A 55,985-nucleotide genomic window follows, 5' to 3' on the forward strand; every position below is an offset into this window, starting at 1 on the left:
GCATAATGGAGACGTGATAGACGACCTGTTTGCCGGGTTCTTCTTCCCAGATAACGACGTTGCAGGCCATGAGCGCACCAAGCTTGTTGTCCGTCGCGTTGAGCGCGCGGTCGGCGACCTCGGGATTGCACGCGCCAAGCACGTAGTAGGGGTCCCGGCCCGCGTCAACCTTCTCGTTGAGCATCTCCGAGGGCGAGAACTCAACGGGGACGCCGAAGCCGGCGTCCGTGAACACGTCGCGGACGTGTTCGATGGCGTCTTCGTGGCTCATCTCGAGGGTCGCCTGTTCTTCGCCGATGTCAGCAGGGTCAATCTGGCTCGGGTCAATTGGGAGGGTCATTCGTGTATTGTCTTGGGGCTACAGAACAAAGTCTCTTCGGATATTCTCTCGAAAGCTAACGAAATCCGGGAATGAAACACTTCTGTATCATCTTGTCCGTAGTGGTATTGTGATATTCGGGAACAACTTTAATCCTCTCGGTCACACTATTCTCCGATATGATGACCCATTCAGTGCGTGAAGACCTCGAACGCGATCCGGATTGTCTGGATCTCCTGGATCGCATTCACGGGCTCAACGAGCGGGATCAGATGGTCTTTCAGCTGCTCCAACGGGAAAAAGGGGGACTCACCGTTGATGACGTAGCCAACAGACTGGAATGTGAACGAACTACGGCATACCGCTCGTTTTCACGGCTTCGCGATGCCGGTATTGTTGTCCAAGAGCAGGTGAACTACGATAACGGTGGGTACTGCTACGTGTATCGTCCGCGAGCATCTGAGGACGTGGCTCGCGACATGCAGCGATTGCTCAACGACTGGTATGCGGACATCGGACAGCTTATTCAGGAATTCGAAGATCGATATCGCCGAAACGCGGACAACCGAGAGAAGCAACCGCTAGAGCCCTGTTCGTGAATCCGGGTAGTTCAGGTCGCCACTGGGCCAGTATTGTGCGATATACACAAAACAAATAAGTCGACGCGGCCCAAAACGGATATCTAATGGCTGAAGATATCGAGGAAATCCGACGACAGAAATTGGCGGAGCTTCGAAATCGAACTGAAACGGACGGTGCTGAGGAGTCCGCCTCGAAGAGTCCGTCTGAACCTATTCATATCAACGGCGACGCTGAACTCTCCGACACTGTCGCTGAGTACGACCTGGTGCTGGCCGACTTCTACGCCGATTGGTGTGGCCCGTGCCAGATGCTCGAACCTGTCGTCGAAACGATCGCGGCCGAGACCAGGGCGACAGTCGTGAAAATCGATATCGACTCAAACCAGCAACTTGCCGCCAAGTACGGTGTCCAAGGTGTTCCGACGCTTGTCCTCTTCGCTGACGGCCAGCCAGCGGAACGACTCGTCGGAATGCAGGACGAAGCGCAGCTTCGCTCAGTGATCGAAGCGCACGCGTGAGTCCTAGGTTTTTGATGGGATCGCTGACGCAGATGAACGGCACCGGGACGACTTATTTGAGGTTTCTTGTTGCCGATCTATGGACGGCACCGACCCTGCGGACTTCCGTGACTGGATCAGCCACAGAACCTCTCTTTCTCTCCGAGGGATGCCGCTCCGAACCACCGGAAAGAGTTCAACAATATTGTGGAATCCGCGAAATACATTTGGCGCTACCGCACCAATTTTGAGATATGAGCGACGTGAGTCCCTCTGAGTACATCCGGGCACACCGTGAGGATCTGATCTCGCTTACCCTCGACCTGCTTGCAATCGACACGGCAAATCCGCCGGGCGACACCCGCGAGATCGTTACCAAGATCGAGCGGTTCCTCGAGCCACTTTCAGTCGACGTCGAGCGTGTCGTGGCCGATCCGGCGAAACCGAACCTCCTCATACGGGTTCCCGGGCAGGCGGACCAGACGCTGTTGTACAACGGCCATCTCGACACGGTTCCGTTCGATGCTGATGCGTGGACACACGAACCCCTCGGCGAACAGGTCGATGACCGCGTCTACGGCCGTGGCGCGACCGACATGAAAGGGGCCGTGGCGTCGATGCTGTTCGCGATTCAGGCCTTTGCAGCCACCGACGCCGATCCGCCCGTTGATCTCCTATTTGCCTTCGTCAGCGACGAGGAAGTAGGTGGTGACGCTGGGCTCCCAGCGCTGCTGGACGACGGCCAACTCGACGCAGACGCGTGCGTAATCGGTGAACCGACCTGTGAGGCAGGCCGGCACTCAGTGACGGTCGCCGATCGGGGGAGCATCTGGTTGACGCTAGAAGCGAGTGGTGAGGGGGCCCACGGCTCACGCCCACCACTCGGCGTGAATGCGATCGACCGGCTATACGACGCGGTTGAGACTATGCGAAAACGGTTCGGCTCTCAGCGACTCGAGATCGCCGCCGACGTAGTTCCGATCATCGAGGAATCGGTCGAGTATTACGGCCCGTCGATGGGTGAGGATGTCGCTCGCGAGCTGTTCTGGTACCCCTCGATCAATCTCGGCATCCTCGAAGGTGGCGACGCCATCAATAGCGTCCCGCAGTCTGCCCGCGCTGAGGTCGACGTGCGACTGGCAGCTGGAGTCCACACTCCCGACGTGCTCGCGGGGATTCGGGAGTGCGTTGCCGACTGCGAGGGGATCACGATTGCGGATGTATCCTGGAGTGTCGGCACCGCCGAGGCGCCCGACAGCCCGCTCGTCGAAGCCGTCGCGTCGGCGGCAGCGGCTGTCACGGATACGCGTGTCTACCGCCGGAGTGCTACGGGCGGCGGTGACGCGAAGAAATTCCGGAACGCGGGCATCCCGACCGTCGAATTCGCGCTCGGAACCGATACCGTCCACGCACCCGACGAGTACGTCCCAGTTGACGTGCTCGTCGGTAATGCAGTCGTCTATACACGACTTCCAGCTGTGCGGCGGTCCCAGATTGAGCAGTAACGAAGCTCCGACACGATTGATTTGCCGTCAGATCGTTTCTAGTAGTAGCCTGTCCGTCGAGAAAGACTTAGGTAGCTGTATTGTGTACTTGTGGGTATGGAGAACAATATTAGCGTGACAGGCAGGCGAATTCGAATTGTTGTCGGCCTCGCAGTGGGGCTCATCGGTCTGGCCACACTCGGCAACCTCCTGCAATTCGGGATGGCGGTTGGCGTAGCCCTCTCTGCTGTGGCCCTCATCCTCATCGGGACTGGCCTCATTCGGCTGTGTCCCCTCTACCGCCTGCTGGGTGTTGATACGTCCCGCCCCTGAAATCGATGGAGCGGTTCCAGAACACCGGCCAACCCGACTGGGACTGGTGGAGCAAGCTCTGGCGGACGCCCGGTGCGACCCTCCGGAAACTCGGCATCGGAGCTGCCGAATCGGTTGCTGAAGTGGGATGCGGAAGTGGGTACTTTGCGCTGTCGGCCGCCCGCATCGTCGAGCCCGAATCGGTGTACGCGTTGGACCTCGATGAGGAACTACTCGCCGAACTGGACCACCTTGCAGACCAGCAAAACATCGAGAACGTCGTCCCTATTCACGGCGACGCGCGGAACCTGCCCGCAGTACTTCCCGAACGTGTCGACACAATAATCGTAGCAAACACGTTCCACGGCATCGACGACCAGGCAGGATTCGTCCAGAATGCGTTTGACGCGATCGAACCTGATGGCTCACTGGTAATCATCAACTGGCACGAGCGGCCGCGCGAAACGACAACCGTCGCGGGTGAGCCCCGTGGGCCCCGACTGAACTTCGAATGCCGCCCGAAGAAACCGCAGATACAGTGTGCCCGGCGTCGGCGTTCGTATTCGATCGGCAGGTCGATCTACCCCCGTACCACTACGGGCTCCTGTTCGAGCAGTAAGCTCATCCACTTCCCTGTGAGCCTCCGGCTACCGCTCGCTGACTGTTCCGCATACAGTTTTTCAGAATCTTGGAATGGACATACAATACTAATACAGTCCACGTCCAACTACCGCCTGTGAGAGATTTATGACTGACATTGAACCTGACGACACCGTCGATGCCAGAGGCGCAGCCTGCCCTGGTCCACTGATGGATCTCATCGGAAAGATTCGGAGTGCCGAATCCGGCGACGTGATCCGACTTCTGAGCGACAACGACCAGTCACTCACTGACGTCCCAGAGTGGGCGGAGGAAGCCGGCAACGAGCTGTTAGATGTCGAGGAGTTCGACGACTACAACGCGTTCTACGTGGAGAAAGCATGACTGAGCACGTCGTCATCGTCGGCGGTGGGACCGGTGGGACGGTCCTCGCGAATGATCTCGCCGACCGACTCGAACCGGAACTCGAGGCCGGCGACGTCCGCGTCACGCTCATCAATGACGACCCCGATCACGTCTACAAGCCGGTCTGGCTGTACGTGCCGTTTGGCCAGCGCGAACCGGATGACGGTCGCCGGTCGCTCGCCGGTCTCGTCGACGACGCTATCGAACTGAGGATCGATCGGGTGTCCGACATCGACACCGAGGCTCAGCAGCTCCAGTTCCAAGGTAGCAGCCCGCCGGTTGGCTACGACTACCTCGTGTTGGCAACCGGGTCGACGTTGGAGCCCGACCAGATTCCGGGCCTCACGGAGGACGGTCACAACTACTACAGCGAGTCGGGCGCGACCGACTTGCGCGACGAACTGTTGGAGTTTACCGAAGGTGACCTCGTGTTGAGCGTCATCGGGACGCCCCACATGTGTCCGGCGGCACCACTCGAATTCGTCTTCATGGCCGACGACTGGCTCCGCGAGCGCGGCCTCCGCGAGGACGTCGATATCACGTACACGTATCCGATCCAACGCGTCCACGGCAACCCCCACATCGCCGAGTGGGCCCGCCCCATCATGGAGGAACGGGACATCGACGTTGAGACGTTCTTCAACGCCGAGTCGGTCGACCCCGACGCGGAGACCATCACGTCGATGGAAGGGACCGAACTCGACTACGACCTCCTCGTGACGATTCCACCCCACGGCGGGATCGACCTGATCGAAGAGGCGGGGATCGGCGACGACGGCTGGGTCGACGTCGACAAACACACGCTCGAAGCTGAGGCTGCCGAGAACGTCTACGCGCTCGGTGACACCGCCGACACCGGCGTCCCGAACGCGGGCAGCGTCGCCCACTACCAGGCCGGCGTCGTCGGCCAGCGCCTCGCCAGCGAGATCCGCGACCGCCCGGCGACGGCGACCTACGACGGGAAGACGCTGTGCTTCATCGAGACTGGGATGGACGCGGCGTCGTTCGTCGAGTTCGACTACGAGAATCCGCCGTCGCCAGCTCCGCCCTCGGAGAAACTCCACTGGTCGAAGCTGGCGTACAACGAATCCTACTGGCTGACTGCACGAGGACTGCTCTGAGTATGTCTGAACCGCAGAACTCTGCACCGTCCGAACTGGAAGCGGCGATCGAGCAGAATCCCGAGGCAGTCGCCGAGTTCGTGGAACACCTCGACGCGGTAAACGAGCTGCTGGACGTGCTCTCGCTCGGCGAGAGCGCACTCGACGACGAGATGGTCCGCGAGCTCTCGAGCACGGGGTCGATGCTCGCGGAGTCGGCCGACGGGCTGGCGACTGACGAGACTGTGGCGCTGGCCGAGACGGTCGGCGAGAACGGCGACGACCTGCGGGAGGCCCTTGACACGTTGCTCGCGCTCCAGCAAAGCGGGACGCTCGACGACCTGGCCGAACTCGCGGAGGTAGGGTCGTTGGCGACCGCGGCGCTTGACGACGAGATGGTCACGTCACTAGCCGGCACCGGTGCCGAGCTCGGTGAGGTCGCGCAGACGGCGTCCGACGACGACACTCGTGACGGCATCGAAACCCTGTTAGAGAGTGTCGGCGAAGCGGAGCGGGAATCGCCTAAGCAGGTCGGGGCCATCGGCCTGTTTCGCGGATTACGGGATCCGGATGTCCAATACGGGCTGGGTTATCTGTTGGCGCTTGCAGGCGCGATTGGCCGGGAACGGACCCGCAGCCAATCTCAGTAACGACCAACTGCTACCTCGGCCCTGATGGCGATATTTGTTGTGCCGGTCGGGTTTTTACAGGCCCACAATAGTCTTGTACAATAGTCCCAAGAGTATTAAACTCCGGCTGCGTAAAGTCTATAATGGCAACCAAGATAGCAGAGACGGATAGCGTGATTTCGCTTGGCGATGATGAGGATATCGAATCGGTCGTCGAGGACACCGGCGTCACCCTTGTTGAATTCTTCACGGAGTGGTGTGGCACATGCCAGCGAACGAAGCCGATGCTCGAAACGATCGCAGCAGACACGGATGCAGCGGTCGCAATGATTGACATCGAATCTCACCTCGAAACAGCAATCGAGTTCGGTGCCCAGAGCACTCCCACGTTCGTTCTGTTCGCGGACGGCCAGCCAGTAAAACAACTCCGGGGTGGCCAAACCGAGCAGTCACTTCGCGAACTGATCGCTACGTACAGTGACTAACGTCTGGTGAACACTCGATGACTCCCACTGAACTTCGCATTGACACGCCCGCACTACACGAAGACGTCTACCTGAATTTCGGTGCTCACGGCCCGAGCCCACAGTACGTCGTTGAAGCTGCTGATGAGTTCGTCCGGGCACACGAGTACGAGACGAACACTCGAAACGACCCCTACGAGGTGGCGTTCGACGCATACGACAGAGTGCGGGAGCGCGTCGCCAGTTTCGTCGGTGCGGACGACGACGAGGTCGCGCTCATGGAGAGCACGACTGCGGGCATCAACGCCGTTGCGAACGCCATCGACTGGGAGCCCGGCGATACTGTCGTGCGAACCGACCTCGAGCACCCGGCCGGGACGCTCCCGTGGCAACGCCTGGAACAGAAGGGTATCGAGGTTCGTGTCGTTGAGACCGAGGACGGCCGCGTCGATCTCGACGCCTTCGCCGAGGCCGTCGCCGACGTGCGACTGGCCTGTTTCAGCGCGGTGACGTGGACGCACGGCACCCAGTTGCCCGTCGGCGATCTCGTTGATATCGCCCACGAAGCAGGCGCGTTCGCGCTCGTCGACGCCGTGCAAGTGCCGGGACAGCTCCCGATGGACGTCGGCGAGTGGGGTGCGGACGCCGTCGCGGCGGCCGGTCACAAGTGGCTGCTGGGGCTGTGGGGCGGTGGTTTCCTCTATGTCGGCGCTCACGTCGCTGACTCGCTCAAGCCCACCACAGTCGGCTACCGAAGCGTCGAAACGCCGACTGCGGATCCCTACGAGTTCGCAGCTGGCGCCCGCCGATTCGAGGTCGGCTCGGCCAATCCGGCGCCACACGTTGCCCTGGCTGAGGCCATTGATGCGATTGACGAGGTCGGCGTGGAGCGTATCGCTGCCCGGATCCGTGAATTGGCCGGCCAGCTAACCGCTGGCGTCCCCGACGATCGGCTTCTCAGTCCCGTAGACCCCGAGTCGGGGCTTGTGACCATCGACGTGGACGACCCTGAAGCGACGGTCGACCGACTCGCGGCAGAAGGAATCGTCGTTCGGGCATTGCCGACGCCGGATGCCATCCGAACGTCGGTCCACGCGGTCAACACTCAGGCTGAGGTCGAGCAGCTGCTGGACGTCCTCGAATCAGAGTGGTCCTGACGCGAACACCGTTCTCTACCGTACCACGCTACGATGTTTCTCGGACTGTTTGTGTAGGACCCGGACGCCGCTGCTGAAGTGGCCGTCCGTGGGATACTGCTGTTGGAGAGAAATGACGCTCCGCTTCAGTCGACCTGTACGCGACCGCTGTCGTCGACAACAATGTCGTGGCCCCGATACGCGAACTGAATCTCGAGGTTAGACGTTGCCGAATCCTCGATTAACGTTTCGAGCGCATCCGGGTCGACGATTTTGGCTAGCGGCGGGTCGAGTGCGACAGGCTCGACGCCCTCTGCCTCTGCGACGGCGTCGACGATTTGGGAGATCGGGTCTTGGAGTGTGTTCATCGAAGGTTAGACGAGGAGCTGGATGTCGGCGTCCGCCATGTCTTGGAGAGCGGTCGCCGCGCCGACGCCGACGGTGACACCGTCGTAGAAGTCGTCCTCGTCGTAGTCCATCAGGTCGATGGTCATCTGACAGGCCTGGAACTCCACGCCCATATCGAGGCTCGTCTCGATGAGTTCCTCGATAGTGGCCGTGTCGTTGTCCGCGATCCGCTTCTCCATCATCTTCGTGGTCACGCGGTCCATGCCCGGGAGTGCCGCGACGGCGTTCGGGACGGGCATATTGGGGTTGCCGACGGAGCTGAGTTTCAGGTTCTTCGAGCGCTCTTCGTGGAGGATGTCCAGCCCCCAGAACGTGTGGAAGACGGTCACCTCGTAGTCGAACGCGGCCGCGGTGCTGGCGAGGATGAGCGGCGGGTACGCCATGTCCAGCGTCCCCTTCGTCGCGATGATGCTCATCTTCTTGGTGTCATCCTCGTCGGTCGCCTCTGAGAGTGCGTCCTCCAGTTCGTCCACGCGTGCGGCCAGCTCCGCACGGGACGGCGTGTCGTCAGCGGACGCGTCGGGTGTGTCCGTGCTCATCGTTACTCCGTCTTGCGGACGTAGTGCTTGTACACGTCGTTGCCTTCCTCCTGGTCGACGAGTTCGACGCCGTCGGTCCCGGACGCCCAACCGTCGATGTCACTCATACTCCCCGGATCGGTCGCCAGCACTTCGAGAACCTCACCTTCGGCGAGGTCATCGATGGCGGACTTTGTCTTCACAACTGGCATGGGGCACGATGCACCTTTGACGTCGAGCGTCTCCGTGATGTCGAATTCTGCACTCATTGGTTATCTGCTCCGTTAGTCTGTATTGGAGCTATCGCACAATACCCCCCGCCCAAGTAAAAGATTGTCGGTTCTTGTGAAGACTACAAACTACTATATCTCGTCCTATTTCGGGTTAGAGGGGATTAGAGGCGGTAAATATAGATAATAAGTACTCTCGACACAAGGGTGCACCGCAATAGTATTGTTCAAAAAAGGAATTACTATGCAAATGCTTTTGTACGTCCACCCAGTAGAAGCGACTGCACAATATGAACGCCGACGACTTCCCGACTCCGGACGTCGACGTTGAATCCGTCGACCCGGACATGCTGAAGGACCGTATCGACGCTGGCGAGGACGTCACGCTCCTCGACGCGCGTATGCAATCGGACTACGAGGAATGGCGCATCGACGGCGAGAACGTCACGTCGATCAACGTCCCGTACTTCGAGTTCCTCGAGGACGACATCGACGAGGAGGTCCTCAAGCAAATCCCGGCCGACCGCGAGGTGACCGTCCTGTGCGCGAAGGGCGGGGCCAGCGAGTATGTCGCGGGTACGCTCGCGGAACGCGGCTACGACGTCAACCACCTCGAAGATGGAATGAACGGCTGGGCGAGCATCTACGAGGCCGTCGAAGTCGAGCGCTACGACGGCGCCGGCACGCTGCTGCAGTATCAGCGCCCCTCCTCGGGCTGTCTCGGCTACCTGCTGTACGATGACGGTGAGGCCGCGATCATCGACCCGCTGCGAGCGTTCACCGACCGCTACCTCGCGGACGCTGATGATCTCGGTGTCGACCTGCAGTACGCGCTGGACACGCACATCCACGCCGACCACATCTCTGGCGTCCGCGACCTCGATGCCGAGGGCGTGGAAGGCATCATCCCCGAAGCCGCCGTCGACCGCGGCGTCACCTACGCGGACGAGCTGACCACGGCCGCGGACGGCGACACGTTCCAGGTCGGCGATGCCACCATCGAGGTCGTCTACACGCCCGGCCACACGACCGGGATGACCTCGTACCTCGTCGACGACAGCCTGCTCGCGACCGGCGACGGGCTGTTCGTCGAGAGCGTCGCGCGCCCCGATCTCGAAGAGGGCGACGAGGGCGCCCCCGACGCCGCACGTATGCTCTACGAGTCCCTGCAGGAGCGCGTGCTGACGCTGCCCGATGAGACGCTCATCGGTGGTGCGCACTTCAGCGACGCCGCCGAGCCCGCTTCCGACGGCACCTACACAGCATCTATCGGCGAGCTCGTCGCGGAGATGGACGCGCTCACGATGGAGGAAGACGAGTTCGTCGACCTCATCCTCTCGGACATGCCGCCGCGGCCAGCCAACTACGAGGACATCATCGCGACGAACCTCGGCCAGAACGCTGTCGACGACGAGGAAGCGTTCACACTGGAACTCGGGCCGAACAACTGCGCAGCCAGCCAGGACTCCCTCGCGGGTGACTAACGACGCCGATGGTTGCTGACCCAGTACTGCTCCAAGCGGCTGCCGACCTGTTCCCCAACGGGATCAGTCGGTACGCCGTCGGCGGACTGCTCGTCGGGCTCGGGACCGTCCTGATCTACATCGGGACGGGAATCCCCGCCGGGGCGAGTACGTTCCTGGAGTCGACGCTGTCGTACGTCTCCGACCAGTCCCGCTTCCAGCAGTACGTCGGTTCGCGTGACTGGCGGCTCGTGTTCACGGCCGGCATCATCCTGGGCGGACTGGCGTTCGCGGCGACGTTCCAGTCCGGGCTAGTCACGAGCTCGCTGTACGAACCAGGGACAACCGGCCAGCTGTACGAGGTCGCCGGGGTGACGCTCTGGATGACAGAGGTGCAGCCTTGGCGGCTGTTCCTCGGCGGCATCTTGGTCGGCATCGGCACCCGGATCGGCAAGGGCTGTACGTCCGGGCACGGCGTCTGTGGCGTTGGTTCGGCGTCGAAGACGTCGCTAGTCGGCGTGCTGACGTTCCTGACCGTCGCGATCGGGACGGCCCAGGTCGTCGCTGCGCTGGGGGTGAGTCCGTAATGGCGGATCGACATCCGCTGTTCAAGCCGCTGATCTTCGTCGGCGGCATCGTCTTCGGGTTCGGGCTCGGATTCAGCCATATGGCGCGACCGGAGGTCGTGCTGAACTTCCTCCAGTTCGACGACCTCGGTCTGCCGTTCGTGATGTTCGGGGCCGCCATCGTCTCCGGAATCGCGTTCGCGCTGTTGCCCCGGATTCGAGACACCGCGCCCCTCACCGGCGACCGCTACGAACGGCGCCTGAAGCCGTTCGACCGGAACGTCCTCGTCGGCGGCGCCGTCTTCGGCGTCGGCTGGGGGCTCTCCGGCATCTGCCCGGGTGCGGCGTACGCGAGTCTTGGCGTCGGGAACGTCACGATCCTCTGGGCGCTCGCCGGAATGTTCGTCGGCGCGTACGCCCAGGGTTACTGGCGGAGCCGGCGTCAGGCGCGTGACACGGCTTCGACGGGCGCGGACTAACCACTTCTATGGACCCCGCTCTCATCGCCCTCTTCGCCGGCGCAGCGCTTGCCAGCCTGTTCATGGCGTGGGTCATCGGCGCCGGCTCGAGCGGCGCCACGCCGTATGCCCCTGCCGTTGGAGCGAACGCCATCGCAACGATGCGCGCCGCGCTACTCGTGGGTGTCTTCGGCTTCGCCGGTGCCGTAACCCAGGGTGGCAACGTCTCGGAAGCCGTCGGGAGCGGTCTCGTCGGTGGCATCAGCCTGCCCGTCGCCGGCGTCATCCTAGTGCTCGTATTGGGCGCGGGGTTGATGGCGGTCGGCATCACAACCGGCTACCCGATCGCGACCGCGTTCACCGTGACAGGCGCCGTCATCGGCGTCGGTCTCGCGCTCGGTGGGACGCCGGTCTGGGGGAAGTACCAGCAGATCGCCGCTGTCTGGGTGCTGACGCCGTTCGTCGGTGGCGGCATCGCGTTCACCATCGCGAGCCTCCTTCCGCGTCCCGACGTCCCCGAACGGTACAGTATTCCCGTCCTCGCCAGCCTCGTCGGGGCCGTCCTCGTGAACGTGCAGTTCAGCTTTCTCGGTGAAGGGAGTGCGGCGGGAACTGTCCGCGGACTCGGTCAGCGGGTTCTGGCAGCCGACGGGCTCGCGTCGGCGGTCGGCATTACCGGCTTCGCGGCGCTAATCGTCGCGGCCGTCGTCTGGTGGGACATCAGCCGTGACGAACGCGGTGGCCTGCGTCGGGTACTACTGGCGCTCGGATCGCTCGTAGCGTTCTCCGCAGGCGGAAGCCAGGTCGGGCTCGCCGTCGGGCCGCTGCTGCCGCTGCTCGACCAGGTGGGGATGGTTTCGACGTTCGCTGTGCTTATGGGCGGCGGTCTGGGGATGCTCGTTGGCTCCTGGACGGGTGCGCCCCGGATGATCAAATCGCTGGCGCAGGACTACTCGTCGCTTGGACCCCGGCGCTCCATCTCGGCGCTCGTCCCATCGTTCCTGATTGCACAGCTAGCAGTCCTGCTCGGAGTACCCGTCTCGTTCAACGAGATCGTCGTCAGCGCCATCATCGGGAGCGGCGCCGCCGTCGGCGGTCGGGCGGCGGTGGACGCTCGGAAAATCGGTATGACCGTGGGAGCGTGGGTAGGGTCGTTCCTCCTTGCGTTCGTGCTCGCGTATACTGCTGGCACGCTACTGCTGTAGCCGCTGCTGACAGCGTTAGTCCGCGGGCTGTTCGGCCCCTCGACCGCTCTCGACGCCCAGTGGGTCGGTCGTTGAGGTTGCGGTGACCAGACGCAGGAACCGGCCTGCATTCGTGAGCAGTTTGTTTTCTGCCTTCCGGAGGTGTTCTTCGTACGTCGAGCGAGCGACGGCAGTTTGTTCGGCGAGGTCTCGGAGCGATGTCTTCCGGGGCTGTTCGTAGTAGCCACTTTCGAGGGCGAGCTGGAGTGCGGCTAGCTGCCGGTCAGTGATCTCTTCGAACAACTGATTTGCCGGCGCCAGCATACTATGCGGAATCTGGGTCTCCGAGATCGACGTCTTCGAGAGGAGTTCGATCTCTCTATCGGAACGAAGCGACTTGAGCAATTCGCGCACGTCTTCGCCGTCGAACGCGATGACCGTGTAGTGCTCCCAGCCCTGGCGGTAGATCGTCGGTGATTGATACAGGCAGTTGTGGTCCTCGAAGCGGTCGATGACGGAATCTTCGAACGAGCAGAGACAGGACTGGGTGACGACGTGGTATCCACTGTCGTCTGCCGATTCATACAGTACAGTACCGATCTCGTTGATCTCGTCGAGTAGCTCGTCGGTCGGCGTCGTCTCCGTCGTGATTTCGAGCACTTGGCAGTCGCTTAACGGCCACTCGCGGATCGTCAGATCCGGGTATCGCTCCGATATCTTCCGGTACGGGCATTCGTGTTTGACCCGAATTGACGCCTCGTACAGTCCCATACGAGTTGGTTCGAACTCGACGTAATTAGCAGTGCCGGTCATGTCCGGCAGTACCCATATGCAAATATACCTGCTATCCTGGACTACCGATGCAGGAGATATCGCCCGAGGAACTCGGTGAACAGTTACAGAATGATAATGACGGGCCACTTGTCCTCGATATTCGCCATCAAGTGGATTTCGAAGAGTGGCACATCCCGGGTAGCCGTCACGTCGATGTCTATGACGAATTGACTGACGACCCGGAACGGGCCATAGAGTCGCTCTCTAACCTTCCCAGTGACGAACAAATCGTTACTGTCTGTGCGGCAGGCGTCGTCTCTCAGACTGCGACAGAGGTCCTCCGAGAGCTGGGCTACGACGCAGTGACGCTGACGGATGGAATGAACGGCTGGAGCCGCGTCCACCGGCACGCGAACGTCCCCGTAGACATCGATGGCACCCTCGTGCAAGTCGTTCGTCCGGGGAAAGGCTGTCTCTCGCACGTCCTCGTCTCGGACGGTAAAGCCGCCGTCTTCGACCCGTCACACTATCTCGACGAGTACGACGCCGAGCTCGTCGCCGTCTTCGACACGCACGCCCACGCGGACCACGTCTCAGGCGCGGCAGACCTCGCTGACCGTCACGACGTTCCGTACTATCTCCACCAGGAGGATGCACTCGCACTCGACGCGACGCCGGTCGAGGATGGACAGACCGTGACGGTCGGGAGCCTCGACATCGGGGTCGTCCATACGCCTGGCCACAGCGAGGGAAGCGTCTCCTTCGACGTCGAGGGTAGGGCGCTCCTGACTGGCGACACGCTGTTCCACGACAGCGTCGGCCGCGTCGAACTCGGTGTTGAGGCCGGCATCGAGGACTCCGATGTCGAGGGGAACGCTGCGACGCTGTACGAGAGCCTCCAGCGGCTGCTGGACCACCCTGACGACGCGCTGGTCCTGCCGGCGCACGATCCGGGGTCGCCTGAACCGCCGGTGGCCGCCACGCTCGCGGCGGTCAGAGAACGGAACGACGACTTCGGCCGTGACCGGGAGGCGTTCGTTGAGGAACTCGCGTCGGACATCCCGGACCACCCGCCGAACTTCGAACGCGTCAAGCGGACGAACGTTGGTCAGGAGTCCGTCCCCGCGGACGAACTGGCGGAACTAGAACTGGGCCCGAACAACTGTGCGGCCAAGTAATCCATGAGTAGGACAACTGAACTCAGACAGGGGATCCGCGAGCACCTCGGGCAGTTCTCGCTGCACGTCCTGCTCGTCTTCGCGACTGGACTGACCATCGGCTCCGAACGGACCGTCGTCCCCGTGCTAGGGGAGGATGTCCTCGGGGTCGAGTCGTTCCTCGTGATCGGCTCGTTCGTCGTGTCATTCGGCATCGTGAAGTCGATACTCAATCTGTATGCCGGCAAGTGGGGCGAGGAGTACGGCCGCAAGCCCGTTCTCATCGCCGGGTGGGCGACGGCTCTCCCGCTGCCGATTATCCTCATCTTCGCCCCGAGCTGGGGCTGGATCACCGTCGGGAACATCTTGCTGGGTGTCAACCAGGCGTTGACGTGGAGTATGGCGATCAACGCGAAGATCGACCTCGCGGGTCCGGACCAGCGTGGCCTCGCGGTCGGCATCGACGAGGCGTTCGGCTACACCGGCGTCGCTGTCGGCGCTTGGATCACGGGTATCATCGCCGGCCAGTGGAGCCTCCGGCCAGAACCGTTCTACTTCCTCGGCGTCGTCGTTGTCTTGGCGTTCTTCATCTCGATCTTCCTGATCAAGGAGACCGTCCAGTACGCCCAGGCCGAAGGGGACGACGATCACCACGACGCGAACCTCCCGTTCGATGAGGTCCTGAAGCGGGCGACCTACGGCGACCGGACGCTGTTCGCCGCGGCGCAGGCCGGTCACATCGAGAACTTCGTCGACACGCTGTTCTGGATTGCCGTTCCGCTGTACCTGACGAGTCAGGGTCTCGGAATCGCAGCGGTCGGGGTCGTCGTGGGTGTTCACAGCGCGATGTACTTCCTCCAGATCGCGACCGGCGGGCTCGCGGACCGCATCGGCCGCCGTCCGCCCGTCGTGGCCGGGATGTTCCTCGCGGGCACGGGCGTCCTCGGAATGGTGCTCGTCGATGGCTACCTCCCGTGGACCGTGCTGGCTGGCGTCTCCGGGCTGGGGATGGCGCTGCTGTACCCGAACCTGATGACGGTCCCCAGCGACGCGGCGCACCCGACGTGGCGCTCCGCGGGGATGGGCGTCTACCGGATGTGGCGCGACTCCGGCTACGCTGTCGGCGCGGTCCTGATCGGACTCTCGATGGAGTTCGTGAATGCGGCGGCCGCGTTCTACGTGACTGCCGGGCTGATGTTCGCGTCAGGTGTATTGGTGTATGTTTGGATGGAGGAGACTCACCCTGAATTCGGTACGCACGAGCCGCCTGCTCCTGCGAGCGTCGGAGTGGGGAAAGGCGTCACGGAAGACTGAAGACTCCGTGACGGCCCCGTCTCGTGGGCTCCACAAGCAATCTGAGAACTGGCTTGAGGTATCTGCGCTCTGCGATATCGGGGCCCTATTGGTGTCTCTCTCAGACTGCCCGGGGCGGCGGAACGAGGAAGACGTTCCCTGTCGCCTGTGCGACGATCTCCTCTGAAACGCTGCCCAACAGGAGTCGCCGGATACGGCTTCGTCCCTTCGACCCGACGAGGATCGTTGAGGGCGTTACTTCTGCCTCGGCGGCGAGGATTTCGTCGGCAGGATCGCCGTGCCGGATCTCGATTCGTGTTTCGATGTCCCAGTTTTCCAGTGTACTCGCGCACTCGGTCAGTTGCTCTCGTGGGCTGGCATCGGCGTCGACACCCTCGTCTTTAGGCGACTGCACGTGAACGAGCGTGGCTTCCTCGGTCGCGTGACGAAGGTACGAGAAGGCGTCGAACGCCCGATCGGCGTGTTCGGAGAAGTCCGTCGCGAAAAGCATCCGCTGGAAGAGGTGTTCTCGGAGAACCTCGGGGTCGTCGGTCGCTCGCTCGATGCGGTTGACCAGTAACGGAACGACGGTCGTCCGTGCAAGGTTACGGGCGGTTGAGCCGATGATACGATTCTCGAGTGGGCTCTGGCCCCGAGAGCCGACGACCGCGAGGTCGGCGTGGACGGTTTCAGCGATACCGTTGATACGTCGATAGGGGGTCCCACGGACGATGTGGGCCTCGACGTCGAACCCAGCAGACTTGATCACCGTCCGATACTGGTCGAGCGCCTGTTGGCGTCGTTCCTCGAAATTCACCCCGGGCATGCCGGAGTGAACGTTCGCCGGGACGACTGTCACGAGATGGATCGTCTCGACGCCGATACGTCCCAGGCACTCGAGACAGGTTTCGTTCTCTATGGCGGCCTCGCTTGCAGCCGACAGGTCGGTCGCGCACAGGGCCCTCATACCGGGTATTCGTCGTGTGCCGACAACATGGTTTTGCTCGACAGGTGAGCGCTGTCTGTGGTGGTAGTCTGAATTGCACTGGCTGATCTCCAGAGCTGCATTGGCGTATATGTTCTCTCTAAGTTATCGGAACTCCCCTCGTGGTTACCCGAATATAGTATTGTGCGATAATCCCAAAACTATTTAGTACTCTAGTCGGCTACGTAGACTTGCGCAGAAAAGTATGAAACGGACAAGTCTAAGCGTCATAGAAGAGGTGGCGTACAATGATCGGTGTTGAATCACTAGGCGGATGGGGACAGGCAGCGACCGTTATCGGAATCGTCCTACTGGAAGCAATCGTGCTCTACGTCGGGTATGGAGCACTCGAGAAGCTCCTCGGCTCGAAGCTCATTGCCGCAATTCGAGGTGAACAGTGATGGAGATCTTCGGTATCGCTGCATCACTACTCGTGATGTTCACCGGGTTCGGCCTGCTCATTGGCCTTCTGTTCGGGTTCTTCGGTATGGGTGGGTCGTTCCTCGTCACGCCAGCGCTGCTCGTGATGGGATACAAAACCGACGTAGCCGTCGCGTCCGGGCTCGCCTTCGTGTTCGGAACCTCAGTCATCGCAACCCTGAAACACCGCGATCTCGGTCAGGTCGACTATAAGCTCGGGGTACTGATGATCGCCGGCACCACAGCAGGCATCGAAGTCGGCAAGCAGGGACTCCATCTACTGCAGGACCTGGGGCTGGCAGATACCGTGGTCAGCGTTGCCTACGTCGGCCTACTGGGTGGCATCGGACTGTTCGTTACGCGCCAGGCGCTCAAAGACGACGGCGGTAGCGGTATCAGCCACGACGCCGACGTTGATGGTGAACTAGACGCGGAGGATATCCCTGACATCGCAAAAAAGATCCAGTCGTACGAAGTTCCGCCGATGATGACGCTTCGCGGCGGCGTGACGGTCTCGCTGTGGATGATCCTCGCCGTCGCGTTCGCCACGGGGCTGTTATCCGGCTTCCTCGGTGTGGGCGGCGGCTTCATTCGGATGCCTGCCCTGTTCTACCTCGTCGGTGTCCCCGTCCCCGTCGCGGTCGGTACCGACCTGTTCGAGATCGTGTTCTCCGGCGGAATCGGGAGCTTCCTCTACGCACTCGATGGGGCAGTCGATCTCGCGATCGTCGCACCGTTGCTTGCAGGAAGCGCCCTCGGGGCCCGGATCGGCGCTGCGGCGACGAGTATCGTCGACGAGGATGAAATCAAAGTGTACTTCGGCGTGATGCTCCTGCTGGGAGCGATTGCCGTTGCCGTGCGCAAAATCGGCGGTGTCTTCGAGATGCCCATTCTTGACACAGTCGCACTGGTCATCATCCTCGGTGCAGCACTCCTCGTCAGTAGTGCGGTCGTCTACAGTTCTATTCAGGAGCTTCGGACGACGTCTGCCGACACTGATTCTATTACCGCTGACTGATGAGCTCTCCTGCTGTTTCCGTCATAGCACACGAGTCCTTGTCCAGCCGAGATTTTTCTTTTTCGTTTTGACTATGGGTTCGTACAGGATTGTGGATTCTATACACAAGTCTTTTAATAACCCAGCACGTACACATACGCAGTAACAATGCCAGATTCGATGTCTGAACAACTCCGTCGGGATATGAAGTGCGAGGGACTACTCGAATGCTTCCACGGTCTCAAAGAACTCGACAAGGAGTGCTTCCGGGCGCTCGTTGATGCCGAGGAGCCCATGACCGTCGACGAGATCGCCGAGGCAGTCGAACGTGAACGGTCGACTGCATACCGTGCTGTCCAGCGGCTTCTCCAGACCGGCTTCATCGAGAAAAATCAGGTCAACTACGAGCAGGGCGGCTACTACCACGTCTACTCGCCAACGGATCCGTCGCAGATCGCCGACGACATGCAGCGGATGCTCAACGACTGGTACGCAAAGATGGGCCAGCTCATTCAGGAGTTCGAAAACAAGTACGAGCAGCCCGACACCTCCGCTCCCACTGCTGAAAGCTAACTCTTCTCTTTTTTGTATCACATCTCACCCGTTTCGTTGGTGAGCTGGGATTCTTGTAGTCCAGAGACACCCATGGAGCCGCGTACAAATGCTATTGGGTAGTATTGTACGTATTACCCAAAACCCTTAATTGCCGCCGGTGCGTATGTACTGGTGATGGCAACCGATACTACAGCCGACGCTGGCACCACTACCACGAGTGAACCGCTTCACATCAACGGTCAGTCCCAACTCGATGAGGTCGTCGCCGAGCACGATGTCGTCCTCACGGACTTCTACGCCGACTGGTGTGGTCCCTGCCAGATGCTCGAACCTGTCGTCGAGCACTTGGCCGAGGAGACTGATGCAGCCGTCGCCAATGTCGACGTCGATGCTAACCAACAACTCGCCGGGGCATACGGCGTTCGGGGTGTCCCAACCCTGATTCTGTTCGCTGATGGCGAGCAGGTCGAAGAGATCGTTGGGGTCCAGGGTGAAGAGCAACTCCGCTCCCTGATTGGGAGGTACACCGAGTAAATGACTGAGGACATACGGGATCTCGTCATCGCCGGGTCCGGAGTCGCCGGTCTCTCAGCGGCCGTGTACGCTGCCCGGGCCGATCTTGCCCCCCTCGTTCTCGAGGGCGACCAACCGGGCGGGCAGCTCACGCTGACGACCGATGTCGAGAACTACCTCGGGTTCCCGGATGGTGTCGGCGGTATGGAATTGATCCAACGTGGAAAAGAGCAGGCTAAGCAGTTCGGCGCGGAGTTCCGACACGGCCGTATCGAGGATGCAGCTGTGGACGACCAACCACTTGAGCTGTCGCTGTCGACCGGGGACACGATCTACACACGGTCGTTGATCGTCGCGACCGGCGCGAGCGCTCGCTGGGTCGGCGCAGAGAACGAGGAGGAATTGATGGGTCACGGCCTATCGACGTGTGCGACCTGTGACGGCGCGTTCCACCGTGGCGACGACGTCTTCGTTGTTGGTGGCGGCGACAGCGCAATGGAGGAAGCGTTGTTCCTCGCGAAGTTCGCCGACTCGGTGACAATCGTTCACCGCCGCGAGGAGCTGCGAGCATCGGAGATCATGGCCGACCGTGCTCGCGAACACGACGACATCCAGTTCCGCTGGAACACGGAACTCAAGGCCATCCACGGCTCCACAGAGGGGGGAGTTACCGGCGCCACGCTCGTCTCACATCCCGAGGGATATCCCCGAGAGAAGGCCGAGTCCGGGACTGAAGTCGAGCGGGAGACCATCGATGTGGGCGGCGTGTTCTACGCCGTCGGCCACACGCCGAACACACAGTTCCTCGATGGGACCGGCGTTGAACGGGATGACAGTGGCTACATCTTCACGCAGACCGACGACGCTGGTCGGCCCACAGCTCAGACGACTGTCGATGGGGTGTTTGCAGCCGGTGACGTCGCTGACCCCCGCTACCGCCAAGCGATTACGTCCGCCGGCACCGGGAGTATGGCTGCCCTCGATGCCGAGGAGTTCCTTGAGACGCTTCAGAACACAGGCGAATCGGCCGCTCCAGCGACAGCCACACAAGAACAATCCGCTCCATGACCTCCAAGTTCACAACCACCATTGTTCGTAGTACTGTTGGATCCATCCTATTGATCGCATTTACCGGGATCGCCACCGCACAGCACGGTGGTGGTCACTCCGGTGGAATGGGTGGGATGGGTGGTTTCGGCTGGTGGCCCATTATCTGGTCACTCGCCCTACTGAGTGTCGTGTTCATTATCGGTTACGGTATCTACGCACACGGGGGTACACCGGCTGAGCGAACGGATACTGCACTGTCAACGCTCCGCTCTCGGTACGCTCGTGGAGAGCTCTCCGAAGAAGAGTTTGAAGAACGGCGTCACCGACTTGAAGAGTAATTGTCGCTATGCCATTTTTGGACTAGGTGGTTGCTCCGATCGAATAGTCAGCTATTGCGCTTAGCACACAGAGAAATTTGTGGTTGTTGCTGCCAGAATCACATTTGGATGTCCTAAGGAAAATATCTGTTCGATTGGAATCAACGAAACCCACACATCAAAACCATCCTCCGAGGTTGTGGGAAGTTGAGACTACAGTGGGTTTAGCGGGGCTGTGATGGTGGTTTCAGCCGAATCGACAAGCGGAACCTGCTTCAGACTCCTCTCCAGTCTGGGATTCTTGTTGAACTGGAAACTAATTCGGAGCATTTCCGAGACTTTAGATAATGTAGCCACTCAGACGTCGTGCTAACCCAGACTGATAGCTTTACTACCCGATACCCGTCTCTTTCTTCAGCAGCGTCAGCGTATTGTCGGCTGTCACGATCGGCGAGTGCTCGTACTCCCCGATCAATTCAACCTGGACGAGCAGATCGACTGCCCGCCAAATCGAATACAGGAGACACGCAAACACGAAGTAGAAGAACCGTAACCCGAAATCCTTCGAGGTCGTCGCAGCCATGAACCACTTGATCGACTTGTAGCCGCTCTCGATCTCCCACCGATAGCCATACTCAGTGAGGTGTCCACTCCCCCGATTCGTCATGAACACCGAATACTGCCGGTGATCGTCGTGCTCGGAGTCTTCTTTCCGGCGGTAGATCAGCGTCGTCTCGTGCCACTCGTTCTTGCCGAGATGGAGTTTGCGGTCGGTCTCGTACTGGTCTTGATCACGTCGGAGCAACCGCTTGGCTTGCGCTTTCTCGCTGGTCTGCATCCGTTTTGGGACGACGTAGGAAAGACCCCGGCGGCTGATCATCTCCAGGACGTGCTGGCTATCGAACTCCCGGTCCATCAGCACATTATCGACACTCGGTACTCCAACCGTGGGGGATCGAGAACGGGTACAAGCACATCAAGCAGTTCCGTGTCCGTACGACCTCGAAAGACCACGAGTACCGGTACTTCAACTTCGCGTTCGCGTGTGTCCTCTACAACGTCTGGCGACTCGTTGATCTTCTCGTGAAGCTGGCGCTCGAGGACGACCCCAACTCCAGTCCGCGCGTCCAGGCGACGACGTTCCTCACGCTCGCCGGCAAGCACATCGGGTTCGACCCACCAGACTAACCAACTGTTCTCCTCTGGGTTCGCTCAACGTGTAGCTGCTGCTCTCGCGTTCTCCCCGATTTTCGCGTGTTTCACCGGACAACCGGTGTCGTCGCGACCAGATAGCGTCTCGCACCACCTGATTACGTCTCGAAGAACAGCGGAACGACTGGAGTGACAACCGATTATTCAACTACCTTTCCATCTTCTTTCGGGCCTCGTTCTGCGCGAGGTCATTCATCGCCGAGTTCCGAAAGCCGTGCCTGGATTTCTTCGGTATCCGCCTCAGAGAGCGCTTCAACGCCGAACTGGACGAGTAGCGGGTAGAAGTGGCGGTTCTTCTTGAAATCGTCCTGGCCCGCTTTGCGGAGCTTCAGCTGGGACTCGAGGTAGGTATCCTCCATCTCGTCGAGGACATCGTCGGGAATGTAGATCGTTCGCCCGTTCCACTCGTCCTTAATGTTCGTCTTTGTTTTCCTCGTTTCGTTCGTTTCACTAGTTGAAGTTGATTCGGTCGTTTCGGTCGATGAACTTGTTTCTACCGTTTCACTCACCTCACTCGTTTCGCCGGAATCGACCTCATCGTCCTCCTCTTCGTAGTTGCCCTCGATACCGGAAGCATCACCCCAGCCGTCGCTCATGCTTCCACCTCCTCAGGCGCGGTCTTCTCGAACGTCTCGTCAAACAGGTCGGCGATTTCGTTGAACAGGTCGCGTGCATCCTCGACGCGCTGGTTCTCCTTGTCGAATCCGAAGACGGACACTCCTTCGCCAATCGACTGAGAGAGGTCGGTCCGCTTCGGGATCTCGAACATTGGGAGGGAGTACGCCGACTTGATCTCCTCGATGGTGTCGCGATGCTCGGCGTTCCGCTCGACACGGTTACAGACAATCGCGAGCCGATTGATGTCTCCGTACGCTTGTTCGAGGGAGCTCAGCTGCTTTGCGAAAATCTGGAGGCTGTTGGCGTTGAGCTTCTCGGGAATGACGGGGATGACGACGTTACCGGTCGCGATGAGGGCGTTGTCGGTGAGGACGTTCAGGGATGGCGGCGTGTCGACAATGATGTAGTCATAGTCCTTGTCGAGCTCGTCGAGAGTCATCTCCAATCGCTCGCGACTCTTCGGCGCTTCAAGTAGCGTCTGGATGTTCTTGTTGTTCGCGAGCTTCTCGCTCGCGGGGAGGATGTCGAATTCCCCGTGCTCGACGATGATGTCGTTCACCGACTCCATCTGGTCGAAGTCGAGGACGTCGAACAGCGTTGTGCGGTCGGTGTCGTAGTACAGATCGTTGTAGCCAAGCGAGCAGGTGAGTCCCCCGTGATAATCGATGTCGACTAGAAGGACGTCATAGCCCCGGGCAGCTAGCGCCCCGCCTGTGTGGATGACGTCAGTCGTCTTCCCGGCGCCTCCCTTCTGATTCGCCACGGTGATTCGTGCGGTGTTGGTGTCGTTCATTTCTTTCGTTTACTCCTTTGTGTTCGTTTCGTTCGTTTTGGTCGTTCTGTTCGTTCGGTTCAGTGAGGGTATTTCACTCGGTGAGAGGAATACTACGATGTTAAAACCAATTGTTCGTTACACTCGTTGAAGCAAACACACTCGTTGCTATCAATCTATTCGTTCTATTCGTTACGTTCGTTTCTCTCGCTCTGTTCATCGTATGGTGCAGTCAGTTTCTCCTCAACCAACTCGTTCCTCAGAATGCGTTCAATCCATTCGTTTTTCTCGTTCTGTTCGTTTTGCTCGTTGTATTCGTTATAGTCGTTCCGCGTGTTTCAGTGGGGAACAGGGCTACCTTCGACACAAGTGGAGAGATCGTGCTTTACGGCCAGTCGAGTAAGGATTTTAATTGTTACCGGATTATTGGTAACCACCCATATATGAGGTGCTCGACCACACGGCGGCACAGACAGTCCTCACCATCGAGAGTGGTGACTCCATCCGCCGTGTCGCCCAACACCTCCACACGCCCTACGAGACAGTGAGACAGGCCGTCAATCGGCTGGAAGACGCAGGCTACGTTTCCTATGACGACGGCCTCACTAACGAGGACGGCCAGAGTTATCGATGGAGCCGTCCTCGTGGCGGCAAAGCTCCACAGCGGTCGCGAAACAGATCTTCGGGATGTCCTGGCGGTCGTAGAAGAGATTGACCTTGGTTCGGTGACACCTCACCTGAGGCAAGGAGACGAAGATGCTCTACGGGAGCAATTGGAGCGGGGATTAGAGATTCTAGAGAGTGAGGAACTCAAGCATGGGTATCGCAGTGACTTCGAGGCATCAGCTGTCTCAGAAGAGACGGTCAGCGCCTTGCAAGAGTATATATCATCCAGGTTGACCAACTGGGCTGATCACGGTCGAGGACAAGATAGAGTTCTATTCATCCGTGGATTCTGAGCAGACAAAGTACGCTTATTCGACTAAACGTAAGCACTTGTGATCAAGAGAGAATCACTCGTATCTGGTCTCCTGAGGGCCTATAAAGGCGGATTTTTAGTTTTTCGAATTCCGATATATCACATATCGCTATACTATTTCGTGAAGTGCTGCAGCTACGGGTATCGCACAAGAAGCCGTTGACCGCGGTGTCGTGTTGGAAGCGCGGGTTCCGATCATTCCCGATGAAGACGATATCGAAGAAGACGGAGACGAACCGACCGTAACACGTGAGCACATCCGAAAGCAGGGGACCAAGATCGTCGAGCTCGCCCGAAGGCACGCCTTCGGCGAGTTCGACTCTCACAGAGCCGATAACAGAGTCTACGAGGACGAACAGATCCTCGATCTGTTCGCCTCGGCATGCCTCACCCAAGGAAGCGCCCACTCCGAGGGCGAAGCTGGCTGGTTTCTCGACGAGAACGACACCTGTGACGACTCTACGTTCCTCCGTGTAATCAAACAGTTCGCAATGCCGGCTGATCAGGAGATATCTGTCCCACTCCAAGAGCAACAGATCGAGGATATCGTGGCGTTCACCGAGGTGTTCCGCGAGTATCTCATGGACGCGTTCGATACAGCGACCGAGAATATCCTCCAGACGATTCGGTACGAAGATCCATTCGACGACCGCCACGTCGTGGCGGCCGTCGATTTCACCCACGTTCCCTACCATGTCTGGCCGTGGATCGACAAGGACGACGAGATTCCGAAGTCGACGTACCCGCCCATGGTGAGCGGGTACGTCGACGACGGCGAATTGAAACACGGCTACACGTTCGCGACGATCACAATCGTCGGGAACGATGTTCCGATTATCCTGGGGATTGAGGGCGTCAAGGAACACTCAGACTGGGAACCAGTCGACGCTCCAGCTGATTCGAAAGCAGACGTCGTTGCGCGTCTGCTTTCGAGAGCCCAGCAGTACGTCGATCTGGACGAGATTCTGCTAGATCGTGGCTTCTACACGAGAAACGTCCGTGCAGAGATCAACGGTCGTGGCTTGCTGTACACGATGCCAGTACCGAAGTACGAGCCGGATTACGAGGCCATTGAGAAAATCGAGAGTAAAGACGGGGTAGACGCGGCCGTCAACCACGACGTCCCCGTCGGGATAGACGGGGACGTCGATCATACTGCAGAATATCTGTACGTTCAAGCCACCAGTGACGACGCTGAAGGCAAGTACGCCGTATTCGTGACCAACCGCGATCACGTCGATCCCGACGAGATCGCTCACGTGACGAACAGCTATAGCCGTCGCTGGGACATCGAAAACCAGTACAAGTCGGTGAAAGCGTACCTCCCCAAGACCTCCTCAACAGACTACTGAGTGCGGGTGTTCAACTTCACGTTCGCAGCGTTACTGTACAATTTGTGGCGGCTTACCGACTTTCTGGTGAAAGTCGGCGTAGAGCGAGAAATCAGGTCGCCGCCAGTCGTGACCGCCAGGACGTTCGTCCGGGCGGTCGGCAACTCCCTCCGAAAAGCCGGGTGAGAAGGTGATACAACACCTGTTGCTCGCCTGCGGCAAGCCGCAGGACTCGCGGTCTGAGCACGATATCGGTTGTTCTCTCCCAATCGGTCCGTGACTTCTCGCCAACCGGCGACCAACGCATAGCATCTCCGCGAGAACATCTCAAGCTCCGTCTGATTCGACCGCTATTCGTTTGTAGACGCTCTATATCCCGAAAACGTGACGAGCACCACGGCCTGCGGGTGTTCGTTGATCCCGCGAGTATCCAATATATTGCGGGGAGTGTTGTTGAGTATGAGACGGGTCTCCAAGGCGCAGGCTTTGATGTTGAAAATCCCAACGTCGTCTCGGAGTGCGGCTGTGGCGAATCTTTCCGTACCTGAACACGACTGCCAGCACGATGATCACCGCTTCATATAAAATCAGATACAATGGACGCTGAGGAACTCGAGCATCGTCTGCTCTCCATTCTCAAAGAGGATCCGAAAGCTTCTCTCGGAGAGATCGCCGACCAGGCTGGCATCGCGCGACCTACCGCTCGAAAATATATCCAGAAACTCGAGGAGGAAGGCGCTATCGTCGGGTACACTGTCGAGATCGACCCAAAGAAAGTCAACCACCAGAGCATTGCGATGGTGGGAATTGACGTCGAGAGCGACCAGTACGTTGAGGCGACGAGTAAACTCAGGAATCTCGACTCGCTGACTGCGTTATATACCGCGACCGGGGACCACATGTTGATGGCGGAACTCGAGGCGACAGGAAGTACCGAGCTGAATGAAATCGTTAGCGATCAGATCCTCTCCATTCAGGGCGTGACCACGGCTTGCCCGGCTGTTCTTCAAGAACGGCTCAAATAAGACGGTTCAACGTGGATAGTGGGAATACGGCGAAGGTGGCCGTACCGAGATCTACCCCCACGACAGCGGTACCGCGCAGATCCGAGTTTACCATCAGCCCGATGATACGCCCGTGTACCGGATGACGTTCCGGTTTGAATGCGTGATGACACCATCGATGTCACGGCCCACGACTCGGAACGTGCCGACTCGGGGGAGGAGGTCGCAGACGGAATACGGGAGTTCGTCCAGTGGCTCTTACCGAACTCAGTGAAACAGTACTCTCTAATTTGTGTCAAAATCGCTCGTGATGAATAGAACGCGCATATCGGTCACTGATCTTTGAGCAACCCGTGTGGAGACGAATCAGTAGAGACTAGTGGGACTTTAGTTGTGAAGTGCTACATCTTCGTGTTACTGTGTCTATCGGTCGTAGCCAACAGTTTCGCAGCGAAACGGCACTATTTTTTCGCGTGCGAACTAATCACACTCACGTGGCAGAATTGCTAATTTTCGTAGGTTTGCTGGTGGCGGTATTCGTCGGGTACAATATCGGCGGGTCATCAACCGGTGTTGCCTTCGGTCCGGCAGTGGGCAGCCGGGCCGTCAGAAAAGTCACCGCCGGAGCCCTGTTTACCGTGTTCGCATTCCTCGGAGCGTGGACGATTGGGCGGAAGGTCATCACGACGATGAGTACCGAAATCGTCGATGCAGCAGCCTTTACACCCGCAGCGAGCGTTGGCGTCCTCTTTTTCACCGGGCTCGCACTCCTGATCTCGAACCTCTACGGTGTCCCGGCGTCAACCTCGATGACAGCCGTCGCAGCAATCGTCGGACTCGGATTGGCAACGGGGACGCTCAACACGGCCCTGATGTTTACCATCCTGTCGGCATGGATCGTCGCCCCACTGATCGCTGTCTTCACAGGTGCGTTTATCGGCAGATATCTGTACCCGCACCTCGACGCCAAATTCGAATTTGGTCGCCTTACGAACCCGTTGATCGCAATCGATACCACAGGGAGGCTCCCACGGCTATCGGTCAACGATACCGTCTCGCCTCGGGATCTGATTGGGTCAGCACTTGTGGTGGTAATTGCCTGCTATATGGCGTTCAGTGCCGGAGCCTCGAATGCGGCGAACGCAGTCGCCCCGCTTGTCGGTAACGGTTCCCTTGATCCCAGCCCGGCGATTCTCCTCGCGGTGGGGGCCATTAGCGTGGGCGGCTTTACGATTGCTCGACGGACGCTGGCGACCGTTGGCAACGATATTACTAAGATGCCGATTCTGGCCGCGCTCATTGTTTCGACCGTGGGGGCGACGATTATCACCATCCTCTCGTGGCTCGGAATTCCGGCCAGTCTCGCCGTGAGTACAACCAGTTGTATCATTGGGCTCGGGTGGGGCCGTGCAAGCCGAGCGCGGACGCTCGCAGAAATAGTCACACGGTCCCCGGCTGATGCATCCGCTCCACAGTTTACGACTGGTGCACTCAAGGTTCACCCAGTTGAAGGAAAAAAGGAGGTCGCTGCGGGCCCGACTGTGGGCGAACTCGCTGAAGGCGAGACTCCACACCCGGACAGGCAGCACGCATCCAGGGATGGTGTGTCTAGCGTTGGCGAGGTAGATCCGGAAGAACTGTCCGCCGAAGGCCTGTTCCACCATGCAGCGGCAGCTCGTGTCGTGACACTCTGGGTGATCACGCCGATACTGTCGCTTGTGGGATCCTATGCCCTGTTTTCACTCCTCGGCTAAGAGAACACCTCGTCCGTCCATCGGCCTCAGTCGTGGTCAGAGGGACTGCCCATCTACAAGAATCGTGCGCGAGTGGTAGGGTTGGCATCTTTGATATCAAGACCGCTATGCTGACTTGATCCTCTATATCTTGCACGCTACTCAGTACCAATATCGCGCACTCTATGATTGTTTCACCAGATTAGGCAAGAGCCCGTCCAGTTCTCGAGGAGGAGGTCGATTAGCGCTACTCTATCATCGGTTGTCGGCTAGTGCTTCCACACCCGCCTACATTCCGAACGTTCGGATCCGGGGAAAAGAGTACCTGACTTCGCTCGCTCGTTGACTGTGCCCCATCAATCTAAAACATCGGGATCAACCCCGGATTTGACGAACGCTCTTCTCGAGCACATTGTTGATTCAGAAAGTGGCTTCGACAGCGTGTTCGAGTGCTTCTCGTCCGGACTCCGGTAGAGTTCTCGGCAGGGTTGGAATGCTCTGAGATATCTGGTGAGATCGCTCTTCTGTAGCGTAGCGGGACCGGAGAACGAACACACAAGTATCGGGCCCGTCGAACGTATGGGCATGGCATCATCACTTGCCGACGAAGCATGTGAGGCCTGTACATCAGAGGACGAACCGCTCACAGAGGCAGAGTACGCCGAGTACCTAACTGAAATCGACGATGATGTCTGGGAAGTCGTTAATGACCATCATCTTGAGGCGGAGTATCCGTTCGAAGATTTCCGCGATGCACTCGAGTTCACGTACGAGATCGGGGAACTTGCTGAACAAGAGTGGCATCACCCAGATATCTCGCTTCAATGGGGCGAGGTGGGAGTCGAAATGTGGACGCACAAAATCGACGGACTGCACAAAACCGACTTCGTAATGGCGGCGCGGATGGATCGGATTCACGAAGAATACGCCCCAGAGTAGCCTGCGCCAATTACAAATACTCACTACTCAGCTGCTGAGTACTCACTAGACAGGGTGTCGTAGAACGGGCATCACACCAGTTAGGAGGAACACCGAAGCGGGAGCAATCGAAGTTATCGTGTACGCTTTTGCGTAGAGGATTGTTGGTGGAGAGCCTTCGGGCGATTTCGCTGTCGTTGTGTCTCACTGGTGGACGGGACCGAACAGGGGTGTCACCGTTTCTACCGAAGGTTCGATTGACCCAGACCGAGACGAGAGTTCGCTACCAACACCTATGAAAATCCTGCAACGTGAGATAGCGGGTGACTGATAATAATCATTTGGGTGAGCTTCAGCTCACCCGAATGGACAGAAGTGAATCACCAGATAGCGGTGGTCTTCGGCCGTTTCGTCGGCCGGTAGGCTGGGGACTCGTGATGGCGGTAGCGGTTGCTGTGCGGGCGAGAAGCGAACCCGTGTCTGAGCGATCTCCCGGATCGCTCAGACACTCACCCCCGGTGGATCGTATGGTTCCTTTCGTGTGAGCATATGGAAGATAGAGACCAGCATCTTCCGAGCTGTTGCGACGATAGCGATTTGGTGGTTTTTCCGCTCTTTCAACCGCGTATAGAAGTTCCCGAAGTAGTCGTCGCAGCGAACAGCAATGCTTGCACACTGGACGAGGGCCCAGCGCAACGGCGCTGAGCCCTCTTTACTGATGCCACCGCGGATCTCTTTGTCACCAGATTGGTGAACCGTCGGATCAAGTCCTGCATAGCTCACGAGTTCTTTGTCTTCATCGAACCGATCGATTTCACCGACTTCAGCAGTAATCACGGCAGCAGTAAATTGGCCAACACCCGGAATCGTCAGCAGCCGTTGGGCTGCTGCCGATTCCAGAACACGTTGTTCGATCTTCTCTTCGAGTGATTCAATTTGCTCATCGTAAGCGTCGATCACCGAGAGGTGTGCTTCGATGATCGTGCGATCGGCCTCGCTGAGCGAGAGTTCCTCCAGGAACTCTCGTCCGGTTGGGCCGAACAACTCGCTGTCGTACGTGTTATCGGTACGAGTGAGGACTGCTCTGACGCGGTTTTTCTCAGCAGTTCGCTCTTCGACTAACGACTTGCGCGTCCGGACGAGATCCCGCAAAGTGCGGATCTCGTCCGGTGGCACGTAGCTCTCAGCGAGCATATCCGCCCGGAGCATATGCGCGAGTCTCTTCGCATCGACGCGATCTGTTTTGATCGTCGCATCGGCGATGATCCGGTTCTTTGATGGATTCACCAGGGTTACATCGAGATGCTCGTCGAGCATCTCGTAGATCGGGCGGTAGTTGCCCGAGGCTTCGATGGCAGCTTCACTTCCAGCATACTGTTCGGCGAGTTCGTCAAGACGGTCGTTTGGCAGGCGGCTCTCGTCTTGCAGGTTGCCGTCGCCGTTGACGACGGCAACCTGCGAATACCGTTTGTGGGTGTCGATGCCGAGGTACATACAACGCCTCCGTTGGGGCTGAACTGGCGTGAATCGGAGAGACACCTATACGTGCTCTGTGGCACAATTTTCTTCATCCTTTCACAGCCTGGATCGGTCAATCTCACGTGCTTGATGCACCTGTTGATACGCGATCTCACTCAACCCCTGTTTCCTGATTCACGCCACAGGGGCTTCAAAGCAGGATTTTCATAGAGTCAATCTCCGCCACAAGAGCGTATCGTGTATAACCGCGCGATATCACGCCCGTCGGCTGCTCACGCGTCGTAGGAGTGGCTTTCGAGCGTCTCAAGATCCACGGAATCCAACACTGCCTCATTGGTTGCTTCGAGAACTACGGGTGGGACGGTCGTCTCCGGGAGACGTTTGGCTTGCGTGGCTTCAAGCGCCTCGATCCACCGTCCGAGACAGAGACACCAGCGATCACCGGGGTCAAGCCCGGGAAACTCCAACTCCGGACGCGGCGTCACAAGGTCGTTGCCCTGTTCTTTACTGAACGATAGGAATTCGTCGGTCATGACCGCACAAAGCTCGTGTCTACCTCGGTCGTTGGGATGCGTTTCACAGCAGCCATCGCGGTCGAAGCCAGTCCTCGGATCAATGCTACAGGTGGCAAGTTCCTCGCCAAGGACATTTCGTTCGGGCATACCGATAGAGGGTGACCCATGGTCAAAAGCCTCCCCGTGCGTGATTGTTTCTATGACACCCTTAGCTAAAGGCGAATAGTCGAGATCCACAGTCTGGGCATCCGAGCCGGTACTGGTCACTATCAGGATAAACGTTCCAATCGCCTTCAATAGGGCTTTCGTGCCCACACGACGAACAGAAAAGGACTGTTTTCCGATTGGATTTGTTCATTTGCTCGACACCTCGTCTGCCGCTTCGAGAATTTCTGTGTACCGGTTCCGAATCGTGACCTTACTCACGTTAGCGATTTCGGCCAGATCGTCCTGAATAACGTCCTGATGGGTGAGTTTGGCAGCCGCATACAGCGCTGCTGCGGCAATCCCGACAGGGTTTCGCCCACTGTGAACACCCGCTTCGACTGCGGCTTGAATCAGTTCCCGACTTCGACGTTCCGTTTCATCCGGACACCCCAGCTCGGAAGCAAACCGAGCAATGTATGCTTCAGGATCCGTCGGGGCCATTTCTAGCTCCAACTCATCTGCCAGATAGCGATAGGCACGCTCGATCTCGAGTTTATCGACACGACTCACAGCAGCAACTTCGTCGAGTGTCCGGGGTGCATTCTCCAGACGCGACCCGGCGTAGAGGGATGCTGTCGCCATTCCCTCGATTGACCGGCCCCGGAGCATGTCCTTTTCCAGCACCTGCCGGTACAACACACTCGTCGTTTCCCTGATCGGATCAGGGCACCCAAGCGCAGACGCCATCCGGTTAATTTCTCCCAGCGCGTGCTTTAGATTCCGTTCTTGACTGTTCTTTGTCCGGAATCGCTCGTCCCATTTCCGGAGGCGTTGCATTTTCTTTCGCTGACGAGACGAGAGCGACCGCCCATACGCGTCTTCGTCTCGCCAGTCGATAACCGTCGACAGGCCACGATCGTGTAATTGCTGGGTTTGGGGGGCTCCGACCCGTGACTTGTCATTCTTTTCGCGCGAATCAAACGCGCGCCATTCAGGTCCCCGGTCAATCTGATCTGATTCGAGTACGCGACCACAGTCTTGACAGTGGATTTCGGCCTGTGCCTCGTCGTGGACGATGCGTCCACTGCACTCCGGACACGTTCTGGCCGACAGGTCATACTGCTCTTCTTCGGCCGTCTCACCGTGTTCCTCGGGAGAGCCTTCTTCGCGAACCCTTGGCGTAGTAAATGACTCAGTCACGTTCAGCTCCCCCCGATAACAGAGCGGGAGCGTCGCTGCCGGCGGGACAAGCGGATATCCCAAACCCGGCAACTCCGGAAAGTAGCAGACGAACTGGGTATACCGACTCTGAGCGGAGGTCGGCTATCAGACTGCTTCCTGGACTGACGAGCGATGGATAATGATACCATATACCGCTTTTGAGCCTGTGCGATAGTAAGTTTTTATATCGCAAAAATCAATTACCAATTTGAGTACTCAGAATCAGAGATTAAGATATTATTCGTACAGATAGCTATCAAAGATAGTTATGAATCAAACTTATGGGCCCAGAGTCTCAACGTAAGTTCATGAGTTCAGAACAAGACCATCTTCAGGACACTGATACCGAAGCTCGCTTCGAGTTCAAGAAGGAGGAGAAGTCGGCCTTCGAGGCTGAGAAAGGGCTCACCGAGGAGACCATCCGCCTGATCTCGGAAGACAAAGACGAGCCCGAGTGGATGCTCCAGCGCCGGCTGCGAGCGCTGAAGCAGTTCCAGGAGATGCCGATGCCGACCGACTGGCCCGGTCAGCCTGACCTGAGCGAGGTCGACATCGACGAGATCGTCCCGTACATTCGCCCGGACATCGAGACGCGCGGCGGCGCCGAGAACTGGGAAGACCTCCCCGAGGAGATTCAGGATACCTTCGACAAGCTCGGCATCCCGGAAGCCGAGAAGAACGCCCTCTCCGGGGTCGGGGCACAGTACGAGTCCGAGATCGTCTACCAGAACATGCAGGAGCGCTGGGAGGACAAGGGCGTCATCTTCTGTGACATGGACAAGGCCGTCCAAGAGCATGAAGACATCGTCAAGGAGTACTTCATGACGAAGGCCGTCCCGCCCAGCGACAACAAGTTCGCGGCGCTCCACGGCGCGATCTGGTCGGGCGGCTCGTTCGTCTACGTCCCCGAGGACACGAACGTCGACATGCCCGTGCAGGCGTACTTCCGGATGAACTCCGAGGGGATGGGTCAGTTCGAGCACACCCTCATCGTCGCCGAGGAGAACTCCGAAGTTCACTATATCGAGGGCTGTTCCGCGCCGAAGTACTCGGCGTTCAATCTGCACAGCGGTGGCGTCGAGGTGTTCGTCAAGGAGAACGCTCACGTCCAGTACTCGACCGTGCAGAACTGGTCGAAGAACACCTACAACCTCAACACCAAACGCGCCATCGCCGAAAAGGACGCCACGATGGAGTGGGTGTCGGGGTCGATGGGCTCGAAAGCCACGATGTTGTACCCGTCGACCATCCTCAAGGGCCCTGGAGCGACGGACAACCACATCACCATCGCCATGGCTGGCGAAGGACAGAACATCGACACCGGCGCGAAGGTCTACCACAACGCGCCCGACACGAAGTCGACTATCGAGTCCAAGTCCATTTCGAAAGACGGCGGCCGCACCAACTACCGCGGGCTCGTCCACATCGCCGACGGCGCCGAGAACGCCTCCACCTCCGTGGAGTGTGACGCGCTGATGTTCGACAACGAGAGTACGTCGGACACGATGCCCTACATGGAGATTCAGGAGTCGAAGGTCGACGTGGCCCACGAGGCGACGGTCGGCAAGATCGGCGACGAGGACGTGTTCTACCTGCAGTCGCGTGGTCTCGACGACGACGACGCGAAGCAGATGATCGTCGCTGGCTTCATCGAGCCGCTCACGGAGGAACTGCCCATCGAGTACGCGGTCGAAATGAACCGGCTCATCGAACTCGAGATGGAGGGCTCGCTCGGGTAGTGACCAGGGCGGCTGAACGCTACACAACGTGCGAGAGGATATCTCGATGGCTATCGATCCGAATTTCGAGAACACCCACGAGGAAGTTGACCGCCACGAGGACCACCGGGTATGGACGACAGATGGCGAGGAACCAACGGAGGACAAACAGGGCATCCACGGAACCCACGTCGCCGTGGATTTCGACATCTGTATTGCGGACGGGGCCTGTCTGGAGGACTGCCCCGTTGACGTGTTCGAGTGGACTGATACCCCTGACCACCCCGAATCCGAAATCAAGGCCGATCCCACCTATGAGGACCAGTGCATCGACTGTATGCTCTGTGTCGATGTCTGCCCTGTCGACGCCATCGACGTTGACCCGGGACGTGCTGGGAGGCTCTGACCCCCGAGAGGAGGAGCGCTGACGATGATTCTGACATTACAGTGTTACCGGTGCGGGGCCGACTACGAGTACGTTGGCACCTCGCCTCACCCAGGCCAGTGCCAGGCGTGTGGCTCGCCGTGTGTTCCCCCTGCAGGGAGTCTCAGCGTCCTCAACAGCGCTCACTGGGAGAGCGCAAACGGCCTCTCGAAAGTCTGGGTGTATGCGCTCGACGAACGAGATCGCCCGTTCGAATTCGAGGTCGCCGCACAGGGCAACCGTGGAAAGTTAGTGGCACTGAGAGTCGACGGTATATCAGTTGCTCCACAAGTAGACGAGACACTCGAAACGCTTCCTCCGGCAGTGGAAACCGAACTCGCTGACGCAGGAATTGAACGAGTAGATCCCAATACACCCAAACAATCGAAGTGATGACAAGCAATCACTTGAGCGACTGGTGACCGGGAATGAGAAACAATACGCCGGCGAATCCGGCTGTCAAGATTGGGAGACAGAGAGGATAACAACATGAGCTCAGACGTCAGATTCACCGACTTCAAATCCGACAAGCAGCCAACCTGGTGTCCCGGTTGCGGTGATTTCGGGACGATGAACGGGATGATGAAAGCGCTCGCAAACACCGGCAATGACCCGGACAACACGTTCGTCGTCGCCGGTATCGGCTGTTCGGGAAAGATTGGCACCTACATGCACAGCTACGCGCTCCACGGTGTCCACGGTCGGGCGCTTCCTGTCGGCATCGGGACGAAGCTAGCAAACCCAAACCTGGAGGTCATGGTCGCCGGTGGTGACGGTGACGGGTACTCGATCGGTGCGGGCCACTTCATCCACGCCGTCCGCCGCAACGTCGACATGAGTTACGTCGTCATGGATAACCGCATCTACGGGCTGACGAAAGGCCAAGCCTCGCCGACATCGCGTGAGGACTTCGAGACGTCGACGACGCCCGATGGTCCCAAACAGCCGCCGGTCAACCCACTCGCGCTCGCGCTGGCTGCCGGCGGGACGTTCATTGCCCAGTCGTTCTCGTCGGACGCACAGCGCCACACCGAGATCGTCCAGCAGGCGGTCGAACACGACGGCTTCGGCTTCGTCAACGTCTATTCACCGTGTGTGACGTTCAACGACGTCGACACCTACGACTACTTCAGAGACTCCATCGTCGACCTACAGGAAAGTGACCACGACCCCACCGAGTACGACGATGCCAAAGATGCCATCCTCGACGCCGACAAGGAGTACCAAGGCATCATTTACCGAGACGAGAACTCCACCCCCTGGGAACAGCGCGAAGGACTCACCGAGAACATGGCCGACATCCCCGACGGCGCCCCGGACGACGCGATGGACCTTGTCCGGGAGTTCTACTGAGCGATGAAGATACTGACATGTCGGTTCACCGTTCACCCGCTGTCCCAACCGGTGTCGTGTCGAACTATCGTGGGTGCGCGGACGCTCTGATCAACATTGCGCCTATTCTGAATCGCATAGATGACGACACTCCCCGGTCCGGGATTGGAGGCCTGCCGTATCGATAACACCATGCCAGAATGCAGCACCTGCGGAGAGCACGTTTCGGATCGGTTCATACGAGTGTTTGGCGATGAGTCAGGCGTAGTGTATGCGTGTCCTGCTTGTTCAGCGAATGCTGGCATCGGAGAAGCAACACGCGAGCGGAGCGATCAGGTCTAATTCAATTCAGTAGCTCAGGGGGCGAGAGCGCAACGATATCACTACCGCTGTATTCGTGGCGACTATTTTTTGATCCACCCTCCAGATCAAGGGATCCCGCCCCGCGCTTACTCTTCAAATCCGAAGATCTGGCGCAATTCATCTTCGATCCGATCGACGAATTCAGTGAGAAGGGCATCAAAGGTCTCCTCGTCGCCGGGCAAGGTCTGTTTCCGCTCTTCAATATCGTCAGGTAAGGTGATACGGAATTGTCCATCGCCCTCGTAGACCGGTTCACTCTCGTTGAGCACCTGTCGGTCGATGGCGCGAAGAACCTCTGAGTCGGCCTGTCCGTGGAGTTGCTGGTACGCATTCGAGTATGCTGTCTCCAGTTCTTCGAAGTAATGGACGTATTTGTCTTCGAATTTCTCCGGGTCGAATTCGGTCATCACTGGATCGACGGGCGGAAGAAATAAAAGATTCAGTGCCCGGACCTGGCAGGAATTACATCGCCTCCCCCCGGCCACTCGAGAGTCGGGGCACCAATTATACCGCTGATGATGTCACTTTGGAACAAACCAAAAAATCATGTTGATTCAGAGTTATACGGCCAGAGTCGAAACAGAGGGGTATGAGTTCCGAAGCGAAAAGTGAGGAGGATCTGCGCGAGGAAATCGGGACTTTCCTACAGAAGAACTTCCCACAAATCGAAATGCATGGGGGATCGGCAGCGATCCAGAACCTTGACCGGGAAAGCGGCGAGGTGTCCATCCAACTCGGGGGTGCGTGCAGCGGGTGCGGTATCTCCCCGATGACGATCCAGGCCATCAAGAAACGGATGGTGAACGAGATTGCCGAAATAGAGACCGTTCACGCTAATACCGGCGGTGGTGGTGGGAGTGGCCACGGCGGCAAGAGCCCGTCATTCCCTGGAGAAACAACCGACAGCGGAGAAAGCGGCGGAGACGACGAACCCCCGACCGCGCCCTTCTAGAAGTTCCTTTCAGCAGTCCAGAATCCGGTATTCTTCTTCAGGGAATTCTGCACCTCGAGCAGGACGTTGGTCATTGTCGTTGTAATCGGTCGAATAGGCGCTCAAAAAGTGTTTGCTGCGCGTTTCGCAGATGATAGGAGAAGGTCGATTGGGTCAGTGAGAGCGCGTCGGCAATCTCGGTTGCCGTACTTCGTCGCGGTGATTGGAAGTACCCACCGTACATCGCAGCTCTCAGGACCTGTTGTTGCCGGTCCGTAAGTTCGGTTTCGAAGATGTCTCCCAGCATCCGACCGACTGCGTGTGCATTCGACTTCGCAGCGGGAGTGTATTCACGTTTTGAGACCAACGTCGTTTCCGGGAACGACTCCTGGACACGCGCCACGAGCGAACCAATATCGGTACCGAGTGGCACTTCGCAGACGACCTCGGCCCGGCCATCAGTTACCGTGTCCGTCGTGACGACTGCACCCTCTGTGACGAGTGTCTGTGCCAGGGATTGTCGGCGCAGTCCGATTTCGATGTCTCCACCTGGCGGGTCCTCGGTGTGACGGATCTGTCGCAACTGGGCGGCCCAGTCCGCGTTCTCCGCGATATCACTGAAAGTATCCAACGAAGCATCCCGAACGGACGCATAGTGAACAAACATTTCATCCGAGGCCGGAATCGTGTCCCTGATCTCGATAGTACAACCCAACTGTTCGGAAGCGGAGACGAAAAACGACGCCGGGTCAGTGCTCTCGAAGGTGAGTTCGGCCATTGTGTCGGCATGGAGAATGCGCTCCGTCTCGAGTGAGTGAAGAACTTGCCCGATCCTCTTACCGAGCGTTGTCAGGAGTGTCTGCTCGCGGCTCCCGAATGCCTCTCCACGGTCTGTATACAGGACGAGTAGATCGTAGACGCGACCCCTATGCTGAAGGGGAACGATAGCTCCGCCCTGGAACCCATGGTCCAGTGTGTATGCTCGCCACCGGTCAAACCGTGAGTCAGTTTGGCTCCTCGTAACGACCTGTACATCGCCTGTTTCAACAGCGACCTCTGCCGGAGCAACCTCTGTCTGTGATTGTATCGGGAGGGGCGCCGAATCGTTGGCAGCGACAACCCCCGACCCCTCCTGAAGATTCGATTCGGTTGGTGCTGTGCCCGGGGTGCGCTCACTGATCCGTGCGTACTGGTATTCCCGCGTGTCCGTCAGCAATTCACAGATGGCCTGTTTGGTCTCCTCGTCAGCGGTTGCGCTGTTGAGAATCTCGTTGACTGGCTGGAACGTCTCGATGAGCTGTTCGAGGCGTTTGGTAAGAGTGACATCTTCCAGTGCAACGATGATCTGCTCGATGGACCCGTCCTCAGTTTTGATCGGGGCGATGTTGCTCGACAGCCACCGTTCGGAGCCGTCCGGGAGCGTGATTCCGTGGGTGAACCCAGTGATAGTCTCACCGGTCTCGAAGACACGCGTGATCGGATGGTCCTCGCGTGGGATCGGATTGCCCGCCTCGTCCCAGATATCCCAGTCGGGGTGGTCGTACCCCTTTCCACCTATCTTGCGTCTATACAGGCCGAGTAACTCTTCGGCACGGGAGTTCGCGCGAGTGATATCCCCCTCTGCGTCGAGGAGTACGATTCCGACAGGGGTCGTTTCCAGAACGTGATCCAGTTCCCGTTCGGCTACCTTCGAGTCGGTGATCTCGGTGAATGCGATGATGACACCGCCGTCGCTCGGGTGGATTCTGGCTTCGACCCACTGCTCTCTTTCGGCGTTATATCGCTCGAAGGACGTCGGCGACTGCGTGTCGAGAGTCGTCTGGATTTTCTCTTCGGCGATGGTGTCTGCCGCTTCGGGAAAAACGTCCCAGACGTACTCGCCACGCAGTTCCTCGTTATCTTGACTGAGAAACTGAGCAGCCTGCTGGTTCACGTATGTGTAGGTGAGGTCGCTGTCGAGTACGGCAACACCATCGGACACGCGCTTCAGACTGTCTATCTCCCATCGATCGATGCCCTCTTTGACGAGTGAAACGAGCCCCTCGACCAGTTCTCGTTCTGTTGGGAGCCACTCCCGCTCTCCGGTGTCGGGTCGCTGATCCGTGCACACGACCGTCATCGAGACAGCCGTGCCAGTGTGTGTGCGGGCCTCCGCCGTCAGAGGATCACCGGTCCGCTGGAAGCCGTCGGTTTTGAACAAGTCATCACCGACTCGCATTCTGACCTCGACCGTTTCAGGTTTCTGGAACCACTGTGGAAGCTCGGTGACGAGCGCGCGGACACTCTCGTCAACAGAGGCGGACAAACCGACAAAGAGGTCACTCGCCCGTGTGAGCGCCCTCAGTGCGTTCGTCCGCGCTCGCAGTTCTCGCCTGGCCGACTCTCCAAGTCCGTAGGAATCGTCTGCTGTGCCGGCTCTCTCCTGTGTGGGGTCTTCGGACACGAAGGTATCACGCCACGAAACAGAACCGGCCTCGACAGATTCGGCGTGGTTCGACTTGTTCCCTTCCTCATCTCTTCTTTGCCGGTTCTGTTCTGCCATTCTCCATTATTATCCTTTACCCAGATATAAATAACATTCTACTGATCTCATATTTTTAGAACGGTCCGATAGCACCTCCAACCGAGTGTTTGTCAGTTTCTGTATTGGGATGCCCGATTTTGGTATGAACTCTCGATTTATGAGCGTCAGAGACCGGACAGCACGTCGTCGGACGGGGAGTCGTACGTCCGATTCAAATATCCGAGGATGTGATTGACGAATCCCGGGTCGTATGTCCAAAGCCCGTAAAACGCGTTCTCGTCGCGTTGGTGGGCGAGTAGAGCACTCTTCTGCGTATCATCGCCACCTCCGTCAAAGACGACGAACCACGTTTCGGCGATCTCGTCTGTCGGGATGGGATGAACGTGAGCAGAACCGAGCTCCGGTGGCATGACGTCGGGGACGCCGTAGGCGTGCACCGAGACACCCCGACGAGCGAGGTCGGAGTAGACAGGTTGCTGTTCTGCCATGACCGAGCACTGCTGGAAGCCCGCGTGAATCGAACCCTGGCCGATCCGACGGGCACGGTCTTCAATCTCCCGGGACGCGTATAGCAATTGTTCGGTGTCGTAGGATGTGAAGGTAGTCTCCTTGAGATAACGGAGGATCCCCTCGTATTCGGCGTCGGCAATGCCGAGTTCCCCATCCCCCGTGGGAACGTCTTCGAGTAACTCCCTGAGAGTTGCGGCCTTGACGACGGCGAGCACTTCGGTCGCGTTGCTCAGGACTGCGACGTCTTCGGGAGACCCCGACGCCGTTCGTTCGGCGGTGATCCGCACGTTCAGTGTCTTGAAATACGTCCTGAGGTTCTCATGTAACGCATCAGCCGGGTCGACGTTGAACAGACGGAGTTCCTTCTCGTGGCGTCTGATAAACTCGATACTATCCCGCAGGTCAGTCAATGTAGCTGCGCCTGTATCCATTCAGTATTCCTCGTTTGTGTCCACCACCAGCGTCTGCTGCTGTCTCTCGTCGCTGTCTGTGAGTTCCTGTTTCCGCCAGAACTGCACGTCACAGCAGGTTTGTCGGATCAAGGTTCCCGATAGCCACCTCTCGAAGTTGCGCGTCCGAGAGTATCTCAATCACGAAGTCCGGCATGTCGTCGGGAAGGTCTTCCGGAATCGACACCTCGTTGGGGTCAGTCGTAGTGACGGTGTCCCGACCTCCATCCGTCGCAGAGCGTTCGCCAGACAGACGCGTCACTGACTCTTCCACTTGGGAAACCATCGCAGCCTGTTCCTCGTTCGCCGCAGCTAGACTTTCGATTTCCTCTGCGACGCGGTCGGTCCTGTCGACCATGTCATCGACCATCGACGCGATCTCTTCGGCGGCAGCCGCCTGGTCGTCGGTCGCGTCTGCGACTTCGCTGATTCCGTTCGCTGTTTCGGTGACAGCCTCGACGATTTCAGTCAAGCTATCCATGGCATCCTGCACCCGTTCGATACCTTCATCAACATACTCGGTCGTCTCAGCGAGATTCGCTGTCGTCTCCTCGGTATCGGTCTGGATGCCGTTAACCATCGTCTCGATATCACTGGCGTGAGTTTGTGACTCCTCGGCGAGTGCTTTGATCTCGTCTGCGACGACGCCAAATCCTTCGCCCGCCTCGCCGGCACGAGCGGCTTCGATCGACGCGTTTAGTGCGAGCATATTGGTCTGTTCGGCGATGTCGTCGATCGCGTCGACGAACTCGTCTATCTGCTGGACGCGATCCTGTAGTGAGATGACATCGTCCGCGACGTCGTTTACCGCCTCGTCGATGTCGTCCATGACCCCAGCAGCAGTATCGGCAGCTTCCTTGCCGTCTTCCGCGAGGGTTTCCGCGCGTTCGCTCGCACTCTCGACCTGATCGGCTGTCGAAGCGACCTCCTCAACTGTCGCCGAGAGGTTCGCTACCTCGGAAGAGATTTCTTCTACCCGTTCGGACTGTTGGGTCGCCGCGTCGCTGATTGCAGTGGAACTCTCGGCGACGTCCTCGGCGCTCGTTTGGATGTCACTCACCGGCTGTTTCACTTCTTCCTCGACATCGGTCATCAGTTGCCTGTTGCGCTCGATCTCTTCTTCGAGTTGCTGGCTGTAGGAGTGGATGTAGGTGTCGGTGACGACCTGCATATCGAGATCGACTATCCGGAGGATAGCGAGAATATCCTGTACGGCGTCGTCGACCTCCTCTCGGACCGCGGTTTCGATCGCGGGACGCGAGAAACCGGAACTCGGATCCAGTTCGCCCTCTCCCTCGTCAGAAGCGGTTTCGACCCCACCGTCTGCGACAGCGTCTGTCAGGCGGTCGGTGAGTGATTCGACGAGTCGGTCGCCAACCAGCGGGAGGATGAGGTCGTAGTAGACGCCGTACTGGCCGAGGTAGTGCTTCATCGGCATATCCAGCATATCGTGAAGTTTGCCGATACAGGCCCGGTCTCGGAAGTATTCCGTGCCGTACTCTCCCTCTGTAAGCGTCACAAGATACGCCGACTGCGTGCGCTTGAGTTGCTCGACGTTCTTGGGTGACCGCTCGATGACCTCGACTGTCTCTTCGTGGTCGGTCAGGTTGTCGTAGAAGTCCTCGGCCACCTGGTCAGCGTTGTCCGCGAAGTCATCTCGATACGTTCGAAGGCGGCGGACATCGTCGTCGGTGAAGCCGATGAAATCCTTCCGCCACTGGATTTCGGCTCTATCCAAGCCAATTTCGTCGACTAGCGAGTCTGCATCCAACTGCTCGTTGAGACCGCCGCGTCCAAAATCCGCTCGGCCATACTCCGGTGAACCGGACATGGATGAGCGTTGACTGAAGGTGGTCATAAGTTCCTCCTCTAGGTAACGGGATACTCTCAAGAGCGCGGTTCGGAAGGTATTGGCTGATTCGATCCCTGGAATCGCTTCGAACGGAGAAGTTGGCGAGCGAGATAGTTGTCGGTTCTCAGCCGTGATACTCATCCTGTTATCTAGAGCCCCCAACTATCGGGTTGGTCGTGGGAGGATATCGCATGCTAGAGAAGGTGAAAATCGACCGGTTCGACTTGCGACCGAAACTCATTCTGGCGTTCGTGCTCGTGGCGTTGCTAGTCGGTGTGACTGGATTGGTCGGGTACCAGGCCGTGGGGGCCGTCGATGCCGAGGCCCACGTCATCTCTGAGGACGCCGACAAGATCGACGCGTCCATGGAGATGTTGGTCGCTGTCGAAGAACAACAGGTGGCAGTCCAGGCAGCCATGATCGGCGAGGACGGTGCCAGAGCCGACTTTGAGGAGGCCAATTCCCACTTCGAAGAGTGGGCACAGCAGCTGGATGGAAGCGACCTGAGCGAGGAAGAACAACAGGCCTTCGTCGATTTGCAGTCCAGACACCAGGAGTACACGGCCGTCGCCCAGGAGGTGTTCGATGCGGCCGAGGCCGGTGAGACGGAGCGTGCCAGACAGCAAATGGCAGAACTGGACCCGATACTGACAGACATGCGCGAGGACTCACACACGCTCGAAGAGCTCGCTGTCGAAGACAAAGAAGCAGCAGTCGCGTCGGCAGACAGCACCACAGCCACAGTACAGTTAGTGCTTCTCGGACTGACTGTCGGGGCGTTCGTCGCGGCCATCGTCATCGGCCTCTTCGTCGCCAAACGCATCACCAGCCCCATCAAACAGCTCTCGGAGGCCTCACAGGCCATGAGTGAGGGCGACCTCACCGCCGAAGTTGACGACCACTTCGAAGACGACGAACTCGGCCGCATGAGCGATGCATTCCAGCAAATGCAGTCCAATCTTCGCAGTGTCTTCGACGAAGTCAACACCTTCAGCACTAACCTCACAACCGGTGACGACGCCCTCGAGACCCGGGACCGCCGGACCGACTTCCCCGGCACCTACGGCGACATCATGACCAACCTTGACGACGGTGCTACCGAAATGGTCGGGAGTTTCGAAGAGATCCGTACCGCCGGCCAGAACCTGAAAAACGGTAATCTCGACCAAGACATCGACACCGACCGCGCCGGCAACTACGGGGAGATACTCATCGCCTTCGACGACGGTATGGAGGCGCTCTCGGGGAGCTTCGAGGAAATCGCCACCACGAGTCAGGGGTTGAGAAACGGACGGCTCGCCCAAGATATCGACACGGACTACCCGGGAGCGTTTGGAACTGCACTGGGTGACCTTGAGGACGGAATCGGACAACTGAACAGAAGCGTCGAACGTGTTCAGGCCATCGCAGACGACGTCGCGACTTCGAGTGAGGAAGTAGCGGGTAGTTCAGAGGAGATCGAACAGGCCAGTGAACAGGTCGCGGAGTCCGTCGAAGAGATCTCACGCGGTGCGGACACGCAAAATGAGAACCTCCAAGAGGTGGCCGGCGAGATGAACGATATGTCGGCGACCGTTGAGGAAATCGCCTCCTCAGCCGAAGAAGTGACTTCGACTGCCAGTACGGCCGTCGAGCGTGGCGAGACGGGCCGGCAGTACGCCTCGGAGGCGACCGAGGAGATCCAGTCCATCGAAACTCGGGCCGACGAGGCAGCCACGCAGGTCCAAACGCTCGACGAGAAGATGGACCAGATCGGCGAAGTGGTCGAGATGATCACTGAGATCGCCGAACAGACCAACATGCTCGCGTTGAACGCCTCGATCGAAGCCGCTCGTGCCGGCGAGGCGGGTGAAGGATTCGGTGTCGTGGCAAATGAAATCAAATCCCTGGCAGAGGAGGCTGCCGAAGCCACTTCCGACATCGAACAGCGCATCGAAGAAGTCCAGGCGACGACGGAGGATACCGTCGAGGGGATGCAGCAGATGAGCGACCAGGTGCAACGCGGGTCGGACACGATTGAGGACGCCATCGAGATGTTCGACGAGATCGCCAACGCCGTGCAAGAGGCCGAAAGCGGCATCCGGGAAATCAGCGACGCCACCGACGACCAGGCGGCTTCGTCGGAGGAAGTGGTTTCGATGGTCGACGAAGTCTCTAGCGTCAGTCAGCAGACCGCAGCCGAGGCGAGCAACGTCTCTGCCGCGACGGAAGAACAGACCGCTTCCCTGTCCGAAGCCTCCGAGAACATCCAGCAACTGTCCGGTCTCGCCGAAGACCTGCACGACCAGGTGTCGGATTTTGACACCGGATCAGGCGCCGGTCCCGGTATCGAGGCGTCACCGGGATCGCCGGCTGCGGCCGACGGCGGGCACCACACATCTGATACAGAGGGTCGGACGCCAGATCACGATGGAGAGATGTGAACTCATGGGCTCATACCAGGTCCTTGAGTTCACGCTCGGGGAGGAACAGTACTGCATCAACATCGAATACGTCACCGAGGTCGTGAGCCGCTCGAAAAAAGACGTGACTTCGATCCCGGATTCGCCCCCGCACGTCGAAGGGGCGATCGATCTCCGAGGCGAGACGACGAGAGTCATCGATCCGAGTGCCAGACTCTTGCAAGACGGACACAAAGACAACGGGATCAGCCAGGACAGGATGATCGTCTTCGATACCGAAATGACGACGGGCGGGCGTTCCGGCTGGGCGGTAACGGACGTGCGCCGGATCCTGACGATCGACCCCGACTCTGTCGAAGCAGTCGGTGAGGAGATGATCAACGGCCTCGTCGCCCGGGAGGATAGACACATCGTCTGGATCGATCCGGAAACCATCTCGGCTGAAACATGAGCAAGGCAAGGGCCCTGACTGAGATGGTAGAGATGATCGAGGTGCTTCACGTCGACGACGAACCTGATTTCGCTGGTCTCACCGCGACGTTTCTCGAGCGAGAAGACGACCAGTTCACTGTCGAGACAGTGACTACCGTGGATAAGGCGTTAGAGCGAATAGACGACCGCCGGCCCGATTGTATCGTTTCGGATTATAATGTGCCCGGCATGAACGGACTCGAGTTCTTACAGGCTGTCCGAGAGCGGTATCCAGACCTGCCGTTCATCCTGTTTACCAGCAAGGGCAGCGAGGCCATCGCCAGCGACGCTATCTCTGCCGGCGTCACCGACTATCTCCAGAAGGGCTCCAGCACCGAGCGGTACGAACTCTTAGCCAACCGGATCCGCAATGGCGTCCGGGCACAACGTGAGACACAGCGGGTCGACAGACAGCGAAAACTGGCGCGGCTGACGGAGTTCGCCGGCGACACCGATGGGTGGGAACTGGACAGAGAGAGTGGGACTGTACTGCTGACAGCTGGCTCCCGGCGAATCATCGGTCGTCCTGACCAGGCCGAGATCACTCTGGAGGAGGCGATAGCACTGTTCCACCCAGAAGATCGCGAAGACATTCAGCAAACGCTGAAAAGGGCCTTCGAGACAGGCGAGGAACTACACAACAGGTGGCGACTTCAGCCAGGGGACGGCGACGAGCGTCTCATCGACATGACGATCACGCCGGTCGTAGAATCCGGTGGCAAGGTAACGAAACTCCGTGGGTCTGGTCACGATATCACCGACCGCAAGGAGCGTCGGCAGGAACTCGAAAAGCACGAGACGATCATCGAGGCGTTGACCGACGCCGTGTACGTGCTCGACGAGGAGGGGCGATTCACATATGTCAGCGACGAACTCATCGAGTTGGTCGGCTACGACCGGGAAACCATTCTCGGAAGCACGCCGTCACTCATCAAGGACGAGGATGCCGTCGAACGGGCGGAACACCACTTGGGTTGGTTGCTGTCGAGTGACGGCCCAGAGACGGTAAAATTCGAAGTGACAATCCATCCCTGTGACGGCGACCCGATCGTCTGTGAGGATCACATGGGTGTCCTTCCTTACGAAGGTAACGAGTTCGACGGGTCAGTCGGGACACTCCGAGATATCTCAGAGCGCAAAGAGCGTGCACAGAAACTCGAACGGCAAAACGCCCGTCTCCAAGAGTTCGTAAGCGTCGTCAGTCACGATCTGCGAAACCCGCTGAACGTCGCCCTGGGGCACACGGAATTGGCCCAGCGAGAGTGTGACAGCGAGCACCTCGATACCGTCGGTGACTCGGTCGACCGGTGTGAGGTACTCGTGGAAGATCTGTTGGCACTGGCTCGGAGTGGGAAGGCAATCGGAACTACGGAACCGGTCACCCTGTCGGAACTGGCCGAGGAGTGTTGGCAGACGACGCCGAGTGCGGACGCAAGGCTCGCTGTCGAAACAGACCAGACGATATCGACTGACCGGAGCCGACTTCAGCAGTTGTTCGAGAATCTCTTCAGGAACGCCGTCAACCACGGAGGCGGTGAGGTAACGGTGACCGTCGGGGAGATAGCTGACGGGTTCTACGTCGCGGACGATGGAGCGGGGATCCCCGACGGAGAACGCGAAGATATTTTCGAGGCCGGCTATTCGACCGCTGATGATGGCACTGGATTCGGTCTCGCGATCGTCAAAGAAATTGTGGAGGCACACGGCTGGGAAATCCGCGCGACTGACAGCGAGACGGGCGGCGCACGCTTCGAGATCACTGGCGTCGAAACGACGGAGTGAGCCGCGTCATCGCTCAGATTCCCCGCTCCACCGAATCGCGTTATCTAGACCGCCGGCTTATGTCCTTCAAGCCCATTGTGATCATATGAGAGACGATGTCTGACGGCTCCCGTGACACGCCGACCGAGGAAATCGATCTGGTGGCGTCGGGTATCCCCGAATTGGACGAATTACTCAACGGAGGGTACATCCGAGGCCGTACATACCTCGTCCAGGGAACCTCGGGAACGGGGAAGTCGCTGCTCGGCCAACACTTCTTGCGAGCGGGACTCGATGCTGACGAGACAGTCGTGTATATCCACGGCGAAGAGTCCAGACGCGACATCCTCGTCAACGCGGCCCGGCTAGATGTCGACATTCGAGATGCCGAATTTCTCGACATCGGGCCCGGGACAGACTTTTTCGCCGAGGACCAGTCGTACAACCTGGTTGAGGCGACCGAAATCGAATCCGAGCGGTTCACACAAGATATCAAACAGGTAATCGAGGACGTCGACCCGGCCCGGATTCTCATCGATCCGATCACACAGCTGCAGTACGTGGAACGAGACGAATACCAGTACCGCAAGCGGTTGCAATCGCTCATCCGGTTTCTTCGGGACCGGCAGGTGACGACGGTCGCAACGCGAACACTCAACGGGCAAAGTACTCTCGAAACCACGCACGACGATTTCGAGTCGCTCAGTGACGGGGTCATCAACCTGTACCTCGACGAACACGAACGCCGGATCGCGGTCCCGAAACACCGCGGTCTCGGACAGGTCGACGGCACCCACGGACTCGAAATCCGCGAGCACGGGATCGAAGTCTACCCACAAACCATCCCGAAACACGACAACCGGACGTTCGACCCGGAACTCATCACAACAGGTCACGAAGCTCTCGACGGACTCCTCGGTGGCGGAATCGAACGCGGGACCGTCTCGTTCATCAGCGGTCCGACCGGGATCGGAAAATCGACCACCGGTGCACAGATACTCTCGGGCATCGTTGAAAACGGTGGGACAGCACTCGGATACCTGTTCGAGGAGTCTATCGACCAGTTCGTCCATCGCTCGGAAACCCTCGGACTCCCTATCTCGGAGATGCGGGCGCAAGGATCGATGCAGTTGACAGAGACCGAACCGCTTGTGCGTTCCGCTGAGGAGTTCGATCAGCACGTCCTTGTCCAAGTCGACGAACACGCGCCGGACGCGGTGTTTATCGACGGGCTCTCGGGCTACAAGATCTCCCTCCAAGGTGACGATCAGCGGCTCGTTCGCCGACTTCACGGCCTCACTCGAGTACTCAAGAACCGCGGGATTGCAGTTATCATTACAGACGAAGCAGATCGCCTCACCGGCATCCCGGAGGCTACCAGTACGAACACCAGCTACATCGCAGACAACATCGTGTTTCTCTCCTACGTAGAAGTCGACGGCGAGCTAGACCGAGCGATCGGCGTCATAAAAAAGCGACTCGGGGATTTCGACAGTCGATTCCACCGATTTTCAATCGTGTCTGGCGAGGGACTGGTCATCGAGGGATCGTTCGATAACGTTCGGGGCATCATGCAGGGTAGTTCAACACATCCCGTTCCAGACGAGACCCACCAGACAACGGACCAATCATGACTGGGCGGTCGAGTCGCGAAACGAGTGGGAAACACACCATCCAACTCCTGATACACGGCGATAACGACCGGCAAGCCCTCGAAGAATTTCTCGATGAGCGGTACGACGTCATCGCCGATGACACCCTCCAGCCCGCCGATTGTTATCTCGCTGGTGAACAGATGGTGCCGACGTACCGCGACGCCTTACGAGAGCACAAAAAAGAGACCCATCCGACCTTCACTCCCGTATTGTTGATTCAGCAGGACGGGTCGAGAGGAACTGTCCCGCTGCCGTCCGAGCAGAACGGCGACGGGCCACCGCTCATTGACGAAGTGGTGTCAGCACCGGTCGACCGGACGACCCTGTTTCGTCGGGTAGGGAATTTGTTGGCCCGGCGCGAGCAGTCGGTGGAGTTGTCAGAGCGCTACGCGGACGTACAGAGTCGATTTCAGCGGCTGTTCGAGTCGACGAACGACGCGATCTTCGTTGTTGCTCCCGCTGGCGACGAGATCACCGAGTGTAATCCCGCAGCGTGTGACCTCGTGGGATACTCGTGTGACGAATTGCTCACTGTCTCGCCGATGGAGATAATCCACGCCGATGATCGAGAGCGGTTTCGGTCCTTTCTCCAGCAGGTACAGGAGGCGGGGCAGGGATCGACCGACGACCTCACGTGTCGGACGAAGGAGGGAGAAACGCGACAGTTGGAGGTGTCGGCTGCGACGCTCGAGGATTCCGACCAGTCATCGGTAATCCTCTCCGCACGCGACGTGACAGACCGGAAAGCGTACGCACGAGAACTCGAATTGAAGTCCCAGGCGATGGACGAGGCGCCCGTCGGGATCACCATCACCGATCCCGACCGAGAGGACAACCCGATGATCTACGTAAACGAGGGATTCGAAGCGTTGACTGGGTATTCCGAGTCTGAAGCGTTGGGGCGCAACTGTCGGTTTCTCCAGGGTGAGGCGACCCGAGACGAACCAGTCGCCGAAATGCGCACGGCAATCGAGAAAGACGAGCCGGTGTCCGTGGAACTCCGGAACTACCGAAAGGACGGCAGTCAGTTCTGGAGCCGCGTCAGTATCGCGCCGGTGAGAGACGACGCCGGAACCGTCGAGAATTACGTCGGGTTCCAGGAGAACGTTTCCGAGCGCAAAGAGCGCGAGATGGACTTACAGCTGTTCAAAAAAGCCGTCGAGAACGCAGGACATGCTGTCTTCATCACTGACAGCGAAGGAACTATCGAGTACGTGAATCCGAAATTCGAATCCCGATCCGGCTATACTCGTGAGGAAGCCGTCGGTCGAACCCCCCGCATCATCAAGTCGGGTAAACAGGACGAGGAGTTCTACGATCGAATGTGGCAGACGATCCTTTCGGGAGAGCAGTGGAATGCAAACCTCATAAATCAGCGCAAAAGCGGGGAGCTGTACCACGTCGCCCAGACGATCTCGCCCATGGCGAACGACGACGGGGAGATCACGCACTTCGTCACGATCGAATCCGACGTGACGAACCGTCGACTGCGCAAACAGCAACTCGACGTTCTCAATCGCGTCTTGCGCCACAATCTCAAGAACGGAATGAACGTGATTCAGGGCCGAGCCCAACTACTCCGCGAATCGCTGGGCGATGATGAATCGCAGGCGCACGTGCGGACGATCGAACGACGAGCGGATGCCCTGGAGTCGCTGAGTGACAAAGCCGGAACTGTGCGCTCATTGTTCGAAAACGAATTCGCAGCTGAGACTGCTACCGATGTGACGGCGTTAGTTAGCGACATCGTCAGCACCTTTTCTGAAGAGTATTCGACCGCTTCATTCGATCTCGATAATTCTGACCCACTCTACGTTCGAGCAGATAGCCGGTTGGAGCTGGCAGTGAAGGAACTACTGGACAACGCAGTCGTCCACAACGACCAACCCGAACCCGAGGTGACGGTCACCACCAGACCATCCAAGGAAAAGCAGTCTGCGGAGTGGATCGACATCGAAATTGCGGATAACGGGCCGGGGATTCCAGCCAAAGAGCTGGAAACGATCGAACAGGGCGAGGAAACGCCGCTCCGGCATGGCACCGGACTCGGGCTCTGGATAGTCTACTGGACTGTCTCGCTGTACGGTGGCGAAGTCACCTTCGTGGACAACTCACCCCGTGGGACAGCAGTCGTATTGAGCCTCCCCCGGGTGTCCACCGACTCGTCCGTTCGAGCAACGCCCGCCGAAAACCACTGACCAATGGAAGACACTGAGACTTCGGACACACGGAGTGAGAATCAGACGGATCGGTATCGGAGACTCGTCGAAGAGTTGCAGGACATCGCCACGATTGTCGACGCAGACGGAACGATGACGTACGTGAGTCCCGCCGTCAGTCGAGTGCTCGGCTACGATCCCGAGGAATTAGTCGGAAACACCGGATACGAATACGTCCATCCCGACGACCGAGAGAAAAACGCCGAGGCGGTCGAAGCCGTTCTGGAGGCGCCGGACGACCCCCAGACCGTTGAAGTCCGGTTCAAACATGCCGAGGGGTCGTGGTGCTGGATCGAGGCCACGCTGCGAAATCGACTCGAAGACGATATCATTGGTGGTATCCTACTCAACAGCCGGGAGATTACTGAGCGGAAAGAACAGGAACGCGAACTCCGCGAACTGGCTGGAGAGTACGAGGCTCTCCTCAACAATGCAGAGGACGCGATTTTCTTCGTCGATGTCGACGCTTCAGACGACGACGTTACGTTCGAATTCGACCGACTCAGCCCGGCATACGAGCGACAGACCGGCCTTACGACCGAAGAGGTCCGGGGAGAAACGCCTCGTGATGTATTCGGTGAGCAAGAGGGAGCGGAACTCGAAGCGAACTATCACCGGTGTGTCAAAGCTCGTGAGCCGATCTCGTATCAGGAAGAGTTAGAAATCGATGAGGAGGCACGCATCTGGCAGACGAATCTAGCGCCGGTATGCACTGACGGCGACGTAACCCGTCTTGTGGGAATTACCCGAAACGTCACCGACCGCGTCGAACGGGAACGACAGCTTCGCCGGCAAAAGGAGCGTCTCGACGAGTTTGCGAGCGTCATCTCCCACGACCTGCGCAATCCGCTCAACGTCGCACAGGGCCGCGCAACGATCCTTGATGAACGAACGGAGAGCAAACACCTCGATCCACTCCTACGATCGCTCGACCGGATGGAGGCGATCATCACGGACACGTTGACGCTCGCTCGGCAGGGCGAGACGATAGATGAAACGGAGTCAGTCAGTTTGACCGATCTCGTCGGGAAGTGTTGGGGAACGGTAGACACAGAAGCGGCGAGCCTGGAGATAGCTGATGAGATGACGTTCCAGGGCGATCGCGACCGGTTGCGGCACGTGTTCGAAAATCTGTTCCGAAACGCTATCGAACACGGTGGCACGGACGTGACCGTTCGCGTCGGACGTGTCGATGAAGACGCCATCTACGTCGAAGACGATGGGTCTGGGATTCCCGCGGATCGGCGCGACGAGATTTTCGAACCGGGCCACTCTTCGACGAGTGGCGGCACCGGATTCGGACTAACCATCGTGAAGCGGATCGTAGAGGCTCACGGGTGGACGGTGTCTGTGACAGACGGGTCTGAGGGCGGGGCGCGGTTCGAGCTCGTGATGTCTCAATAGGAGGGATGGCCAGTACTCAGACACGCTGTGTCGTCTATGCATTGAGACAACCGGTCTCAACTTCTGCGTGAGCGGATATTACCAAAATGAGCATAGTCATCAATTTTAACAGCGTTAGTCGTCCTTTGGCTCACCCCCGTCGGTCAACGCGGACTTCTCCTCGTCCTCGCCGCCGTCGGTGATGGCCGTCTCCAGCTTGCGGTCGAACCAGGTCCACTCCTTGTTGAGCATCCCGTCGCGTTCGAGGTCCCACGGGTCGCCGTCCTCGACTTTTGGCCCCTCCAACCAGGACTGGAGAAGGTTCCAGACGAATATAAGCTGGCCGACTAGTAGAATGAACGCGCCGACAGTGGCCAGTTGGTGGAACGTCGAGATCTGTGCCAGCGGCGCGATTGCGCCGTCAAGCTGGTAGGTCGCATACCGGCGGGGCATACCCAGATAACCGAGTGCCAGCATCGCGAAGAACGTGAGGTTAGTCCCAACCATCGAGAGCCAGAAGTGGGCTTTCCCGAGCGTCCGCTGGTACATTCGGCCGGTAAAGATGGGAAACCAGTAATAGATGCCCGCAAATATACCGAAAGCGAGTGCCCCCATTAGAACATAGTGGAAGTGGCCGACCACATAGTAGGTGTCGTGCAGAATGAGATCGATGGGTACCGAGGCGAGGAAGACACCGGTGACACCGCCGATGATGAAGTTCGAGACGAAGCCGATACAGAACAGCATTGGCGTGGCCAGTCGCAGGCGGCCGTTCCACATCGTCGTAATCCAGTTGAACGTTTTCACTGCGCTCGGGATGGATATCGCAATCGAGACGGCCATAAACGAGGCCCGCAAGCGTGGGTCCATTCCGGTCGAGAACATGTGATGGGCCCACACGCCAAAGGAGAGGACGCCGATAGCCAGCGTCGAGTAGACGACGAACTTGAACCCGAACAGCTTTCGACCAGCGAACTTCGGTAGGATAAGACTCACCAGTCCCATCGGCGGGAGCACCAGAATATACACCTCGGGGTGGCCGAAGAACCAGAACAGGTGTTGCCACAACAGCGGACCACCGCCCTCGACAGCGAAGAACGTCGTCGAGAGGTTGCGGTCCATGAGCAACATCACGAGAGCGCTGCCCAGCAACGGAAATGAAAAGAGGATGAGCGCCGACTGGGTGAGAACAGTCCACGAGAACATATCGAGGTTTGCCCAGTTGACGTCCTCGCCGCGCTCGGTAAAGACAGTCACAATGAAGTTGATGGCTCCCAACGTCGTCGCGACTCCGGAGAGATGCAGCCCCAGCAACATCAGGTCGACGCCGGGGTTGGCCTGCTCGACCGACAGCGGCGTGTACATCGTCCAGGCGGTCTGGGCCGGCTCGATCATGTTCTCGGTGACCGGTGCGAGGAAGAAGCCGGCCCAGATGAGCAGGGCCGCCGGCGGTAGCAACCAGAAGGCGATGGCGTTGATCCGCGGGAACGCCATGTCGTCGGCCCCGATCAGCAGCGGGATGAAGTAGTTCGCGAAGGCCGCGATGATCGGCGTCCCGAAGAGGAACAGCATCGTGATGCCGTGACTAGTAAGTATAGAATTGTACGCGCTCGGTCCAAGAATCGCTCCCCCCGGAACGATGAGCTGGATGCGGATGAGCATCGCCATGATACCTCCGACCGCGAGGGCGATGATGGCGTACAGCCCGTACAGCAGTCCGATGTCTTTGTGATCGACGGTCGTCAGCCAGCGAATTAGCCCAGTGGGTTTCTCGCGGTTGCGGACGACGGCGTCTTTACCGGTCGCTGTTCCACCGCCGGCCAGTGGCGTATACGACCGCCAGTTCTCGATACGCGTGAGTGCTGCGGTGATGCCGACGAGGAGGACAGCCATCAGCCCTGTCAGCACTAGATCTCCTACAGCCATTATACGACAAAGTAACACTCTAATTGTATTCTTCTGTAGGTTATCCGTATAACACCTTTATATGGGGTCGCGAAAATTTTGTGCGGTTCTGGTCCTTCCGAACGTGACCACTGACTTCAAAAAACCGCACTTATATAAGACTAATTATTATATCCCCGACATATCAAAATCGGTCAACATCATCGTTAGGAATGCCAGGACCTGTTCGGCCGCTTCCCCGAGACGACAGCGGAAATACCCACCTTACTTGTCGAACCACACTAACACTGTTACAATCCAGGCCGCCAGCACAGTAACATAAGTTACCGTCACGTATCGGAAAATAGGTTCGCAGCTAGACAATAAAATGCCAAATTAAAACCAGTGACCGATATTAAAGCCGACATACGGGTCGAGCATCCCGACATAGTGTGTACGAAGTCAGTCATGTACGACCAAAGTTCGAAAGTGATGTCGGTTTCAGAGGCGGGAACTGACCCAACATCTAGAACCTTCTATTACTACATCGAATCGTCCGACTTCCACCGGCTCGAAGAGGGATTACGGAATGCGCTCTTGTGTAGCACATTGTTGATTTCAGAGAGTGGCTTTGATGGCGTGTTTGAGCGCTTCTCGTCCAGGTTTGCGGTAGAGTTTTTGTCTGAGCTGGAACGCTCGGAAATACTGTGTGAGGCGATCTTTTGAGATACCTCGATGCGGCGAGAGCCACCGTCGCGCCAGCGACGCGTGGCTCTCGCACGTGTTCACGTGGACTGCGTCATCGGCGTATTCACCATCTCCGTGAACGACGTATTCACGGTTGAATTCCTCATCTCCCTCAAGTGGATCGTAAGCGCAAAATCCGTCGGTATAGACGGTGAGGGGCTCCTGCTGGCGGCCAGCCAGCAGGAGCCGGATCGTCGATTCGGTTGCGGATTTCTCTGGCACGACGTAGCGTTGCTCGGTGCCGCGATCTGCGAGAACGAAAACAGGTGGTTTGTCCTGTTCATATGTCCCGCGTCCACGTCTGGAGAGGCCGCGAGAGCGCGACCAGCGGTCGCGCTCGCGGCCTTTTAGGCCGGCAGAGACGTAGAACTCATCAATTTCGACAGGTCCGGCGAGATCGAGTGACGGCGCGTCGAGCGCTTCGGTGAAGCGCTCGACACGCCTGTGGATCGTTTTATAGGTGACATCGATTTCGCACTGTAACTGCCTGAGACTCGTGTTAAACCGGAGAAACGCGTAGATCGAAAACAGCCACTTACGGAGCGCAATCTTCGAATGAGCGAAGATTGTACCGGTTTTATCGTTGAACGTGCGGCCGCAATCCTTACAGAGATACCGCTGAAACTGCCCATAGCTGCCGTTTCTGACCGTAAGGTCAGAACGGCAGCGGGGACAAGTCACACCGTCACGCCAGCGAACCTGCTGTAACAGGTCCGCTGCGACCGATTCCGACCCAAACACATCTAGCGGAATCATCCGTGTCGGGCACCGCTGACGCGGTGCCCTTGTCCTCTTCGACTCGACAGCGACAGCTCACCAGTATCAACAATCTTCTACAGGAGAGCGACCCATAAATCTGGGTCTGGCATTGTTGAGACAATTACGATGGTGGAGTTTCTGACCGTCATCGGTATCGTTGTCGCGGTATTTGTTGGGTTCAATATTGGGGGATCCTCCACGGGTGTAGCGTTCGGCCCTGCAGTCGGGTCACGCCTCATCCGGAAGACAACTGCGGG

The 55,985-nt window shown here is 58.6% G+C and carries 54 protein-coding genes and 8 pseudogenes (2 of these 62 only partly in view); 43 read left to right on the forward strand and 19 right to left on the reverse strand.

The window, feature by feature from the left end:
- On the reverse strand, positions 1-340 hold the 5' portion of the coding sequence (locus VJ109_RS18565; RefSeq protein WP_324760874.1) for a DUF302 domain-containing protein. Its footprint begins 101 nt before the window's first position; only the first 340 of its 441 coding nucleotides appear in the window; its start codon is at positions 338-340; its stop codon lies off the left edge, out of view.
- Positions 341-501: 161 nt separating this feature from the next.
- On the opposite strand from VJ109_RS18565, the gene sta1 reads away from it, so the two are divergent.
- From sta1 to VJ109_RS18615, 10 genes and pseudogenes are all read left to right on the forward strand, one after another.
- Positions 502-918, forward strand: a complete 417-nt coding sequence (gene sta1, locus VJ109_RS18570; RefSeq protein ID WP_324761247.1) for a Sta1 family transcriptional regulator — start codon at positions 502-504, stop codon at positions 916-918.
- 86 nt (positions 919-1,004) lie between these two features.
- On the forward strand, positions 1,005-1,418 hold the full coding sequence (trxA, locus tag VJ109_RS18575) for a thioredoxin (RefSeq protein ID WP_324760875.1): 414 nt from the start codon (positions 1,005-1,007) through the stop codon (positions 1,416-1,418).
- 233 nt (positions 1,419-1,651) lie between these two features.
- Positions 1,652-2,902, forward strand: a complete 1,251-nt coding sequence (locus VJ109_RS18580; protein ID WP_324760876.1) for a M20 family metallopeptidase — start codon at positions 1,652-1,654, stop codon at positions 2,900-2,902.
- Positions 2,903-2,998: 96 nt separating this feature from the next.
- Positions 2,999-3,214, forward strand: a complete 216-nt coding sequence (locus VJ109_RS18585) for a YgaP family membrane protein (protein WP_324760877.1) — start codon at positions 2,999-3,001, stop codon at positions 3,212-3,214.
- Positions 3,215-3,219: 5 nt separating this feature from the next.
- Positions 3,220-3,812, forward strand: a pseudogene (locus VJ109_RS18590) (class I SAM-dependent methyltransferase).
- Between the two features lie 128 nt (positions 3,813-3,940).
- Positions 3,941-4,177, forward strand: a complete 237-nt coding sequence (locus VJ109_RS18595; protein ID WP_324760878.1) for a sulfurtransferase TusA family protein — start codon at positions 3,941-3,943, stop codon at positions 4,175-4,177.
- Positions 4,174-5,319, forward strand: a complete 1,146-nt coding sequence (locus VJ109_RS18600; RefSeq protein ID WP_324760879.1) for an NAD(P)/FAD-dependent oxidoreductase — start codon at positions 4,174-4,176, stop codon at positions 5,317-5,319. Before VJ109_RS18595 ends, VJ109_RS18600 begins: the two co-directional genes overlap by 4 nt.
- A gap of 2 nt (positions 5,320-5,321) precedes the next feature.
- A complete protein-coding gene (locus VJ109_RS18605; protein WP_324760880.1) occupies positions 5,322-5,948 on the forward strand; it encodes a helical membrane plugin domain-containing protein in 627 nt (208 codons plus the stop codon).
- 122 nt (positions 5,949-6,070) lie between these two features.
- Positions 6,071-6,412 carry a thioredoxin family protein gene (locus VJ109_RS18610; RefSeq protein ID WP_324760881.1) on the forward strand — a complete coding sequence of 114 codons (342 nt, stop codon included), beginning with the start codon at positions 6,071-6,073 and terminating at the stop codon, positions 6,410-6,412.
- 17 nt (positions 6,413-6,429) lie between these two features.
- Positions 6,430-7,548, forward strand: a complete 1,119-nt coding sequence (locus VJ109_RS18615) for an aminotransferase class V-fold PLP-dependent enzyme (RefSeq protein WP_324760882.1) — start codon at positions 6,430-6,432, stop codon at positions 7,546-7,548.
- A 125-nt stretch (positions 7,549-7,673) separates the two neighbouring features.
- Here the strand turns inward: VJ109_RS18615 and VJ109_RS18620 are convergent, their stop codons facing one another.
- Genes VJ109_RS18620 through VJ109_RS18630 form a run of 3 tightly spaced genes read right to left on the reverse strand, consistent with a single transcriptional unit; the run spans position 7,674 to position 8,722 of the window.
- The gene (locus VJ109_RS18620) at positions 7,674-7,895 is read right to left on the reverse strand and encodes a HalOD1 output domain-containing protein (RefSeq protein WP_324760883.1); all 222 of its coding nucleotides are present in this window, start codon (positions 7,893-7,895) and stop codon (positions 7,674-7,676) included.
- Between the two features lie 6 nt (positions 7,896-7,901).
- Positions 7,902-8,474, reverse strand: coding sequence for a DsrE/DsrF/DrsH-like family protein (locus tag VJ109_RS18625; protein ID WP_324760884.1), 573 nt, complete (start codon positions 8,472-8,474; stop codon positions 7,902-7,904).
- A gap of 2 nt (positions 8,475-8,476) precedes the next feature.
- Positions 8,477-8,722: a sulfurtransferase TusA family protein gene (locus VJ109_RS18630; protein ID WP_324760885.1), complete on the reverse strand. Its 246-nt coding sequence runs from the start codon at positions 8,720-8,722 to the stop codon at positions 8,477-8,479.
- Positions 8,723-8,973: 251 nt separating this feature from the next.
- Here VJ109_RS18630 and VJ109_RS18635 point away from each other — a divergent pair, with 251 nt between their 5' ends.
- Genes VJ109_RS18635 through VJ109_RS18650 form a run of 4 tightly spaced genes read left to right on the forward strand, consistent with a single transcriptional unit; the run spans position 8,974 to position 12,375 of the window.
- The gene (locus tag VJ109_RS18635; RefSeq protein WP_324760886.1) at positions 8,974-10,167 is read left to right on the forward strand and encodes an MBL fold metallo-hydrolase; all 1,194 of its coding nucleotides are present in this window, start codon (positions 8,974-8,976) and stop codon (positions 10,165-10,167) included.
- A gap of 8 nt (positions 10,168-10,175) precedes the next feature.
- A complete protein-coding gene (locus tag VJ109_RS18640) occupies positions 10,176-10,733 on the forward strand; it encodes a YeeE/YedE family protein (RefSeq protein ID WP_324760887.1) in 558 nt (185 codons plus the stop codon).
- The gene (locus tag VJ109_RS18645) at positions 10,733-11,191 is read left to right on the forward strand and encodes a YeeE/YedE family protein (protein WP_324760888.1); all 459 of its coding nucleotides are present in this window, start codon (positions 10,733-10,735) and stop codon (positions 11,189-11,191) included. The genes VJ109_RS18640 and VJ109_RS18645 overlap by 1 nt, the downstream gene beginning before the upstream one ends.
- An 8-nt stretch (positions 11,192-11,199) precedes the next feature.
- The gene (locus VJ109_RS18650) at positions 11,200-12,375 is read left to right on the forward strand and encodes an inorganic phosphate transporter (protein WP_324760889.1); all 1,176 of its coding nucleotides are present in this window, start codon (positions 11,200-11,202) and stop codon (positions 12,373-12,375) included.
- A 15-nt stretch (positions 12,376-12,390) separates the two neighbouring features.
- Here the strand turns inward: VJ109_RS18650 and VJ109_RS18655 are convergent, their stop codons facing one another.
- Positions 12,391-13,125: a helix-turn-helix domain-containing protein gene (locus VJ109_RS18655; RefSeq protein ID WP_324760890.1), complete on the reverse strand. Its 735-nt coding sequence runs from the start codon at positions 13,123-13,125 to the stop codon at positions 12,391-12,393.
- A gap of 89 nt (positions 13,126-13,214) precedes the next feature.
- Between VJ109_RS18655 and VJ109_RS18660 the strand changes: the two genes are divergently transcribed.
- Both VJ109_RS18660 and VJ109_RS18665 read left to right on the forward strand, forming a co-directional pair.
- Positions 13,215-14,306 (forward strand): MBL fold metallo-hydrolase, encoded by a 1,092-nt coding sequence (locus VJ109_RS18660; RefSeq protein ID WP_324760891.1) that lies wholly within the window; start codon positions 13,215-13,217, stop codon positions 14,304-14,306.
- 3 nt (positions 14,307-14,309) lie between these two features.
- Complete coding sequence (locus VJ109_RS18665) at positions 14,310-15,599, forward strand: MFS transporter (protein WP_324760892.1); 1,290 nt, start codon at positions 14,310-14,312, stop codon at positions 15,597-15,599.
- A gap of 100 nt (positions 15,600-15,699) precedes the next feature.
- Here the strand turns inward: VJ109_RS18665 and VJ109_RS18670 are convergent, their stop codons facing one another.
- Positions 15,700-16,545 (reverse strand): universal stress protein, encoded by an 846-nt coding sequence (locus VJ109_RS18670; RefSeq protein WP_324760893.1) that lies wholly within the window; start codon positions 16,543-16,545, stop codon positions 15,700-15,702.
- 266 nt (positions 16,546-16,811) lie between these two features.
- Here VJ109_RS18670 and VJ109_RS18675 point away from each other — a divergent pair, with 266 nt between their 5' ends.
- The 6 genes from VJ109_RS18675 (at position 16,812) to VJ109_RS18700 (ending at position 20,436) form a co-directional block, all read left to right on the forward strand.
- Positions 16,812-16,964, forward strand: a complete 153-nt coding sequence (locus tag VJ109_RS18675) for a DUF7512 family protein (protein WP_324760894.1) — start codon at positions 16,812-16,814, stop codon at positions 16,962-16,964.
- The gene (locus VJ109_RS18680) at positions 16,964-18,001 is read left to right on the forward strand and encodes a sulfite exporter TauE/SafE family protein (RefSeq protein ID WP_324760895.1); all 1,038 of its coding nucleotides are present in this window, start codon (positions 16,964-16,966) and stop codon (positions 17,999-18,001) included. Before VJ109_RS18675 ends, VJ109_RS18680 begins: the two co-directional genes overlap by 1 nt.
- Positions 18,002-18,148: 147 nt before the next feature.
- Positions 18,149-18,553, forward strand: coding sequence for a helix-turn-helix domain-containing protein (locus VJ109_RS18685; protein ID WP_324760896.1), 405 nt, complete (start codon positions 18,149-18,151; stop codon positions 18,551-18,553).
- Between the two features lie 156 nt (positions 18,554-18,709).
- Entirely contained in the window at positions 18,710-19,069 is a 360-nt protein-coding gene (trxA, locus tag VJ109_RS18690; RefSeq protein WP_324760897.1) for a thioredoxin, read from the forward strand.
- On the forward strand, positions 19,070-20,116 hold the full coding sequence (locus VJ109_RS18695) for an NAD(P)/FAD-dependent oxidoreductase (RefSeq protein ID WP_324760898.1): 1,047 nt from the start codon (positions 19,070-19,072) through the stop codon (positions 20,114-20,116).
- Positions 20,117-20,232: 116 nt separating this feature from the next.
- Positions 20,233-20,436: an SHOCT domain-containing protein gene (locus VJ109_RS18700; RefSeq protein WP_324761248.1), complete on the forward strand. Its 204-nt coding sequence runs from the start codon at positions 20,233-20,235 to the stop codon at positions 20,434-20,436.
- A gap of 370 nt (positions 20,437-20,806) precedes the next feature.
- Here VJ109_RS18700 and VJ109_RS18705 read toward each other — a convergent pair.
- Positions 20,807-21,346: pseudogene (locus VJ109_RS18705) on the reverse strand (transposase); the annotation flags it as partial.
- Between VJ109_RS18705 and VJ109_RS18710 the strand changes: the two are divergent.
- Positions 21,340-21,603, forward strand: a pseudogene (locus VJ109_RS18710) (transposase); the annotation flags it as partial. The pseudogenes VJ109_RS18705 and VJ109_RS18710 sit on opposite strands and share 7 nt — an antisense overlap.
- Before the next feature lie 212 nt (positions 21,604-21,815).
- Here the strand turns inward: VJ109_RS18710 and VJ109_RS18715 are convergent.
- Together VJ109_RS18715 and VJ109_RS18720 are read right to left on the reverse strand one after the other, a co-directional pair.
- A complete protein-coding gene (locus tag VJ109_RS18715) occupies positions 21,816-22,223 on the reverse strand; it encodes a DUF8160 family protein (RefSeq protein ID WP_324760899.1) in 408 nt (135 codons plus the stop codon).
- Positions 22,220-23,038: a ParA family protein gene (locus VJ109_RS18720; RefSeq protein ID WP_324760900.1), complete on the reverse strand. Its 819-nt coding sequence runs from the start codon at positions 23,036-23,038 to the stop codon at positions 22,220-22,222. Before VJ109_RS18720 ends, VJ109_RS18715 begins: the two co-directional genes overlap by 4 nt.
- A 418-nt stretch (positions 23,039-23,456) precedes the next feature.
- On the opposite strand from VJ109_RS18720, the pseudogene VJ109_RS18725 reads away from it, so the two are divergent.
- From VJ109_RS18725 to VJ109_RS18755, 7 genes and pseudogenes are all read left to right on the forward strand, one after another.
- Positions 23,457-23,633: pseudogene (locus VJ109_RS18725) on the forward strand (RNA polymerase subunit sigma-70); the annotation flags it as partial.
- Positions 23,620-23,976, forward strand: a pseudogene (locus VJ109_RS18730) (hypothetical protein); the annotation flags it as partial. The pseudogenes VJ109_RS18725 and VJ109_RS18730, both read left to right, overlap by 14 nt.
- 145 nt (positions 23,977-24,121) lie before the next feature.
- Positions 24,122-25,513 (forward strand): annotated as a pseudogene (locus VJ109_RS18735) (transposase); the annotation flags it as partial.
- A gap of 203 nt (positions 25,514-25,716) precedes the next feature.
- Positions 25,717-25,875: pseudogene (locus VJ109_RS18740) on the forward strand (HesB/IscA family protein); the annotation flags it as partial.
- Between the two features lie 48 nt (positions 25,876-25,923).
- Positions 25,924-26,352 (forward strand): Lrp/AsnC family transcriptional regulator, encoded by a 429-nt coding sequence (locus tag VJ109_RS18745; protein ID WP_324760901.1) that lies wholly within the window; start codon positions 25,924-25,926, stop codon positions 26,350-26,352.
- Positions 26,353-26,825: 473 nt separating this feature from the next.
- Positions 26,826-28,085: an inorganic phosphate transporter gene (locus VJ109_RS18750; protein WP_324760902.1), complete on the forward strand. Its 1,260-nt coding sequence runs from the start codon at positions 26,826-26,828 to the stop codon at positions 28,083-28,085.
- Positions 28,086-28,649: 564 nt separating this feature from the next.
- Complete coding sequence (locus tag VJ109_RS18755) at positions 28,650-29,003, forward strand: 4a-hydroxytetrahydrobiopterin dehydratase (RefSeq protein ID WP_246989819.1); 354 nt, start codon at positions 28,650-28,652, stop codon at positions 29,001-29,003.
- Between the two features lie 480 nt (positions 29,004-29,483).
- Here VJ109_RS18755 and VJ109_RS18760 read toward each other — a convergent pair whose 3' ends face one another.
- The 4 genes from VJ109_RS18760 to VJ109_RS18770 form a co-directional block, all read right to left on the reverse strand.
- Complete coding sequence (locus tag VJ109_RS18760) at positions 29,484-30,476, reverse strand: IS110 family RNA-guided transposase (RefSeq protein WP_324759677.1); 993 nt, start codon at positions 30,474-30,476, stop codon at positions 29,484-29,486.
- Between the two features lie 257 nt (positions 30,477-30,733).
- Positions 30,734-31,123, reverse strand: a complete 390-nt coding sequence (locus tag VJ109_RS18765; RefSeq protein ID WP_324761249.1) for a DUF2237 family protein — start codon at positions 31,121-31,123, stop codon at positions 30,734-30,736.
- Positions 31,124-31,184: 61 nt separating this feature from the next.
- Positions 31,185-31,334, reverse strand: coding sequence for a DUF8106 domain-containing protein (locus tag VJ109_RS19675; protein WP_491745818.1), 150 nt, complete (start codon positions 31,332-31,334; stop codon positions 31,185-31,187).
- Positions 31,331-32,323, reverse strand: a complete 993-nt coding sequence (locus VJ109_RS18770; RefSeq protein WP_324760903.1) for a transcription initiation factor IIB — start codon at positions 32,321-32,323, stop codon at positions 31,331-31,333. The genes VJ109_RS19675 and VJ109_RS18770 overlap by 4 nt, the downstream gene beginning before the upstream one ends.
- Before the next feature lie 329 nt (positions 32,324-32,652).
- On the opposite strand from VJ109_RS18770, the gene sufB reads away from it, so the two are divergent.
- The 4 genes from sufB to VJ109_RS19575 all read left to right on the forward strand — a co-directional run bounded on the left by sufB (position 32,653) and on the right by VJ109_RS19575 (position 36,160).
- Positions 32,653-34,083: a Fe-S cluster assembly protein SufB gene (gene sufB, locus VJ109_RS18775; protein ID WP_324760904.1), complete on the forward strand. Its 1,431-nt coding sequence runs from the start codon at positions 32,653-32,655 to the stop codon at positions 34,081-34,083.
- Positions 34,084-34,129: 46 nt separating this feature from the next.
- Positions 34,130-34,468 (forward strand): 4Fe-4S dicluster domain-containing protein, encoded by a 339-nt coding sequence (locus tag VJ109_RS18780; protein ID WP_276223989.1) that lies wholly within the window; start codon positions 34,130-34,132, stop codon positions 34,466-34,468.
- Positions 34,469-34,975: 507 nt separating this feature from the next.
- Positions 34,976-35,839, forward strand: coding sequence for a 2-oxoacid:ferredoxin oxidoreductase subunit beta (locus VJ109_RS18785; protein ID WP_324760905.1), 864 nt, complete (start codon positions 34,976-34,978; stop codon positions 35,837-35,839).
- 171 nt (positions 35,840-36,010) lie between these two features.
- Positions 36,011-36,160 (forward strand): DUF7563 family protein, encoded by a 150-nt coding sequence (locus VJ109_RS19575; RefSeq protein WP_434737309.1) that lies wholly within the window; start codon positions 36,011-36,013, stop codon positions 36,158-36,160.
- Between the two features lie 107 nt (positions 36,161-36,267).
- On the opposite strand, the gene VJ109_RS18790 is transcribed toward VJ109_RS19575, so the two are convergent.
- Positions 36,268-36,588, reverse strand: a complete 321-nt coding sequence (locus tag VJ109_RS18790; protein WP_246989810.1) for a DUF5783 family protein — start codon at positions 36,586-36,588, stop codon at positions 36,268-36,270.
- Between the two features lie 182 nt (positions 36,589-36,770).
- Here VJ109_RS18790 and VJ109_RS18795 point away from each other — a divergent pair, with 182 nt between their 5' ends.
- Entirely contained in the window at positions 36,771-37,133 is a 363-nt protein-coding gene (locus tag VJ109_RS18795) for a NifU family protein (protein ID WP_324760906.1), read from the forward strand.
- Between the two features lie 70 nt (positions 37,134-37,203).
- Here the strand turns inward: VJ109_RS18795 and VJ109_RS18800 are convergent, their stop codons facing one another.
- From VJ109_RS18800 to VJ109_RS18810, 3 genes are all read right to left on the reverse strand, one after another.
- A complete protein-coding gene (locus VJ109_RS18800; protein ID WP_324760907.1) occupies positions 37,204-39,330 on the reverse strand; it encodes a PAS domain-containing protein in 2,127 nt (708 codons plus the stop codon).
- 470 nt (positions 39,331-39,800) lie between these two features.
- On the reverse strand, positions 39,801-40,577 hold the full coding sequence (locus VJ109_RS18805; protein ID WP_324760908.1) for a DICT sensory domain-containing protein: 777 nt from the start codon (positions 40,575-40,577) through the stop codon (positions 39,801-39,803).
- An 88-nt stretch (positions 40,578-40,665) separates the two neighbouring features.
- Positions 40,666-42,426 (reverse strand): globin-coupled sensor protein, encoded by a 1,761-nt coding sequence (locus VJ109_RS18810; RefSeq protein ID WP_324760909.1) that lies wholly within the window; start codon positions 42,424-42,426, stop codon positions 40,666-40,668.
- Positions 42,427-42,638: 212 nt separating this feature from the next.
- On the opposite strand from VJ109_RS18810, the gene VJ109_RS18815 reads away from it, so the two are divergent.
- The 6 genes from VJ109_RS18815 to VJ109_RS18840 all read left to right on the forward strand — a co-directional run bounded on the left by VJ109_RS18815 (position 42,639) and on the right by VJ109_RS18840 (position 52,359).
- Positions 42,639-44,870, forward strand: coding sequence for a HAMP domain-containing methyl-accepting chemotaxis protein (locus VJ109_RS18815; protein ID WP_324760910.1), 2,232 nt, complete (start codon positions 42,639-42,641; stop codon positions 44,868-44,870).
- Entirely contained in the window at positions 44,857-45,300 is a 444-nt protein-coding gene (locus tag VJ109_RS18820; RefSeq protein WP_324760911.1) for a chemotaxis protein CheW, read from the forward strand. The genes VJ109_RS18815 and VJ109_RS18820 overlap by 14 nt, the downstream gene beginning before the upstream one ends.
- A complete protein-coding gene (locus tag VJ109_RS18825) occupies positions 45,297-47,102 on the forward strand; it encodes a hybrid sensor histidine kinase/response regulator (protein ID WP_324760912.1) in 1,806 nt (601 codons plus the stop codon). Before VJ109_RS18820 ends, VJ109_RS18825 begins: the two co-directional genes overlap by 4 nt.
- A gap of 95 nt (positions 47,103-47,197) precedes the next feature.
- Entirely contained in the window at positions 47,198-48,715 is a 1,518-nt protein-coding gene (locus VJ109_RS18830; RefSeq protein ID WP_324760913.1) for an ATPase domain-containing protein, read from the forward strand.
- Positions 48,712-50,934, forward strand: a complete 2,223-nt coding sequence (locus tag VJ109_RS18835) for a PAS domain S-box protein (RefSeq protein ID WP_324760914.1) — start codon at positions 48,712-48,714, stop codon at positions 50,932-50,934. The genes VJ109_RS18830 and VJ109_RS18835 overlap by 4 nt, the downstream gene beginning before the upstream one ends.
- 3 nt (positions 50,935-50,937) lie before the next feature.
- Positions 50,938-52,359, forward strand: a complete 1,422-nt coding sequence (locus VJ109_RS18840) for a PAS domain S-box protein (RefSeq protein WP_324760915.1) — start codon at positions 50,938-50,940, stop codon at positions 52,357-52,359.
- A gap of 114 nt (positions 52,360-52,473) precedes the next feature.
- Here the strand turns inward: VJ109_RS18840 and VJ109_RS18845 are convergent, their stop codons facing one another.
- A complete protein-coding gene (locus VJ109_RS18845; protein WP_324760916.1) occupies positions 52,474-54,264 on the reverse strand; it encodes a cytochrome c oxidase subunit I in 1,791 nt (596 codons plus the stop codon).
- 363 nt (positions 54,265-54,627) lie between these two features.
- Here VJ109_RS18845 and VJ109_RS18850 point away from each other — a divergent pair.
- Positions 54,628-54,813 (forward strand): annotated as a pseudogene (locus VJ109_RS18850) (helix-turn-helix domain-containing protein); the annotation flags it as partial.
- A gap of 27 nt (positions 54,814-54,840) precedes the next feature.
- Here the strand turns inward: VJ109_RS18850 and VJ109_RS18855 are convergent.
- Positions 54,841-55,725, reverse strand: a complete 885-nt coding sequence (locus VJ109_RS18855) for an IS1595 family transposase (RefSeq protein ID WP_324760917.1) — start codon at positions 55,723-55,725, stop codon at positions 54,841-54,843.
- Positions 55,726-55,854: 129 nt separating this feature from the next.
- Between VJ109_RS18855 and VJ109_RS18860 the strand changes: the two genes are divergently transcribed.
- On the forward strand, positions 55,855-55,985 hold the 5' end (the start) of the coding sequence (locus tag VJ109_RS18860) for an inorganic phosphate transporter (RefSeq protein WP_324760918.1). The gene runs 1,114 nt beyond the window's last position; 131 of the gene's 1,245 nt are visible here — the first part of the coding sequence; it begins with the start codon at positions 55,855-55,857; its stop codon lies off the right edge, out of view.

The sequence above is a fragment of the Haloarcula montana genome, from assembly GCF_035666295.1.
Classification (GTDB): domain Archaea; phylum Halobacteriota; class Halobacteria; order Halobacteriales; family Haloarculaceae; genus Haloarcula; species Haloarcula montana.

Excerpts from the sequence above, each read along its gene's own strand:
- VJ109_RS18780 (WP_276223989.1), top strand. The coding sequence starts at position 34,130 with ATGGCTATCGATCCGAATTTCGAGAACACCCACGAGGAAGTTGACCGC.
- VJ109_RS18700 (WP_324761248.1), top strand. The coding sequence starts at position 20,233 with ATGGGTGGTTTCGGCTGGTGGCCCATTATCTGGTCACTCGCCCTACTG.
- VJ109_RS18660 (WP_324760891.1), top strand. The coding sequence starts at position 13,215 with ATGCAGGAGATATCGCCCGAGGAACTCGGTGAACAGTTACAGAATGAT.
- VJ109_RS18645 (WP_324760888.1), top strand. The coding sequence starts at position 10,733 with ATGGCGGATCGACATCCGCTGTTCAAGCCGCTGATCTTCGTCGGCGGC.
- VJ109_RS18835 (WP_324760914.1), top strand. The coding sequence starts at position 48,712 with ATGACTGGGCGGTCGAGTCGCGAAACGAGTGGGAAACACACCATCCAA.
- VJ109_RS18685 (WP_324760896.1), top strand. The coding sequence starts at position 18,149 with ATGCCAGATTCGATGTCTGAACAACTCCGTCGGGATATGAAGTGCGAG.
- VJ109_RS19675 (WP_491745818.1), bottom strand. The coding sequence starts at position 31,334 with ATGAACAAATCCAATCGGAAAACAGTCCTTTTCTGTTCGTCGTGTGGG.
- VJ109_RS18760 (WP_324759677.1), bottom strand. The coding sequence starts at position 30,476 with ATGTACCTCGGCATCGACACCCACAAACGGTATTCGCAGGTTGCCGTC.
- VJ109_RS18745 (WP_324760901.1), top strand. The coding sequence starts at position 25,924 with ATGGACGCTGAGGAACTCGAGCATCGTCTGCTCTCCATTCTCAAAGAG.
- VJ109_RS19575 (WP_434737309.1), top strand. The coding sequence starts at position 36,011 with ATGCCAGAATGCAGCACCTGCGGAGAGCACGTTTCGGATCGGTTCATA.
- VJ109_RS18830 (WP_324760913.1), top strand. The coding sequence starts at position 47,198 with ATGTCTGACGGCTCCCGTGACACGCCGACCGAGGAAATCGATCTGGTG.
- VJ109_RS18765 (WP_324761249.1), bottom strand. The coding sequence starts at position 31,123 with ATGCCCGAACGAAATGTCCTTGGCGAGGAACTTGCCACCTGTAGCATT.
- VJ109_RS18635 (WP_324760886.1), top strand. The coding sequence starts at position 8,974 with ATGAACGCCGACGACTTCCCGACTCCGGACGTCGACGTTGAATCCGTC.
- trxA (WP_324760897.1), top strand. The coding sequence starts at position 18,710 with ATGGCAACCGATACTACAGCCGACGCTGGCACCACTACCACGAGTGAA.
- VJ109_RS18720 (WP_324760900.1), bottom strand. The coding sequence starts at position 23,038 with ATGAACGACACCAACACCGCACGAATCACCGTGGCGAATCAGAAGGGA.
- VJ109_RS18855 (WP_324760917.1), bottom strand. The coding sequence starts at position 55,725 with ATGATTCCGCTAGATGTGTTTGGGTCGGAATCGGTCGCAGCGGACCTG.
- VJ109_RS18655 (WP_324760890.1), bottom strand. The coding sequence starts at position 13,125 with ATGGGACTGTACGAGGCGTCAATTCGGGTCAAACACGAATGCCCGTAC.
- VJ109_RS18615 (WP_324760882.1), top strand. The coding sequence starts at position 6,430 with ATGACTCCCACTGAACTTCGCATTGACACGCCCGCACTACACGAAGAC.
- VJ109_RS18630 (WP_324760885.1), bottom strand. The coding sequence starts at position 8,722 with ATGAGTGCAGAATTCGACATCACGGAGACGCTCGACGTCAAAGGTGCA.
- sta1 (WP_324761247.1), top strand. The coding sequence starts at position 502 with ATGACCCATTCAGTGCGTGAAGACCTCGAACGCGATCCGGATTGTCTG.
- VJ109_RS18605 (WP_324760880.1), top strand. The coding sequence starts at position 5,322 with ATGTCTGAACCGCAGAACTCTGCACCGTCCGAACTGGAAGCGGCGATC.
- VJ109_RS18825 (WP_324760912.1), top strand. The coding sequence starts at position 45,297 with ATGAGCAAGGCAAGGGCCCTGACTGAGATGGTAGAGATGATCGAGGTG.
- VJ109_RS18595 (WP_324760878.1), top strand. The coding sequence starts at position 3,941 with ATGACTGACATTGAACCTGACGACACCGTCGATGCCAGAGGCGCAGCC.
- VJ109_RS18845 (WP_324760916.1), bottom strand. The coding sequence starts at position 54,264 with ATGGCTGTAGGAGATCTAGTGCTGACAGGGCTGATGGCTGTCCTCCTC.
- VJ109_RS18815 (WP_324760910.1), top strand. The coding sequence starts at position 42,639 with ATGCTAGAGAAGGTGAAAATCGACCGGTTCGACTTGCGACCGAAACTC.
- VJ109_RS18805 (WP_324760908.1), bottom strand. The coding sequence starts at position 40,577 with ATGGATACAGGCGCAGCTACATTGACTGACCTGCGGGATAGTATCGAG.
- VJ109_RS18715 (WP_324760899.1), bottom strand. The coding sequence starts at position 22,223 with ATGAGCGACGGCTGGGGTGATGCTTCCGGTATCGAGGGCAACTACGAA.
- sufB (WP_324760904.1), top strand. The coding sequence starts at position 32,653 with ATGAGTTCAGAACAAGACCATCTTCAGGACACTGATACCGAAGCTCGC.
- trxA (WP_324760875.1), top strand. The coding sequence starts at position 1,005 with ATGGCTGAAGATATCGAGGAAATCCGACGACAGAAATTGGCGGAGCTT.
- VJ109_RS18620 (WP_324760883.1), bottom strand. The coding sequence starts at position 7,895 with ATGAACACACTCCAAGACCCGATCTCCCAAATCGTCGACGCCGTCGCA.
- VJ109_RS18680 (WP_324760895.1), top strand. The coding sequence starts at position 16,964 with ATGGAGATCTTCGGTATCGCTGCATCACTACTCGTGATGTTCACCGGG.
- VJ109_RS18695 (WP_324760898.1), top strand. The coding sequence starts at position 19,070 with ATGACTGAGGACATACGGGATCTCGTCATCGCCGGGTCCGGAGTCGCC.
- VJ109_RS18585 (WP_324760877.1), top strand. The coding sequence starts at position 2,999 with ATGGAGAACAATATTAGCGTGACAGGCAGGCGAATTCGAATTGTTGTC.
- VJ109_RS18785 (WP_324760905.1), top strand. The coding sequence starts at position 34,976 with ATGAGCTCAGACGTCAGATTCACCGACTTCAAATCCGACAAGCAGCCA.
- VJ109_RS18580 (WP_324760876.1), top strand. The coding sequence starts at position 1,652 with ATGAGCGACGTGAGTCCCTCTGAGTACATCCGGGCACACCGTGAGGAT.
- VJ109_RS18650 (WP_324760889.1), top strand. The coding sequence starts at position 11,200 with ATGGACCCCGCTCTCATCGCCCTCTTCGCCGGCGCAGCGCTTGCCAGC.
- VJ109_RS18820 (WP_324760911.1), top strand. The coding sequence starts at position 44,857 with ATGGAGAGATGTGAACTCATGGGCTCATACCAGGTCCTTGAGTTCACG.
- VJ109_RS18840 (WP_324760915.1), top strand. The coding sequence starts at position 50,938 with ATGGAAGACACTGAGACTTCGGACACACGGAGTGAGAATCAGACGGAT.
- VJ109_RS18670 (WP_324760893.1), bottom strand. The coding sequence starts at position 16,545 with ATGAGGGCCCTGTGCGCGACCGACCTGTCGGCTGCAAGCGAGGCCGCC.
- VJ109_RS18800 (WP_324760907.1), bottom strand. The coding sequence starts at position 39,330 with ATGCGAGTCGGTGATGACTTGTTCAAAACCGACGGCTTCCAGCGGACC.
- VJ109_RS18665 (WP_324760892.1), top strand. The coding sequence starts at position 14,310 with ATGAGTAGGACAACTGAACTCAGACAGGGGATCCGCGAGCACCTCGGG.
- VJ109_RS18675 (WP_324760894.1), top strand. The coding sequence starts at position 16,812 with ATGATCGGTGTTGAATCACTAGGCGGATGGGGACAGGCAGCGACCGTT.
- VJ109_RS18755 (WP_246989819.1), top strand. The coding sequence starts at position 28,650 with ATGGCATCATCACTTGCCGACGAAGCATGTGAGGCCTGTACATCAGAG.
- VJ109_RS18625 (WP_324760884.1), bottom strand. The coding sequence starts at position 8,474 with ATGAGCACGGACACACCCGACGCGTCCGCTGACGACACGCCGTCCCGT.
- VJ109_RS18600 (WP_324760879.1), top strand. The coding sequence starts at position 4,174 with ATGACTGAGCACGTCGTCATCGTCGGCGGTGGGACCGGTGGGACGGTC.
- VJ109_RS18790 (WP_246989810.1), bottom strand. The coding sequence starts at position 36,588 with ATGACCGAATTCGACCCGGAGAAATTCGAAGACAAATACGTCCATTAC.
- VJ109_RS18610 (WP_324760881.1), top strand. The coding sequence starts at position 6,071 with ATGGCAACCAAGATAGCAGAGACGGATAGCGTGATTTCGCTTGGCGAT.
- VJ109_RS18640 (WP_324760887.1), top strand. The coding sequence starts at position 10,176 with ATGGTTGCTGACCCAGTACTGCTCCAAGCGGCTGCCGACCTGTTCCCC.
- VJ109_RS18795 (WP_324760906.1), top strand. The coding sequence starts at position 36,771 with ATGAGTTCCGAAGCGAAAAGTGAGGAGGATCTGCGCGAGGAAATCGGG.
- VJ109_RS18810 (WP_324760909.1), bottom strand. The coding sequence starts at position 42,426 with ATGTCCGGTTCACCGGAGTATGGCCGAGCGGATTTTGGACGCGGCGGT.